General features: G+C 44.2%; 48 protein-coding genes and 1 pseudogene (2 of these 49 only partly in view). 22 read left to right on the top strand and 27 right to left on the bottom strand.

Annotated elements, in window-relative coordinates; translation table 11 throughout:
- A protein-coding gene (locus AAA943_RS08795) for a DUF1501 domain-containing protein (RefSeq protein WP_338223855.1) crosses the window boundary here: on the top strand, positions 1-856 show its 3' portion. 572 nt of this gene lie to the left of the window's left edge; only the last 856 of its 1,428 coding nucleotides appear in the window; the start codon falls outside the window, past its left edge; its stop codon occupies positions 854-856.
- A gap of 154 nt (positions 857-1,010) precedes the next feature.
- Here the strand turns inward: AAA943_RS08795 and AAA943_RS08790 are convergent, their stop codons facing one another.
- Both AAA943_RS08790 and AAA943_RS08785 read right to left on the bottom strand, forming a co-directional pair.
- Positions 1,011-1,601 (bottom strand): hypothetical protein, encoded by a 591-nt coding sequence (locus tag AAA943_RS08790; RefSeq protein WP_338223854.1) that lies wholly within the window; start codon positions 1,599-1,601, stop codon positions 1,011-1,013.
- Positions 1,602-1,771: 170 nt separating this feature from the next.
- Positions 1,772-3,106 carry a hypothetical protein gene (locus AAA943_RS08785; protein WP_338223853.1) on the bottom strand — a complete coding sequence of 445 codons (1,335 nt, stop codon included), beginning with the start codon at positions 3,104-3,106 and terminating at the stop codon, positions 1,772-1,774.
- A gap of 194 nt (positions 3,107-3,300) precedes the next feature.
- On the opposite strand from AAA943_RS08785, the pseudogene AAA943_RS08780 reads away from it, so the two are divergent.
- Positions 3,301-3,615: pseudogene (locus AAA943_RS08780) on the top strand (DUF1501 domain-containing protein); the annotation flags it as partial.
- Positions 3,616-3,758: 143 nt separating this feature from the next.
- Complete coding sequence (locus AAA943_RS08775) at positions 3,759-4,343, top strand: YceI family protein (protein ID WP_338223852.1); 585 nt, start codon at positions 3,759-3,761, stop codon at positions 4,341-4,343.
- Between the two features lie 135 nt (positions 4,344-4,478).
- Here the strand turns inward: AAA943_RS08775 and AAA943_RS08770 are convergent, their stop codons facing one another.
- Positions 4,479-5,999: a Fic family protein gene (locus AAA943_RS08770; protein ID WP_338223851.1), complete on the bottom strand. Its 1,521-nt coding sequence runs from the start codon at positions 5,997-5,999 to the stop codon at positions 4,479-4,481.
- A gap of 287 nt (positions 6,000-6,286) precedes the next feature.
- Between AAA943_RS08770 and AAA943_RS08765 the strand changes: the two genes are divergently transcribed.
- Positions 6,287-8,701, top strand: coding sequence for a penicillin acylase family protein (locus AAA943_RS08765; protein WP_338223850.1), 2,415 nt, complete (start codon positions 6,287-6,289; stop codon positions 8,699-8,701).
- Positions 8,702-8,708: 7 nt separating this feature from the next.
- Here the strand turns inward: AAA943_RS08765 and AAA943_RS08760 are convergent, their stop codons facing one another.
- Both AAA943_RS08760 and AAA943_RS08755 read right to left on the bottom strand, forming a co-directional pair.
- Positions 8,709-11,384: a TonB-dependent receptor gene (locus AAA943_RS08760; RefSeq protein ID WP_338223849.1), complete on the bottom strand. Its 2,676-nt coding sequence runs from the start codon at positions 11,382-11,384 to the stop codon at positions 8,709-8,711.
- Between the two features lie 146 nt (positions 11,385-11,530).
- Positions 11,531-12,367 (bottom strand): GLPGLI family protein, encoded by an 837-nt coding sequence (locus AAA943_RS08755; RefSeq protein WP_338223848.1) that lies wholly within the window; start codon positions 12,365-12,367, stop codon positions 11,531-11,533.
- 116 nt (positions 12,368-12,483) lie between these two features.
- Here AAA943_RS08755 and AAA943_RS08750 point away from each other — a divergent pair, with 116 nt between their 5' ends.
- Together AAA943_RS08750 and AAA943_RS08745 are read left to right on the top strand one after the other, a co-directional pair.
- Positions 12,484-14,028, top strand: coding sequence for a sensor histidine kinase (locus AAA943_RS08750; RefSeq protein WP_338223847.1), 1,545 nt, complete (start codon positions 12,484-12,486; stop codon positions 14,026-14,028).
- Positions 14,025-14,705 carry a response regulator transcription factor gene (locus AAA943_RS08745; RefSeq protein ID WP_338223846.1) on the top strand — a complete coding sequence of 227 codons (681 nt, stop codon included), beginning with the start codon at positions 14,025-14,027 and terminating at the stop codon, positions 14,703-14,705. Before AAA943_RS08750 ends, AAA943_RS08745 begins: the two co-directional genes overlap by 4 nt.
- On the opposite strand, the gene AAA943_RS08740 is transcribed toward AAA943_RS08745, so the two are convergent.
- The 8 genes from AAA943_RS08740 to AAA943_RS08705 form a co-directional block, all read right to left on the bottom strand.
- The gene (locus AAA943_RS08740; RefSeq protein WP_338223845.1) at positions 14,706-16,115 is read right to left on the bottom strand and encodes a sulfatase; all 1,410 of its coding nucleotides are present in this window, start codon (positions 16,113-16,115) and stop codon (positions 14,706-14,708) included. It abuts the gene before it with no gap.
- A gap of 242 nt (positions 16,116-16,357) precedes the next feature.
- Positions 16,358-17,053 carry a DUF2490 domain-containing protein gene (locus AAA943_RS08735; RefSeq protein ID WP_338223844.1) on the bottom strand — a complete coding sequence of 232 codons (696 nt, stop codon included), beginning with the start codon at positions 17,051-17,053 and terminating at the stop codon, positions 16,358-16,360.
- Positions 17,054-17,076: 23 nt separating this feature from the next.
- A complete protein-coding gene (locus AAA943_RS08730) occupies positions 17,077-17,856 on the bottom strand; it encodes a carbonic anhydrase (RefSeq protein WP_338223843.1) in 780 nt (259 codons plus the stop codon).
- 251 nt (positions 17,857-18,107) lie between these two features.
- Entirely contained in the window at positions 18,108-18,398 is a 291-nt protein-coding gene (locus AAA943_RS08725) for a hypothetical protein (protein WP_338223842.1), read from the bottom strand.
- 288 nt (positions 18,399-18,686) lie between these two features.
- Complete coding sequence (locus AAA943_RS08720; protein ID WP_338223841.1) at positions 18,687-19,553, bottom strand: sugar phosphate isomerase/epimerase family protein; 867 nt, start codon at positions 19,551-19,553, stop codon at positions 18,687-18,689.
- Positions 19,554-19,645: 92 nt separating this feature from the next.
- Entirely contained in the window at positions 19,646-21,343 is a 1,698-nt protein-coding gene (locus AAA943_RS08715) for a GMC oxidoreductase (RefSeq protein WP_338224070.1), read from the bottom strand.
- Between the two features lie 12 nt (positions 21,344-21,355).
- Positions 21,356-21,895 (bottom strand): gluconate 2-dehydrogenase subunit 3 family protein, encoded by a 540-nt coding sequence (locus tag AAA943_RS08710; protein ID WP_338223840.1) that lies wholly within the window; start codon positions 21,893-21,895, stop codon positions 21,356-21,358.
- 124 nt (positions 21,896-22,019) lie between these two features.
- Positions 22,020-23,444, bottom strand: a complete 1,425-nt coding sequence (locus AAA943_RS08705) for an amidohydrolase (protein WP_338223839.1) — start codon at positions 23,442-23,444, stop codon at positions 22,020-22,022.
- A 218-nt stretch (positions 23,445-23,662) separates the two neighbouring features.
- Here AAA943_RS08705 and AAA943_RS08700 point away from each other — a divergent pair, with 218 nt between their 5' ends.
- From AAA943_RS08700 to AAA943_RS08690, 3 genes are all read left to right on the top strand, one after another.
- Entirely contained in the window at positions 23,663-24,670 is a 1,008-nt protein-coding gene (locus tag AAA943_RS08700; RefSeq protein ID WP_338223838.1) for a c-type cytochrome, read from the top strand.
- Positions 24,671-24,960: 290 nt separating this feature from the next.
- Positions 24,961-26,634 carry a bifunctional metallophosphatase/5'-nucleotidase gene (locus AAA943_RS08695; RefSeq protein ID WP_338223837.1) on the top strand — a complete coding sequence of 558 codons (1,674 nt, stop codon included), beginning with the start codon at positions 24,961-24,963 and terminating at the stop codon, positions 26,632-26,634.
- A gap of 260 nt (positions 26,635-26,894) precedes the next feature.
- A complete protein-coding gene (locus AAA943_RS08690; protein ID WP_338223836.1) occupies positions 26,895-28,979 on the top strand; it encodes a penicillin acylase family protein in 2,085 nt (694 codons plus the stop codon).
- A gap of 42 nt (positions 28,980-29,021) precedes the next feature.
- On the opposite strand, the gene AAA943_RS08685 is transcribed toward AAA943_RS08690, so the two are convergent.
- Entirely contained in the window at positions 29,022-30,053 is a 1,032-nt protein-coding gene (locus tag AAA943_RS08685; protein WP_338223835.1) for a cyanophycinase, read from the bottom strand.
- A 243-nt stretch (positions 30,054-30,296) separates the two neighbouring features.
- On the opposite strand from AAA943_RS08685, the gene AAA943_RS08680 reads away from it, so the two are divergent.
- The 10 genes from AAA943_RS08680 (at position 30,297) to AAA943_RS08635 (ending at position 39,134) form a co-directional block, all read left to right on the top strand.
- Positions 30,297-30,965 carry an N-acetylmuramoyl-L-alanine amidase gene (locus AAA943_RS08680; RefSeq protein WP_338223834.1) on the top strand — a complete coding sequence of 223 codons (669 nt, stop codon included), beginning with the start codon at positions 30,297-30,299 and terminating at the stop codon, positions 30,963-30,965.
- A gap of 8 nt (positions 30,966-30,973) precedes the next feature.
- Positions 30,974-32,623 carry a glycoside hydrolase family 10-like protein gene (locus AAA943_RS08675; protein WP_338223833.1) on the top strand — a complete coding sequence of 550 codons (1,650 nt, stop codon included), beginning with the start codon at positions 30,974-30,976 and terminating at the stop codon, positions 32,621-32,623.
- Entirely contained in the window at positions 32,620-33,099 is a 480-nt protein-coding gene (locus tag AAA943_RS08670; protein ID WP_338223832.1) for a GNAT family N-acetyltransferase, read from the top strand. Before AAA943_RS08675 ends, AAA943_RS08670 begins: the two co-directional genes overlap by 4 nt.
- On the top strand, positions 33,096-34,361 hold the full coding sequence (locus AAA943_RS08665) for an MFS transporter (protein WP_338223831.1): 1,266 nt from the start codon (positions 33,096-33,098) through the stop codon (positions 34,359-34,361). Before AAA943_RS08670 ends, AAA943_RS08665 begins: the two co-directional genes overlap by 4 nt.
- Positions 34,362-34,530: 169 nt before the next feature.
- Positions 34,531-36,027, top strand: coding sequence for a glycoside hydrolase family 3 protein (locus AAA943_RS08660; protein ID WP_338223830.1), 1,497 nt, complete (start codon positions 34,531-34,533; stop codon positions 36,025-36,027).
- A 26-nt stretch (positions 36,028-36,053) separates the two neighbouring features.
- Positions 36,054-36,791, top strand: coding sequence for a tetratricopeptide repeat protein (locus AAA943_RS08655; RefSeq protein ID WP_338223829.1), 738 nt, complete (start codon positions 36,054-36,056; stop codon positions 36,789-36,791).
- A gap of 226 nt (positions 36,792-37,017) precedes the next feature.
- Positions 37,018-37,317, top strand: a complete 300-nt coding sequence (locus AAA943_RS08650) for a type II toxin-antitoxin system RelE/ParE family toxin (protein WP_338223828.1) — start codon at positions 37,018-37,020, stop codon at positions 37,315-37,317.
- A 1-nt stretch (position 37,318) separates the two neighbouring features.
- Positions 37,319-37,600, top strand: a complete 282-nt coding sequence (locus tag AAA943_RS08645; protein ID WP_338223827.1) for an addiction module antidote protein — start codon at positions 37,319-37,321, stop codon at positions 37,598-37,600.
- A 53-nt stretch (positions 37,601-37,653) separates the two neighbouring features.
- Complete coding sequence (locus AAA943_RS08640) at positions 37,654-38,292, top strand: type IV toxin-antitoxin system AbiEi family antitoxin domain-containing protein (protein ID WP_338223826.1); 639 nt, start codon at positions 37,654-37,656, stop codon at positions 38,290-38,292.
- Entirely contained in the window at positions 38,289-39,134 is an 846-nt protein-coding gene (locus AAA943_RS08635; protein WP_338223825.1) for a nucleotidyl transferase AbiEii/AbiGii toxin family protein, read from the top strand. The genes AAA943_RS08640 and AAA943_RS08635 overlap by 4 nt, the downstream gene beginning before the upstream one ends.
- Before the next feature lie 66 nt (positions 39,135-39,200).
- On the opposite strand, the gene AAA943_RS08630 is transcribed toward AAA943_RS08635, so the two are convergent.
- Positions 39,201-41,624, bottom strand: coding sequence for a TonB-dependent receptor (locus AAA943_RS08630; protein WP_338223824.1), 2,424 nt, complete (start codon positions 41,622-41,624; stop codon positions 39,201-39,203).
- 252 nt (positions 41,625-41,876) lie between these two features.
- On the opposite strand from AAA943_RS08630, the gene AAA943_RS08625 reads away from it, so the two are divergent.
- Both AAA943_RS08625 and AAA943_RS08620 read left to right on the top strand, forming a co-directional pair.
- The gene (locus AAA943_RS08625) at positions 41,877-42,926 is read left to right on the top strand and encodes a sensor histidine kinase (protein ID WP_338223823.1); all 1,050 of its coding nucleotides are present in this window, start codon (positions 41,877-41,879) and stop codon (positions 42,924-42,926) included.
- A gap of 126 nt (positions 42,927-43,052) precedes the next feature.
- Positions 43,053-43,820 (top strand): LytR/AlgR family response regulator transcription factor, encoded by a 768-nt coding sequence (locus AAA943_RS08620; protein ID WP_338223822.1) that lies wholly within the window; start codon positions 43,053-43,055, stop codon positions 43,818-43,820.
- A 270-nt stretch (positions 43,821-44,090) separates the two neighbouring features.
- Here AAA943_RS08620 and AAA943_RS08615 read toward each other — a convergent pair whose 3' ends face one another.
- The 7 genes from AAA943_RS08615 to AAA943_RS08585 all read right to left on the bottom strand — a co-directional run bounded on the left by AAA943_RS08615 (position 44,091) and on the right by AAA943_RS08585 (position 51,923).
- Positions 44,091-45,425, bottom strand: a complete 1,335-nt coding sequence (locus AAA943_RS08615; RefSeq protein ID WP_338223821.1) for an alpha-L-fucosidase — start codon at positions 45,423-45,425, stop codon at positions 44,091-44,093.
- A 252-nt stretch (positions 45,426-45,677) separates the two neighbouring features.
- The gene (locus tag AAA943_RS08610; RefSeq protein ID WP_338223820.1) at positions 45,678-46,814 is read right to left on the bottom strand and encodes an aldose epimerase family protein; all 1,137 of its coding nucleotides are present in this window, start codon (positions 46,812-46,814) and stop codon (positions 45,678-45,680) included.
- A gap of 114 nt (positions 46,815-46,928) precedes the next feature.
- The gene (locus tag AAA943_RS08605; protein ID WP_338223819.1) at positions 46,929-48,296 is read right to left on the bottom strand and encodes an amidohydrolase family protein; all 1,368 of its coding nucleotides are present in this window, start codon (positions 48,294-48,296) and stop codon (positions 46,929-46,931) included.
- A gap of 209 nt (positions 48,297-48,505) precedes the next feature.
- Entirely contained in the window at positions 48,506-50,401 is a 1,896-nt protein-coding gene (gene gndA, locus AAA943_RS08600; protein ID WP_338223818.1) for an NADP-dependent phosphogluconate dehydrogenase, read from the bottom strand.
- 52 nt (positions 50,402-50,453) lie between these two features.
- Complete coding sequence (locus AAA943_RS08595) at positions 50,454-50,735, bottom strand: hypothetical protein (protein ID WP_338223817.1); 282 nt, start codon at positions 50,733-50,735, stop codon at positions 50,454-50,456.
- Positions 50,728-51,372 carry a hypothetical protein gene (locus AAA943_RS08590; protein ID WP_338223816.1) on the bottom strand — a complete coding sequence of 215 codons (645 nt, stop codon included), beginning with the start codon at positions 51,370-51,372 and terminating at the stop codon, positions 50,728-50,730. Before AAA943_RS08590 ends, AAA943_RS08595 begins: the two co-directional genes overlap by 8 nt.
- Before the next feature lie 5 nt (positions 51,373-51,377).
- A complete protein-coding gene (locus AAA943_RS08585; RefSeq protein WP_338223815.1) occupies positions 51,378-51,923 on the bottom strand; it encodes a hypothetical protein in 546 nt (181 codons plus the stop codon).
- 116 nt (positions 51,924-52,039) lie between these two features.
- Here AAA943_RS08585 and AAA943_RS08580 point away from each other — a divergent pair, with 116 nt between their 5' ends.
- Positions 52,040-53,674, top strand: coding sequence for an ABC-F family ATP-binding cassette domain-containing protein (locus tag AAA943_RS08580; RefSeq protein ID WP_338223814.1), 1,635 nt, complete (start codon positions 52,040-52,042; stop codon positions 53,672-53,674).
- Between the two features lie 109 nt (positions 53,675-53,783).
- Here AAA943_RS08580 and AAA943_RS08575 read toward each other — a convergent pair whose 3' ends face one another.
- From AAA943_RS08575 to AAA943_RS08555, 5 genes are all read right to left on the bottom strand, one after another.
- The gene (locus tag AAA943_RS08575) at positions 53,784-54,821 is read right to left on the bottom strand and encodes a Gfo/Idh/MocA family protein (RefSeq protein ID WP_338223813.1); all 1,038 of its coding nucleotides are present in this window, start codon (positions 54,819-54,821) and stop codon (positions 53,784-53,786) included.
- Positions 54,818-55,570, bottom strand: coding sequence for a zinc-dependent peptidase (locus AAA943_RS08570; RefSeq protein ID WP_338223812.1), 753 nt, complete (start codon positions 55,568-55,570; stop codon positions 54,818-54,820). Before AAA943_RS08570 ends, AAA943_RS08575 begins: the two co-directional genes overlap by 4 nt.
- Before the next feature lie 62 nt (positions 55,571-55,632).
- Positions 55,633-57,198, bottom strand: coding sequence for a ribonuclease Y (gene rny, locus AAA943_RS08565; protein WP_338223810.1), 1,566 nt, complete (start codon positions 57,196-57,198; stop codon positions 55,633-55,635).
- A gap of 67 nt (positions 57,199-57,265) precedes the next feature.
- Entirely contained in the window at positions 57,266-57,550 is a 285-nt protein-coding gene (locus AAA943_RS08560; RefSeq protein WP_338221724.1) for a cell division protein ZapA, read from the bottom strand.
- A 1-nt stretch (position 57,551) separates the two neighbouring features.
- Positions 57,552-57,671 carry the 3' portion of a hypothetical protein gene (locus tag AAA943_RS08555; protein WP_338221723.1) on the bottom strand. 165 nt of this gene lie beyond the right edge of the window, so only the last 120 of its 285 coding nucleotides appear in the window; its start codon lies beyond the right edge, outside the window — the gene reads right to left on this strand; its stop codon occupies positions 57,552-57,554.

Here is a 57,671-nt window from a genome sequence, read left to right as displayed (position 1 = left end):
ATATGGGCCCTTTCTCATTCCTGATCCTTCTGCCGGATTGGAAGCGGTGAGACCGCCTGTGGGGATGGATTACAAGCGTTTCGAAGGGAGAAATCAGCTCTACAATGACCTCGTCGCTGCCAGTCCGATGGGAGAATTTGGCTCGGATTACCAAAAAGAATCTTTGAAAAGATCTATGGAACAGGCCTACATGTTGCTCAATTCTCCCGAGGCAAAGGCCTTTGACCTCAGTCAGGAACCCAAGGAAAGCTATGAGCGATACAATACCGGAAAGTTTGGCTTGGGCTGTCTTTTGGCCAAAAGGCTAGTGGACCAAGGGGCCCGCTACATCACCGTGACCACGGAGTATGTGCCGTTTTTCGGTTGGGATACCCATGACAATGGTCACACCCGACTCAAAGACATGAAGAAAATGATCGATGCTCCTATCGCCCAGCTCATCAAAGACTTAGACCAAAGTGGAAAATTAGACAGAACGGTAGTAATCGTAGCCAGCGAATTCAGCAGAGATATGCTGACCGAGGGAAGACCGGACCTGAAGGTGCAAGACCAAGTGGAAGTGCCGGATATCATCGAAGACATGAAAAACTACGGCATGCATAGGCATTTCACGGATGGTTGCTCGATTCTGATGTTTGGAGGAGGAATCAAGCGAGGACATGTTTTTGGCAAAACAGCCGACGAGCGTCCCTGCAAGACCATCGAAAATCCGATCAAAATCGACAGCATTCACCAGACCATTTATCATGCTTTGGGTATTCCGCCCGATAAAAATTATGAAATCGAAAAGCGGCCTTTCTACACCACTCCCGATGGACATGGGAAAGTAGAGTATGGATTGTTGGAAAAAGGCTAATTCGTACTTATTCAATAAAAATCAAAGAATCATAAAACTGACATTTATAAGTTTAGACTAAACTTGTACTGAAAAATTTATCCTACACCCTATACGTTATTAAAATTTGAATGAAAAAAGCCGATTCAGATGAATCGGCTTTTAACGTCATAATTTACTGCTTGTCCTCATTCTTCAATCTAAAACTGTGGAATTTATAGCCCAAGGTTAGGCTGAGAAAATTCCATCTATTCTCAAATGGATAGCTTTGCCCCTCTACCCTTATTTCTCTGGAATAATAGGATGTGGGTTGATATTTGGCCCAAAACACGATCCTTTGCGCAAATTCAAGTGAACATCCAAATACAAAATTGGCTGTAATGGGCATAACAGAATTTTCAAAAGAGTTGTAAACCAAAGATAGTTCTGGTAAACCCCGGTAAAATTCATCATCTTGTTCTTTAACAATATTGGCCGAAACATTCAGTCCTCCAAAGGCATTTAATCTAAGTTTTCCGATTTCAAGGAGCTTCACTTGAGGTAAGATCTCCAATGAAAGTCTACCAGTAGGAGGCCCTCCGGCCTTTGTTTCAAATAAGCCTGGCACATTGGGAAATACCGGTTTACTCTGGTCATAGAATGCATATCGAGTAAATACCCGTGAATAGGTCACCTTATTGTGAAGTGACAGTCTATCGGAAAATTCAAATTCATAGAAAAGACCAAACAGCCTCGTCGTTGTGGTTCCGCCGCCTACTGGTTGCACAATAACATTTCCAATTTGATTGACATTGCCAAAACTATTTTGACTCACTTGACCAAATTCTAATCCAAAAGAATGCTGCGAGTAGACCTCCAAATGAACTATTAAACAGAGAATGCAAATAGTTAGCCTTTTCATTTAGGTAGCAATTTTTTTGTGACTAAAATGATTTATTAAACCTGAAAAAATATTCCGCTTGTGCTGTACGTGAATCCATCTGTACCTATTTCATCGCAATATTCGACGACCGATTCCCCAAGATCATCCGTTCCATCTGTGATAGTTCTGGAATAACTAACGTTACTTGTTACAGAATTATTCGCATCAATTTTATAAGTATTTGAAAAAGAGTAATTACGTGTTATAGTTGTTCCTGGATCATACTCAGTCCAAGCAAAAAACATATTTTCTCCATATAGACTTCTATTCCAAGTTATGATTTCTGCGTTATCATAAACCCACTCAGTATCACAAGTGAATATGCCACAATCCCTAACATCACTATTGTCTAGATAGAAGGTTTTAGTAATTGAGAATGGATTCCCGTTAAGCGGAGCAACGGTAATTGCAAGTTCGATTTCTAAATCCCCATTTATCCACTGGTCTTTAACAGCATCAAAGGTATTCATGTCTTTTAGTTTGAATCTATATAGCCTCTCCTTACCAGGTCTATTTTCTCGCTCACATCCTATACTAGGGCCAGAACCAATAGGCCCTCCTCCTCCACCAATGATACAGGCGTTGTTGGATTCCAAGACATCTTGTCTCATGTAATATGTATTCAGCTCATTTTCGAAAACAGCTTCTGCAAGCAATGGGCAATCTTCTAAAATTCTTTTTGTTTCAATTGGATTCTTCGGGATTGCCATTAATCTTTCATTCTCACTAATCACTATTACTGGCCTTGCCGGAGGGTTATTGGCATCAAGCTCAAAATAGTTGCCTTGTTTATCATAAGCGGGGATTATATCATTTTTCATGTCAATTGGCACGTAGGCAACGAGGTAATCTTGATCAGATGAAAAATCGATTTCACCAGAAAGTTCAGGCATATAAACTTGGAGAAGGGGATGGATTCTGGCTATAGAATCTAATAGATTCTCAGCATTTGTCGCTCTTTTCGAATTTAAATCCTTACCTGAGATAATTAAACCGAAGGTTCTAGCTCTTTTGTTCAAATCACCAGAATTAATCCCCACTGATTCATTTCGATTTTGTTCTATAAGAAAATTAAAATCTCCATCAATTTTCTCATTTGCTTTTGTTCTTAAAAAATCAATAACTCCAGAGTCATCCAAACTCGCCGCTAAATTCTTGGCCACTCTTGAGGCTAGTTGGTTTTTTAAGGAAGTTGAATATGGTAAATTACTTTCGGTAGGTAATTGAGTTGAAGGATCTGTATCTCCAAGTAAATCTTCATGACAAGAAATGAGTCCGAAAGTAATCAAAAATAAAACCAGCCCATTAAGGAACTGTACTTTTAGAATCTTGTGCTTTTGTGCTTTCATATTTTTTTAAATTTTTTCTGTAAACCTAAAGCTCCAAAGTCTCAGAAAAAATACCCTATATAGGGTATTTTACTCCTGTTTTTATGTTTTTCTAGGATAGATTAAGGATTATTTTGGAAAGAGATTTTATGAACCTTTGGTTTTTTACTTGATTTCTGGATTAGCATAAATGAATGGTTAACACAAGGAAAGTGGTCCAAGACCAAGTGGAAGTACCCGATATCATCGAGGACATGAAAAACTACGGCATGCACAGGCATTTCACGGATGGTTGCTCCATCCTGATGTTTGGAGGAGGAATCAAGCGAGGACATGTTTTTGGCAAAACAGCCGACGAGCGTCCCTGCAAGACCATCGAAAATCCGATCAAAATCGACGGCATTCATCAGACCATTTACCATGCTTTGGGTATTCCTCCTGACAAAAATTACGAGATCGAAAAGCGGCCTTTCTACACCACTCCCGATGGACATGGAAAGGTGGAGTATCGATTGTTGGGCAAAACCTGAGTTTCCAGCCAAAAAAACCTGATTTCCACCACTTATAACATTCTGCTAACCAAAGATTGGGAAGGCGTTAAACATTTTGAGCAAGTAAGAGTCTAATGCTCGAAATTCTCCAAACCGTTTGAAACAACCAAAACAAGCTCAACATGAAATTGATTACCGCGCTTATCCTAAGTCTTGCAGCTTTTTTTTCGCTAACCGAAAATCCTGCACCTGCCACCGTCAACAAAGCTGAAAGCCAAATTCGATGGGAAGCTTCCAAAGTCACCGGCACTCATTGGGGCTACGTTCCCATCAAAAATGCCAATCTCGATGTAGCAGAAGGTAAAATCACCGGTGGTTCCTTCGACATGGACATGGTCAACCTGACCGTGGAAGACCTGAAAGAAGAGCCTTCCAAAGGCAACCTGACCAAGCACTTGAAGTCTGATGATTTCTTTTCTGTAGAAAAATTCAACACTTCCACCTTCAAAATCACCGAAGCAAAAACAAGCAATGGAACTGACTACACCATTTCGGGGACTTTGACCATCAAAGGAATAAGCCAACCGATTTCTTTTCCTGCGAAAGTGACCATGGCAGGTGGTAAAATGACCGCAACCGGCCAAATCACGTTTGACCGCACCAAATATGACATCAAATTCCGCTCAGGTAACTTCTTCGAAAACCTAGGCGACCGGATGATTTATGACGAGGTGAAACTTGACGTGAAATTGGTCGCATCTGTTTGATAGGATTCAAAAATTGAGGCTGTCTCAAGGTGGGGTTTGTCACATTGAGCGAAGTCGAAATGTGGCCCAGATAACTGGAACCTGCCTTCGACTCCGCTCAGGCTGACATTAGAACGAACATTTGACAGCCTCTTTTTAGTTTTCTACCAAACTCGCTAAAAACACCGCAAAGGGACGAATATTTTGGTCTGTACTCGCGGACTCCAAAGCACTCATGTATTCTTCCCTGCGCGTCACCGGCACAATCGTCCAGGGATAGCCTCCCGAAGCTATCAGTAGATTCATCAAGAATCGGGCAATCCGACCATTTCCATCCACATAGGGATGAATATAAACAAAGGCAAAATGACCCAATACGGCTCTGACTGCCGCGCTTTTTTCTGATGAAAGCAAGTCAAAATACGCTGGCATCAGGTCCCTCACCTGCTCGTGAGAAGGGGGCACATGCTTGGATCGGCGGATAAATACCGACTGATTTCGATAGCCCGCAAGGTCCGAAGCTCGGATAATCCCTGCTTCCACACTCGGCGCAAACAGCTCCCGATACCAAGTTCGATGGGCCTTTTCGGCTACCTGACCCGATTCTACTCCGGAGAGCACTTCTTCCAAGGCCTTTTTGACAGATTGGAATGCCTGCCAATAGCCTCTTGCGGCCATGGCATCCCGATGCTGTCGGTCTGTATCGTGCAGCTCCGGCTGCCAACTCCCTGCTTTGATCCGCTCAATCAAATCCGCGGAAACACGATAGCCCTCGATCGACAGGGAATTGTATGCATCATTGACGAAGAGCTCACTGACCCGCTGCAGGTAGGCCGATGAATCCTGGGGAAGACCCGGTTCGGATGGAAAAATCTCCAAAACTGTCTCCCGCATGCTCATCCACATCAGCTGAAGCCGATTGACATGAGGCAAAACCTGTCTCGAAGGTATCAGCAGCGTACTCGGACTGGCAAATGGGTCCTGCTCACTAACCGCGTAGCCCACACTTCGCATCCCTGCCAAAATATCATCCGCAATCGCATCCCGTCCGATATTCCGAAATGCTCCCGCCAATCGGCCCGCGACCACGCTGTGTCCCCCATCCAGCAGCCTCCGGAGCAAATCCGTGCCATCCCGAAAAGTACCCAAGACGGCTCTGGCATCCACCGGATTATTTCGAAAAAAAGGCTCTGGGCAGTAAATCATCGCAGATTCCAAGGTAAACAAGCGAAGGCCATGAGGATCAATCACCAGCTCTTCATTCTCAGCAATTCGCGCACGCGTCTCAAAGATGGAGGTATCATGAGGAAGGGAAGTGGTCTGATTTCTGGCACTTGGAGCACGCACCAAAAGCTGTCTTGGCACGGTCAGATTACCTGCATGGAGGATGACTGACTGCTCCGGAGAAAGGCTCCACTCCTGCCCAAATCGCTCATTGAGGTAGGCTGCACAGAAATACCAGAAGGAAGTATACCAGGAAGTACTCTCTCCTGCCGGTTCATCAGGTCGGGTCGGGATATACCATCCCCGCATCACCTCCTTCAAAAAACCCGACCTGACCAAGCGCTCACGATGGGTGCGGCTAAGATCGGATGATTTGACGGCGATCTTTTCTACTTCCTGAAGGTCTTTGAGTATCGTCAGAGAGTTAGCAAGTCTTTCGGAGATCGTAGCCATTACCTTTCAAATTTATTCAAAGGTAATTTAGCTTTTACGGTTTTACAACTTTTAGCTTATATTGTTATATTAATTTTAGCTTTTAATGATTTATTATTCTTAGCTTTTAATGAATTTTTAACCAATCCCCACCCTGAAATGGAATAGAAAATCCAGCCTTAGCGAATTTTAAACGTGTTAAGGAAAAAGAAAACGACGCTTATATCTCTACTTTTCAAATATCCTTTTCCTTGGATGGCTTTGCACTTTTCTCTTTTATTTCAAAATTGAAAGAAAACCACCACCCCATGAATCACAGAAATCACCTGCTTTCCTTTGCGCTTGCTTTTCTTTTTTTCTCCTGCTCTGAAAAAAAAGAAACCAGCCTCCCTCACCTCCAAGCCGAGGTCGAAGTCATTCGGGATGAAAACGGGATCAATCATATTTTCGCCCAAAATGAAGAAGACCTGTTCTTCATGCAGGGCTACTTGGCGGCCAAAGACAGACTCTTCCAATTTGAAATCTGGAGAAGGCAAGCCACTGGAACGATGGCAGAAATCCTCGGCGAACGGGAATTGGAGCGGGATAAGGGTGTCCGGCTTTTTAAATTCCGAGGGAAAAAAGAAGCCGAACTTCGACATTACCATCCCCGGGGAGTGGAAATCGTGGATGCTTTCGTGTCAGGTGTCAATGCCTACATCACAGAAGCTAACGCCAATCCTGAAACCCTCCCGAATGAATTTCAAATGCTGGGCATTCAGCCCCAACCTTGGACTTGGGAAGTGGTGATCTCGCGGCATCAGGGACTTTTAGAGAATGTCGCCGATGAGTTAACTATCAGCCGGGTAGTAAGTAAAATCGGTCCTGAAGCTGCCGAGAAGCTTTACTTTTTTCACCCCAACAAACCCAATTTGAATCTGGATCCGGAAATCCCGCAAGAACTCCTCTTCAAAGATATTTTAGCGCCCTATCAGGCTTTTCGAGGTCGTGTAGAATTCCAGCCGGAAGACCTTTTGCCCGAATTCCGGGGAAAAGATAAAGAGGTAGAATTAGCTTTAGCTGAGTTTCAGATGGAGATGAAAACCACCTTGGAAGCGGATGCATTTGCTCAAGGATCCAATAATTGGGTGCTCAGTGGTACCAAAACCGAAAGTGGTTTTCCCTACATGGCCAATGATCCCCACCGATTGCAAGCTGCTCCTTCGCTCCGCTATTGGGTGCACCTGAATGCACCGGGTTGGAATGTGGTCGGTGGCGGAGAACCTGTCATCCCGGGCGTCTCTATCGGCCACAACGAGTACGGGGCTTGGGGCTTGACGATTTTCTCCACAGACAATGAAGACCTTCGCGTGTATGATATCCATCCTGAAAACCCATTCCAATACCGCTTTAAGGGCGAATGGCTGGAGATGAGCAAGATCATGGATACGATCAAAGTCAAAGGACAGGAAGACCGTATTGTCACCCACTATTACACCCTGCACGGCCCTGTCACATTTATCGATAAGGAGTTAACTAAAGCGGTTGCGGTTCAATGCGCTTGGCTGGAACCGGGTTCGGCCCCTTATCTCGCCAGTCTGAAAATGGACCAGTCTCAAAACTGGGAGGAATTCCGTGATGCCTGCACGTACAATTTCATCCCTGCCGAAAATATGGTTTGGGCAGATCGGGAAGGAAATATCGGTTGGCAGGCCACGGGAATAGCTCCGGTTCGGAAGGGGTTTTCCGGTCTCGTAGCTACGATGGGTGATGGCAGATACGAATGGGAGGGCTATTTGCCGATAGCAGACCGACCTCATGCCTTCAATCCCGAATCGGGTTTTATTTCCACCGCCAACCAAAATGTGGCCCCTTCCGATTATCCTTTTCCGGAAGCACTCGGCTACGAATGGGCAGATAATTTCCGCGGAGAACGAATCAAAGAAGTCTTGAGTCAGGACAAAAAGTTCAGCTTGAAAGAAATGGGCGCTTTACAGAATGACTATTTGGCTTTGCCCGCCAGACAGCTTGTTCCCTTTTTGGAAAGACTGACCCTGAAAAGAGATCGTGCCGACTCCCTTCGAAAGGCTTTGCTTTCTTGGGATTACATTTTAGCCCCGGAATCCATCGAGGCGGGTGTCTATGTGATGTGGGAACGAGAGTTGAGGAAGAAAGCCGCAGAAATCGCCGTTCCCGAAAATGTACGAAGCTTGGTAGGAAGTATAGCAATGACGCGGGTCATCGAATGGGTGAGCAATCCTTCCCTGATTTTCAGCTCCAATCCTGAGCAATCCAGAGACGCTTGGCTGGCAGAATCCTTTTCCTCAGCTATTTCGGCGCTGGAAAAGAAACTCGGCCCGAATCCTCAAAACTGGCAATACGGTCAAAAAGACTACAAGCATGCTTTGATTTACCACCCTTTGGGCAGAATCGTGTCCGAGGAGTGGCAGGCCAAATTGAATGCAGGCCCTTTACCACGAGGTGGATATAGCTACACACCGGGTGCCAATGCCTATGGAGACAACAATACCTCTGGGGCCTCCTTCCGGATTTTGGTGGATACGGAAGATTGGGAAAAAACCCGAGGCATCAATACCCCGGGCCAATCCGGCAATCCCGAAAGTCCTTTCTACAAAAACCTCTTCCCGGTCTGGGCAAAAGATGAATTTGTATCCATCCCCTATTCCAAGGAATCGGTGAAAAGTAAAGCAGCTGAGGTTCAGGTCTTTTCTCCAGGAAAATAACCCCGTCCTACAAATCAAACTTCACCGTCAGCAAGCCATACCTAGGCTGGACGAGGTAGGAAAAGGTGCTGATCAGGTTTTCGTTGAAGCTGTCTCTTCGGATGGATCGGGTATCCAGAATATTCCAAACGGACAATTTGAACTCCCAAGGGCTCTTTTTCCCCTGATAAATCAAGAAAGCATTCAGAAAATCGAAGTCGCTTTGGGTAGATACCGCCTTGTTCAGGTAAGTATTGTAAGTATAATCCGCTTTTAGCTTCAGCCCTTTCACAAGGTCCAGATCGATTTCCACCTTGGGGCTATGTGTGGTAAAGGTGTTTTCAATCGGTCCAGAAGTGTAACTATTGGCGGTGAAGGAATAGCCCAGATCAACCTCCAAGACCTTAAAGAAAGTCGTGGTCAGTTTGGTGTCGTAGGTTTGGGAAAATTGCTGATTCTGAGTGAGTCTTTCGTCCAAAATCAAATTGGTGGAAAAGGCATTCCACTGCCCCCCTACTTCGAATTTGAGCTTGTTCAGGGATTTGTCCATTCGCAAATCTCCATTGAGGGTTTCGTTGACCGGTTCAATATTTACCAAGGAAAGCAGGCGATTGATCCCCGAGAAATCCGTGGTGCCGGTGATCTCATCTCGCTTTCGGCTGTAATTCAGATTACCGAATACAGTCAAACCTGAAAACATATCGAAGTGATTATAGCTCAGGCTGTGATTGGTAAAAATCCCATTGTCCAGTGCCCGGTTTCCCTGAAAAATCGCATTGTAATCCTGCAGGACAAAGCCCTGAGCCAGTTTTTGGATATCCATAAAGTTGGCTTCTGTCTGGTATCGATAGGTCAGGGATCGGTTGGATTTCACATTCCACTTGGCATAAAGGCCGGGCAAAGCGAGGATTTTGTCATAGTTCAGCTCATTGGCAAACTGCTGATCTCTCCAGGCATAGCGGTGGAAGTAAACCGAGGGACTGATGATCCATTTTTTCCATTTGGTCTTCCAAGTCATCCCCAAGTACAAGTCCTGAAGTCCAAACTCATTCGCATTGTCAAACTCTCCAAATTCAGCCTCGGAGTTTTCTTGACTGAGACTTCCATCTAGGGTTTGGGCTAGATTCTGGTAGCCTAATGTCCAATTCAGATGGTTCGTCGGATTGAGAATGTAGTAGTAATTGAAGGCTCCCTCCAGGGTCTGAGTGGTGATTTCCTGATTTTGGAAAAAGCGGTAAGATTCCCGGTCGCCAATCGGATATAGGCCCAGTAAAGGTTTCAAATTGGTCTGTAGATCGAAGAGTGGGTCGTTGAACTTGCGTTCGGCATTGAATTCCGCAGAAAAGACATGCTGCTCACTCGGGGCATGGAAATAGTCCAGCCGATGCTGCCAACTGTAAGGGTCTCTGGAATTGATGGCTCCGATGTTTTGGACATTTTCCCCGAAAATGGAATTCAGCAGGTTGCTGTTGTCGATGGAAGATAATTTGCCAAAAAAGCTGTATTTCAGATAGGTTTCTTCTTTGGGAGTGAAGGTCAGGGAGTATTTCCCGAGACCGGATTTATTCTCTACCCGACTCGCAGAGTTGAGGGTTTCCTGGGTATTTTCCTCGGCATTCAGATAGGTTCTCAGTGAGCTGCTTCCCAGTTGATTGTCGGAGGCCGAGGCAATCAGGAAGCCGGAGTGTCTCCATTTTTTACTGGGAGAAAAATTGAAATTCAAGGCTCCCAGGTGGGTTTTCAGATCAAAGGCATTTGTTCGGGAAGCCAATGGGATTCCCAAATCCTCACTGCTCATCTGAACCCGGGAACCTGCTCTCCCACCCAATCCTGCCATTCCTCCGCTAAATCGGAAATAGTCCTGCAGCGTGAAAGTCTGCTCTCCCACATTATTGCTTCCGCCGATCAGGTTTACATTAAGTTTGGGCGCGTAGTAGAAGGTATTGGCATGACCCAAATACCGCTCCTGAGGTCCTGCCCCTGCCGTCAAGTCTCCAAAGACCAAATTCTTTTTCCCTTCCTTCAGCTGGATATTCAGGGCTAAAGTTTCGTCATTGTCCAAGCCCCGAACAGGGGAAATCTCATTGAAATTTTTCAACACCTGCACCCGATCCACGGCATTGGCAGGAAGGTTTTTGGTGGCCAGCTTGGTGTCTCCGTCAAAGAAGGTTTTCCCGTCCACAAGCACCTTGTCCACTTTTTTGCCCTGAACTTTCACCTCTCCATTTTCATCCACCTGAAATCCCGGAAGCTTTTCCAGCACATCTTCCAGCTTCCGCTCATTTCCCGTGGTAAAGGCATCCGTCTTGTAAGTCAGCGTATCTCCCTTCATGGTAACGGGAAGCTCGGACACCACTTCAACCAAGCCCAACTCCGTATCGGCCTGCTCCAGGACTATCAGCATGGGCTTTTCGGAATCCCATTCCTTGATTGCCATTTCAAACTGTCGAAATCCGACGAAAGAAACCCGAAGCAAGTATTCTGCCCCTGGAGCAAGTGTAATTTTAAACCTTCCTTCGTCATTGGAAATCCCAAAGCCCCCGATTTTCTGAGTGCTTTGGTTGATAGCAACCACGTTGGCATAGGGAATCGGACGATTGAGCGAGTCTAGCACTTGACCGATCAGGGGTTTGCTTTGGCCGAAGGCCGAAAAAGCAAACCCAAAGAAAAAGGGAAGAAGGATCAGTCTTTTTGAAAAAAGCATGTTGGTTTAGTCTTCTGAAGTGGTAAAGTTGGAAGGTTGGAAAGTTGGAAAGATGCTTTGACTCTGTAAATCCTCTGGCAAATCGAGAATGGACAGGATTATGACTTTACTAAGCCGGACATCGGTCAACCGACATCGGACTTACATCAATTCCCAATCCGTATCGTAAATTGATTTCCGTCTCCGGGCTTGCCTTGATAGCGGTTCATCATCTGCTTCATGCCTTCTTCCTGAACCGCCCGAAATTCTTCCCTCGTCACTTCCTTGCCTCGCTTAGGGCGAATGATGGCCACAGGTTCAGCGGATGGATTGAGCTCGATTTTTTCGCAGATCAACGTTCTTCCTGAGTTTTGCACCTCCAAAATCAAACCCGGAAGGCCAAAGAAATTTTCAGGACCATGCGGCACAGGGATGTCCGGGGTAAACCAAGCTACCACTTGAATGGTATCTTTCACTTTTTCCATTTCAGTCATTCCGGTAGAAAATCGCTGAGAGTCGATGATTCTCGAATAGGTCGCTTTTTGCGCGGTGTAGTTACCGATTTTTTTGGTTTCACCGGTGAGTTCCCATTCAGCAGGTTCAAGAGCATCTTTGATCAAAAATTCCTTACCCATCACGTCCTGTTCCTGCTCGTAGGCTAGCTCAGCGATGTTTTTATACAAAATCCTATCCTGACTACCAGTATTGATCACCATGGTCATCCCTCCGGAAGAAGCCGTAGCCGGACCTCCACCAAGGCTCTCGACTTGCTTCCAATTGGACTCGATGGAAGTAAAGGAAAGTACATACTCCCGCTCCATCTGCTTTTTGAGTTGAGCTTGGATTTCGGCCATTTGCTCAGGAGCCATTTTGGTAGAGTCCATTTGAAGCTTGATTTGGGAAGAGGACTTATAATAGGCACGTCCGGTAAGTCCTTGGGCCAGACTAGTAGTGAGCGTTACCGTCCACACTAGGACCGAGGCGAAGAGAAGTTTGAGTTTCATAGCTGCTTATTTTTATTTCACAAATCAAATAGAGTGATGGCAAACACTGCGTTAAGCACTGTTAACGAGTGTTAACCCGGGTTTTTCGCAGAAAAATATCCTCCTACCTTCGTAAGGTGAATAAGCTGGAATTCAAACGAATCGGAATTTTAATCGGAGTGACTTTACTCTTTGCCATTGTGATCCAATGCTGGAGAATGGTTTCCCAGTTTGAATTGATTCAAACTCAACTACAGGCCGATATTCAGGAAAGCTTGGACAATGCTGTCGAGAATTACTTTGCGGAATTGGCGAAAACCGATGTCATTGCTTTGACCGACATGCCGAACGGGAAAGTCCGACTTTCATCGGATAGTCTGCCTGAACCCAGTCAAATCACCAAAATCCAAATCGATCGATTGGACAGTACGGGGGGATTTTTTGATCGGGTGACCAAGAGTGATCGGATTTTTCAAACCATTGAGAAAATGGAAAGCGGCGGATTTGATTCTGCATTTTGGAATTCTATCCGAGAAGATTCCACTTCAGGGTTGATTTTGCTGGACTCCTCACGAAAAATGGCTTTGGATCAAAAAAACAGACTTCAGGTGTTTTTCGGAAAAGACCAAGCCGACAGCATCAATAACCTAAAGATCTTCACCAGCAAAATCATCATCTCCATCACCCGGGACAGTCTGGACTTTGATCAAATCAATACATTCCTATTTAATGAACTTGATCGCCGAGGAATTGACATCAATTACCGGCTGTACCAACTTTCTGGCAAGACTAAGGAGGATAGTGTTTTGTTGAATTCCAATGAAAAAATGCCCTTTCAGGTGACCTCCAGATCTACTTTTCTCCCGTCGGGACAGGTCTTGGAAATGCACTTTGAGAATACAGCAAAGACTGTTTTGAAAAGGGGGTTGACAGAAATTTTAATTTCCTTGGCCTTTTTGGCAATCATCGCCTACGCCTTTTACTACCTCTACCAAACGATCAAAAACCAAAAGGAAATCGCAGAGATCAAGCAGGACCTGATTGCCAATATCACCCATGAATTCAAAACACCCATCGCCACTACGCTCTCTGCGATCGAGGGAATCCAGCAATTCAATCCGGAAAAAGATGCCGCCAAAACAGACCGCTACTTGGGCATCTCCAAAACCCAAATGCTCAAACTGAACCAAATGGTTGAAAAACTACTTGAAACGGCCACGCTTGACTCAGATCAGTTGGTGATGAAAAAGGAGCAAATCGAGCCCGAACCGCTGTTGAGACAGCTGGTGCAAAAGTTCCAGACTTTGGCTCCGGAAAAACTCATCGATCTGACCATTCCCGCCCACTGCAAACACATTTTCGCGGATCCGTTTCACTTCGAAAATGCGCTCTCCAATCTCCTCGATAATGCCGTCAAATACGGAGGGGATCAGATCCGAATAAGTTTGGATCAAAATGGAATGCATAAAATCCGAATCTATGACAATGGTGGGAAAATCAGCCCGGAACAAAAGGAGCGAGTATTTGAGCAGTTTTACCGTATCCCTATGGGAGATTTACACGACGTCAAGGGCTTTGGTATCGGATTGTACTACGTGAAAAAAATCCTGGAAAAGCACGAAGGAAAAATCGAATTGGAAACCGGTAAAAATTCTACCACCTTTTTCACCTACTGGCCATGAGCAAAATCAACGTACTGCTGGCCGAAGACGAGCTGGCGCTGGGAATGATCATTCAGGAGAGTTTGGAAAGTCGGGATTTCAAAGTTCGACTTTGCCCAGACGGCCAAAAAGCTTGGGAAAGCTATCAGGCTCAAAGGCCCGATGTGCTGGTTTTGGACGTGATGATGCCCAAAAAAGACGGTTTTTCGCTCGCCGCCGAAATCCGAAAAATCGACACCCATACTCCGATTATTTTCCTGACTTCTAAAAGTCAGACTGAGGATGTGGTGAAGGGTTTTGGCTTGGGCGCCAATGATTACGTGCGCAAACCCTTCAGTATGGAAGAGCTTATCGTGCGGATCAAGGCACATCTGGATCGGCTCCGTATAAGGCAAAACCAAAGCGACTGGATCGCATTGGGCAAGTATGAATTTCATCCCACTCGTCAACTGCTCAAAATCGATGACACTGAGACTCCACTAACAGCCCGGGAAAGTCAGTTGCTGCAAATGCTTTTGGAAAACGCCAACGACATCACCGATCGGACGCTGATTCTAAATCAAATCTGGGGTTCGGATGACTTTTTCAATGCCCGCAGCATGGACGTTTTTATCACCAAGCTCCGCAAAAAGCTCCAGGACGATCCGGCCATACAGATTCTGAATGTGCGGGGATATGGGTTTAAGTTGGTGTGTTGATTACTTCTCTTGCGGCATCCTCGCCCCAGTCTCCCTCCACCAGTTTTCCAGTTTGCCCTTGAGTTCGGCTACAACAAAGGGCAACTGATTGGCTAGGTTGGTTTGCTCCTTGGAGTCATTGGCTAGGTCATAAAGCTCTACTCCGTCCCCGTCGAAAAAATAAATCAGCTTATAATCTCCCGACCGAACGATCGAGTAAGGCAAAACGTCAGGAGTCCGGTAATGCGGAAAATGCCAAAACAAATCACGGGGGACCACAGAATCCTCTTCAAGCAACAATGGCTTCAAACTCACTCCGTCGCCGACTGCCGAATTGTCTCCCAAAAAATCCAAAATAGTAGGAATCCAGTCCATGGTAATGATCGGAGTGTCGACAATCGTACCTGCAGGGATCTTATTCAGCCAAGACACGATCGTAGGCACTCGAATTCCTCCTTCGTAGGGATAGCCTTTGAAGGACCGCAGGCCCAGATTGACCGTCACCGGATTTTCGGGATTCCCGATCAGGCCGCCATTGTCTGAGGTAAAGATGATCAGGGTCTTTTCCCTCAGACCCAACTGCTCCAATTCAGCCAGAACCTTTCCTACATTTTGATCAAGGTTTTCGACCAGAGCTGCGTAGGTCGGATTTCTTTGAACTCCGGATTCTTTGCTTTTGTACTTTTCTACCAAATCCTCCGGACCCATGATCGGCGTATGCACCGCATAAGGCGCCCAATGGATAAAAAACGGATTTTGTTTATTTCCCTTCAAAAACCCAACGATCTCATCCCCTTCCCTATCGGTCAAAAATTCGCCTTCCCTTCTCGGAGGTACATTTTTCAGCACATAGTCCGGATTTCCATTGGGAGATAGGTAAGGATCAAAATAGCTGGGAGGCTGTCCCAAGTCATTGCCACCGATATTGATCTGAAACCCCTGATCTTCGGGATGATAGCCCTCTTCTCCCAGATGCCATTTGCCCACGTGTAGGGTGCGGTATCCCAGCTGAAGTAGGCGCTCGGGAAGGGTGATTTCTTCCAAAGGCAAAAAGCCCTGAATCTTAGGAGTCTTCAGGGGCTTGTCCTCAAAGACCTCGTATTCCCCGGGATTTCCGGAGGTGGAATAGCCTTGAAATTTGGCTCGAATCCAGTCAGTGATCCCCAGTCGGGCCGGATATTTCCCGGTAAGCAATGCGGCTCGGGTCGGGGAGCAAATAGCCGCTGCGGCGTAGGATTGGGTGAATCGCATTCCCTCTGCTGCCAGCCCGTCGAGATTGGGAGTTTCATAAAAGTCGCTCCCAAAAACGCCCAGATCCGTGGCTCCCAAATCGTCTACATGGATCAGGAGGATATTGATTTTTTCCCTGCCTTGGGCAAAAGCTTGAAGAGAAGAAAGAATCAAATAGATAACTATCAGGTTTTTACTCATTTCGAACCAGTTTAACAGGGGATTTATAGGTAAGATAAAATCATTTAATTAAAAAATTTAGCCATGGCCGATGAAGTGTCCGTTGATAACAGTGTTGTTTTCAAAGTAAGGTTTATTCAGTTTAGTCCCAAAAGTCAGGGGAATTCGGGAAGACAGGCCAAGGTCTTCCCGAGCCTCTGCACCATGGTAAGAAAGGATTCAAAATCTCATAAAAAAGCCCGAAAATATTCGGGCTTTTAACTTTACAGATTATGATGCAGACTTAGCTGCAACTGACCTTTACTCCATTGGCTCGTGGTCTGATTCATCCAGCCTGCTTGCATTCGCAGGTTGTTTCGAAGTCCAAAGCCCAGCCCCAAATAGGTTCGATTGCGGTCAAATCGCTCCACTTCTCTTCCTCTCCCGATGTCGGTTTGCCCATTGATGAAAATCTCATTGTATAGTGCCAAATAAAGAACCTTCTTTTTCAATTCCACGCCATTGAGCGGATAGTTGATGAAAATAGTATAGCGATACCTGGTCCTAAAGTCCTGGGTTTCTATCCACCGTTGTTCGTATCGAAAGCGATGTGTGAGGAAGAATCGACTTCCTACCTTCTGAGGCAGCAAAACTTCTTGGTAAACACGATTTTCGGGAACTGAATTTTTACTTTCTCCAAATTCACCGCTGGAAACAAAGACGTATCCAAGAGTAAACATAAGCTCAGCTTTTTTCGGACGATAAGTAAACCCTGTCCTCAAGAGCAACTGCTCCCGGTCACCACCCATATCCCAATATCGAAATTGGTAATCTCCCTGGATTCCAAAACCCTTTTCGCCCAGCTTTTTGGTAAAGAAATACATGTACCACGCACCTAACTGTTCCTCTTCTACCTGAGCCAACGCTCCAAAAGGACCGGCTAGGAAGATTGCAATAAATAGGATTAGGACTCGTCTCATCAGTAAGTCATTGAAATCCAAGACTAGTTCGACGCCAATTTTTCGGAATAGCCAGGCAGGGAAGTAATCGTCTCTTCGATGAAATTAACATATCCCGTATGTAAATCATAGACTGCCCCGACGATTAAGACATCTTCCCGGTCAAATTTTCTGCTGAGTACGGGTTCCAATCCTCTCAGCATTTTGACTTGCTCAATTACATTTTCTTTGATCGCAAAGTCCAAAGCTTCCTTATCAGGTAGATTTTGGGCTTTGGCTCGAAGAGATGCGGGTTTGATGGAGTTAATCAAGGTGACTACGTGTCCCGGAGGATTGGCTGGTAGCTTCATGGCTGCGTCTACCGCTCCGCAGGATTGATGGCCAAGCACTACAATAAGGCGGGTTTTCAAGACTTCCACTGCGTATTCTATTGTGCCAAATGACGCTTCTGCCATCACTTGGCCGGCGGTACGGGTGATGAATAAATCCCCTACCCCTTGGTCGAAAATGATCTCATTGGGCACACGGCTATCCGCACAGCCGATGATGATGGCAAATGGAGCCTGACCTGCTTCTGTGTTTTGCAAATCCTGATCAGTTTGCCTTGGATTGATACTCTTGTCTTCCGCAAAGCGACGATTTCCGTAGATCAGCTTTTTCAGTCCATATACCGGATCAGTATAAGCACTGTCACGGTCTGCGAAATATTGGTTTTTCTCCAGATCGAGGAATTTTTCTACAGAAGGAGAAATTACCTGTCCTGACAAAAGGCCCGGAGAAAAGAAAAGGAAGGCAAGAATTATATAAATAAGTTTAGTTTTCATGATGTTGTTTTTTTGGAAAAAGCCATACCTCACCTGTTCATTGATGATTTTTTCACACAATGATTTTCCCTTCAAGAGAAATTTCCTCTTTAGGAGCACAAGCCAAGAAAATGACCAGTTAAGATTTTTTGATGATGTGTTGTGGAGAACCTATCTTTTCTGATAGGCCCAGAAACCTTAGAATGAACAGATTACCAAAGAAACCTCTGTAGAAACAGACTAAATCTTTGAAATCAATCCAAGGATAAAAATCAGCTCAATTCGGGAGGGAAATCTATACTAAACAAGAAACCACTTTGTTCTTGAATTTGCCCAAACACATGATTTTGGGATTGGAGCCTACTCAAACTTTCAAGTTGGATAAAGTCAAATTCAATAAAAAACTTAGTCTTTTCGCTTTTATCTGTACGCTCCTCTTCCACCTCCAAGATTTCCACGATATTCCATCCGTAGTAATCATCTACCCAATCCAAGGCATTCAAGGTATTCACCACAGGTGCAAGGAGAATGATAAAAATAAATAAAGAGGATAATAAGCGCATTTTAGACACAATATGCCTAAAAACAGCTTGATCTGATTTTGGTTTGAATAATCATAAAAAAAGTTTTGTGATTATCCGCATTCATGCCCTTAGAGGAAAGGATAAGTGAAATTGTTGATGATATTCCTCCACAGATGAAAGGCTACAGTCCACGTAACCTCTGGTAAAGATTCTACTTATCGCATAATTTTTTCCTGATAAGTAAACGGATATAAAAAAATAATTACCGGGATTACAATCCAAAATGCCCCCGCTTTGGCGGGGGTTCAGGCTCCAAATAAATCAGAATCAATACGTTAAACTCTTCAAATAAGCAATACTTTTGGGTAACGCTTCCAATTCCTGCTCACTCTCATCCTCGATAAACATGTGTTGGATCCCAATTTTATTTGCTTCTCGCAGAATCGCGGGGAAATCCAATTCACCCTCACCCAATGGAACATCATTTTCGGGTCCGGTTAGCCCGGTCATGTCCCTTGGAGCCCCTTTCCGGAAATCCTTCAGGTGAAGGGAGACCCATCTTTTTCCATATTTTTTCAAAAGCGCTGCCGGATCACCACCACCAAAGTGGGTCCACATCACGTCCATTTGCAGAGACACGTACTTGGGGTCAGTATTTTCCACCAAGTAATCGAATAAGGTCCCTTTGCCATAAGGCTGAAACTCGTAGCCATGCACATGGTATTTGAAAGTAATTCCGTTGTCTCTGAGCACTTTTCCCCCTTCATTAAATGCCTTGATGGCGCGGTCTGCATCAGCTTTGGAAAATTGCCCCGTTTTGTGCGGAATCCAAGCGCACATCACATACTTTGCTCCTAAGGCTTTGGCTCGATCGGCTACGGCCTGCGGATCAGATTCCAACTGCTCGAAGCCCGTACCAGTCGAAGGAATCGAAATCCCCCTATCTGTAAGCATCTTCTTGAAATCCTCCACACTGACTCCCTGAGGAGCCCCGCCTTCAAATTCAGTGAAACCCATTTGCTGGATGATATCCAGAGCTTCAGGAACTCCATTTTTCCATTGATTTCGGAAAGTGTAAGAAGCAAAGCCAAGAGGCACCTGAAGCATCGGGTCACCTTTTTTCTGGGCTTGAGTTTCAGAGGGGGTAATGATCCAAGCCAAGGCTAGAATCAGGAGGGTAAGAGTCTTTTTCATAGGTTTTTTGGGTAAATATTTCCCACAGATTTCACAGACTTACACAGGTTTTCACTGATCTGTGTAAATCTGTGCTTATCTGTGGGATTGGTTTACAAATTCAATTTATTCAACTCCTCCACCGCATGGTTTGCAGCTCGGGCAGTCAAGGTCATAAAGGTCAGGGTTGGATTCTGAGTGCTTGCACTGGCCATACATGCCCCATCAGTCACGAATACGTTTTTGCAGGCATGAAGCTGATTGTATTTGTTGAGCAAGGATGTCTTGGGATCATTTCCCATGCGCACGCCACCCATCTCGTGGATGTCCGAACCCGGAGGTGAGCCCCGGTCGACGACATTGATGTTTTTGAAGCCCATGCGCTCATACATTTCTGTCTGTTGCTCCACAAAGTCCCGGGTCATCTTGTCATCGTTTTCTTTCCACTCCACTGACATAATGATTTTGGGAATGCCGTATTTGTCTTTTTCCTCCGTGGAAAGCCGCATGTGATTGGACTCCTCGGGTACCATTTCCCCCTGCATCCAAGCTGACATCCCCCAAAGGCCATATTTCGGATTGAGCAGACTGTCACGAAGCGCATCTCCGATCAGCTCCCCGTTTCCGTCCAATTGTCGAGAGGCCGACATGCCAATGGCATATCCTCTAAGGAAATCCGTCTCCTGACGATAGACATTTCGGAAGCGGGGAACGTAGGCATGTCCGGGATTTCTTCCATCATTGAACTTATCCAAAAATCCTTCAAAGGTTGCATATCCGCTTCCACGGTAATTATGACAAGTAATGTATTTGCCCATCAGGCCGTTGTCATTGCCCAGGCCATTGGGGAATCGGGAGGATTTGGAATTGAGCAAAATCGCATTGGAATTGATCGTAGAGGCATTCACAAAGATGATTTTTGCAATAAACTCAATGGCTTCTTTAGTGTGTCGGTCAATGATTCTCACACCCACCGCTTTGCCTTTTTGCTCATCGTAAAGAATGGATTCTACCACCGAATCAGGGCGGATAGTCAGATTTCCGGTCTTTTCAGCCCAAGGCAAAGTGGATGCATTAGCTGAGAAATAACCTCCGTAGACACAGCCCCGGTTGCACATGTTTTGATTTTGGCATTTATTTCGCCCCTGATCTTTATGAATCTGCTGTGGATCGGTCAGGTGGGCACAGCGACCCTGGATCAAATGTCGCTCGTTTCCATACAGCTCCTTAAGTTTTTCCTTGTAGTACTGCTCCACACAGCTGAGCTCAAATCCAGGCTGAACCACTTGATCGGGAAGTACATCCAATCCATCCCGACTGCCAGCAAAACCAACGAAAGTCTCCACGTACGTGTACCAAGGCTCCATGTCCTTGTAGCGAATCGGCCAATCAACTGCATACCCATCGCGTGCCGGTCCCTCCCAGTCGAAGTCCGACCATCTCTGCGTACCTCTCGCCCAAAGCAAGGACTTACCACCGACATGGTATCCTCGAAACCAGCGAAAAGGTTTCTCCTCAATGTAGGGCTGCTCATCTTCAGCCAATGCCCAATGCATGGTCTCCTCTCTACGCCAATTGGCCGCTCCGACGCCTGACCGTTTGTCGATGGGCACTACTCCCCGAAATTCAAATTCCCAAGGGGCTTTGGATGCGGTAGGATAATCTTCAATATGGCGAACCATTCGGCCCCTTTCCAGAACAAGTGTCTTTAGTCCTTTTTCGCAGAGTTCCTTGGCAGCCCAGCCACCGGAAGCACCCGAACCGATCACAATAGCATCGTAGGTGCGTTTGTCTTTTGAATCTTGAAGCATCATATTTTGGGTTTAGGCTTTGGAAGGTGGTACATCCACACATCCTCGATAATACCCCGGGGCCACTTTGTAATCTCGGTATTCGACCATGACTTCTTTGACCGTAGTGAATCCCAAAATGGTATTGGAACGCATCAAGTTATAAAACTTGTTTTCTTCGTCTGATTCGGAGTTCCCCAGGTCGATCAGGCTTTTCTCTTTTTCCTCTCTGGACAGATCCAAAAATCCGGCTTTTCCCAAGGAGTTGAGCTGCATTTTGATCAGATCCTGATCTTCTTTTTCATAGCAATGTTCAAAAAGCTTGATCAAAAACTGATCGGTCCCTGTGCTGAGCGCACCGATAGGCTGTGCACTCTGTGTAGGCATTATTGGAGGCAAACCTTCAGGGATTAGGGTATCAGCAATTGAAGAAATCAATTGTTCTTCTTCGAAAGAAAAAAAGCCTTGGTGAGTCATCCGGTCCAGGATCTGCCATTTCCAGTCGGCAAAGACTAAACCTGCAATTCCTGCAACGGAACCTCCGATGATTTTCAGTGATTTGCGTCTGTCCATGATTTGGGAAGTAAGCTGGGTTTATCGATTACAAGTTAGATTTTTTTGAAAAAGCAAAAAGAGAAAAGGCCAGAATTCCATGATCGGAAATTCCGGCCTTGCAACACTCAGGCAGAGTGCAAAATCACTTTCTGTAATCCAAAGGTGCAGTTCTGTCCCCTACCAAAGCTTTATAAGTAAAATCAGCCCCTCTCCTGCGATTGAGTTCTTCCAGAGCGGTCTGAGTTACCGAAGGGTTTTGGAAAATATCCATAGCTGTCAGGGTGAGTGTCTTTGCAGCTACCAGCATGCCTTTTTGGCCAATACTCATCCCTCCTGCTGCCACGGCTTGCCAAGTGTGGGCCGAAGTGCCCGGTACCCAAGTCGCTGCACCCAATCCTACCGTGGGCACCAGCCAGCTGATGTCCCCCACATCAGTAGAGCCTCCACCCCCTGTTTCCTCGACCACAAAAGGGGCAATTTTACCGGCATCTTCAGGAGAGGCTTTTACTCCGGAAGGATAAGTCTTGATGATATCTTCTGCGAATTTTCTTTCCTCAAGAGTGTAAGTTACTCCTCCTATTAGTTCTAAATTTTTATGCATGATACGGGCCAAGGTCTCATTGGGAAGAAGGTTGTAAACTCCATTGATGATCTCATACTCCATTCGGGTCTGCGTGCCCAAGGCTGCTCCTTCGGCCGCTTTGACCATTCGGTCAAAAATCTCTTTCACCACCTGAGCATCGGGATGCCTTACGTAATGATAGGACTCAGCAAAAGCAGGCACCACGTTTGGTGCCTCGCCTCCACGGGTGATGACATAGTGCATCCGGGTTTCCATAGGCACGTGTTCCCGCATCAGATTGACCATGAAATTCATGGACTCGACTGCATCCAAGGCAGATTTGCCCCGCTCAGGTGCTGCAGCAGCATGGGAAGCTTCACCATAGAATCTGAATTTGGTCGAAATATTGGCTAAAGAAGAAGTGGCTCCGGCAGCATTCTGAGAGCTGGGGTGCCAGTGAAGCATCGCATCTACATCTGAAATAAGCCCTGCTCTGGCCATGTAGACTTTTCCACCACCGCCTTCTTCTGCAGGAGTTCCATAGACTCGGATAGTACCCGAGATTTGATTGGCTTTCATCCACTCCATCACAGTGATCCCGGCAGCCACAGACGCTGCTCCAAATAGATGGTGTCCACAAGCGTGTCCTGCCCCACCTTCCACTACCGGTTCACGGAAAGGAACAGCTTTTTGGGATACACCCGGAAGAGCATCAAATTCGGCCATTATTCCAATCACCGGTTTACCTGAGCCATATTCAGCCACAAAAGCAGTGGGAATATCTGCCACTCCTGCATTTACTTTGAATCCCGCATCGCGGAGTGTTTTTTGGAGTAAAGCTGAGCTGTTAGTCTCCAGATAGCCCAATTCAGGATTGGCCCAAATTTGCCTCGCTATATCTCCATAAAAATCAGCTTTGGAGTCCAGCTTACTCAACACCTCATTTTGCTGACCTAATGCAGGTAGGGCAAGGATCAGCAATACAACTAGAAGGAGCTTATTCATTCGATTGATGGTTTGTTGGCTGTGAAAATAGAAAGTCTTTTCTCAAGGATAAAGAAATTTTCCATTCTGTTTTCTTAAAACCCATAGTTGATTTGGAAAAAACAACCCAATTGAAGAAAAAAAATTGCAACTTAGGATTTTGACAAAACTTTTTATGGCTTAAGATGCATACTTCACAACTTAAAACCTAACTTACTGGAAACCAAATCAAAAGCACCATGAAAAAGATTTTAAAAATTACCGTTTACCTGATCGGATCCTTGGTTTTGCTCTTGGTTTGCGCCGTAGTCATTCTTCAATTTTCTTTTCCAAAGGTAGACCCAGCACCGGATCTTACCATTGACTACACCCCCGACCGCATTCAACGAGGGGCATACCTAGCCAACCACGTAGCAGTCTGTATGGATTGTCATTCCAAGCGGGATTTCTCCCTTTTTTCAGGACCGCCGACACCGGGTACTTTGGGTGCAGGCGGGGACCGCTTTGATCACTCGATGGGATTGCCGGGTGTGTTTTATGCTAAAAACATTACCCCATTTGGGATTTCGGATTATACCGATGGTGAATTATTCCGGCTGATTACCACTGGAGTCACCAACGATGGCAGGGCCATGTTTCCTCTGATGCCCTATGTATATTATGGTAAAATGGATCCCGAAGACATCTATGACATCATCGCCTATATTCGATCTATCCCCTCTGTGGAAACCAAAATTGAAGACTCCAAGGCGGATTTCCCTGTAAACCTGATTCTGAGAACTATGCCCCAAAATGCAGAGATGGTGACCAAACCTGATCCTAAAGATCAGATTGCCTATGGAGGCTATTTGGTGAATGCTTCCGGGTGCATTGAGTGTCATACACGAATGACTCCTCAGGGGGTAATTAATCATGAATTTGCATATTCTGGGGGAAGAGATTTTCCTTTTCCCGACGGATCGTTAGTCACCAGTTCCAATATTACCCCAGATCCAGAGACAGGTATCGGAAACTGGTCGGAGGAGGTTTTTATCCAGAGATTTAAACAATACACAGACTCAGGCTACGCCATACCAAAAGTCAATCCAGGCGAATTCAATTCCATTATGCCCTGGACCATGTATGCTGGTATGAAAGAAGAAGATTTGAGTGCGATGTATGCCTATTTGCAAACCATTTCGCCCATGAAAAACGAGATTGTCAAATTTACCCCTGCCAAAAAATCAACTGGATTGGTGGACAATTAATGCAAAGGTGCGGTCTTTTGAATCATTCACCAGGCTAGGATCTGCTCAGAGTGACTGGAGAAGGAAGCCCATTCTATCTTGGTCCTGACCCAATTTCACTTTCCAAATCCTATGCCTCGTAGATTCAATTTGATCAACTTCGTTTCTGGGACCATCGCTTTTTCTGGTTCTGTGACAGCTGTCACCAAGTTTTTTAGACTTAAAATTCTATTTTCCCAAAGATATTGGGGGCGTATTCTCTTTCCTGAGTTATCCAAAACCCGATTACCTCAGCCAAGAATTATCGATACATGAACTCTTCCAGAAGAAAATTCATCGCTCAGTTGAGTGCTTTGGGAGCCACCACCGGACTTGCCGGGATAGCTTCTGCCTCCGATAGGACTGAAAAATCTCCCAAAGAAAACCCTTCCTCCTTTACGGTCTCCATTCTGCAAACCACGGACGTGCACTGTCAGATTCATCCCCATGATGAGCTATTCTGGGAAAATGGAAAATCTGTATTTCGGAAGACTGGGGGATATGCTCACTTGAAGACTTTTGTGGAGAAACTCCGCAAGGAAAGTGAGCACAGTTTCCTGATTGATACGGGGGATATGTTTCAGGGATCGGAGCTTTCTGTGAAAACCACCGGCGAGGCCATCGTCCCCTTGCTCAATGAGATGGGGTATGAGCTCTATCTGCCAGGAAATTGGGAGGTTGTCTATTATAAAAAAGCCATGCAGCACCTGCTTGGATCCCTTCATGCCCCAAAAATTTGCGCAAACATGTACCACGATTCTGGTAATGGAAAAAAGGGTGAACTCATTTTCCCTCCTTACCACATCTGGACCGTCAATGGAGTAAAAATCGGGTTCTTGGGTTATACCGACCATTTGGTGCCTATCCGACAATCCCCCAACTACAGCAAAGGAATCATCTATACCCAACCTGAAGAGAACCTTGCGCACTATGTAGATGTGCTGAGAAATCAGGAAAAATGTGTCTTTGTGGCAATCATAGCACATTTGGGTTTGTCTCAACAGCTTCATTTGGCCAATCTCCCCGCCTGCGAAGGGGTAGATTATATTCTTGGTGGAGATACCCACGAGCGGGTAAGAAAACCCATCCAATCCACCTACGCCAAAGTAGTGGAACCCGGAGCTTTTGGTTCTTTTGTGGGAAAACTGGAATTGAGAATCGAAAACGGAAAAGTAGTCAGTGACCACTATGAACTTTTGGAAGTGGATGCGGTGAAAAATGCTCCTTCCAAAAAGATGACCGAATTAATTGCTCAAAATGAGCAGCCCTTCCAAGAGGACATTTACCAGATTGCAGGATACAGCACAGTACCGCTTTACCGCTATTTTGTGATCGAAAACCCAATCGACACGATGATTCTGAATGCCATCAGCTGGCAGGTACCCGAAGTGGACATTGTCCTTTCGAATGGATTTCGTTTTTGTCCCCCAAGGACAACTCCAGACCAGACCGGAAATATTCCTATTACTCATGGATTCATCTACGACATGCTGCCAGTAGACAGCACTATCCGCACGGGGAAAGTGACCGGAACACAGATCAGTACCTGGCTGGAAAAAGAGCTGAACAATGTCTTTGCAGAAGATGCCTCCAAGCGTTTTGGAGGCTGGGTGATCAAATTCAAGGGAATGGAAGTCGAGTTCAACGCCTTTGGTGAAGAAGGAAAGCGAGTTCAAAAAGCTTTGGTTCACGGCAAGCCACTCGACATGGAGAAAGTCTACACGATCTGTGCCTGCGAGCGGGACGGAGATCCGGATGACATGCTTTGCCGATTCAAAGGAGTAATGGAAACTGAAAATACAGCCTACACGCTCCATGAGGCTATGAAAAATTACTTGGCGAAAAACTCCCCAGTCACCCCGATTCCACTCAAATCCGCCGTGGCCCTGGATGCTCCGGCCACCCTACTCACCCAAGTGCATGGAGTGGATTATGAGTTTAGATGAAAATGGGATTTTTCAGAAAAAGTCTTGAAAACCAAAGCCCTCGGGAATAAACTTCGGTAAAACCACCCTTTTGCCTTTACCAGCAAACTGTCCTCTGCTTTCCCTTAAGCCCACAAAAAACGTCATGCCTTGCAGAATAGGCTAGTTTCAAGGCTGACCTCCCGTCTCAGGGATTGGGAAACTATTTTGACAGGAATTTGTCCTCTTTTTTAAAACTTAAAAAAACCCATCTTTACTTTTCCGAAAAAAGCATTCTTCACATGTACAGAATCAACTCCATTTTTCTCTTGTTTATCCTTCTCAGTACTTCCTGCCAGCGGGTATTGAAACCTTCCGGATGGGATACTTCTCAGGTACAGATCGCACGGGATGAATTTGGTGTACCCCATATTTTTGGAACAAAGGATGCCGATGTGGCCTATGGCTTGGCTTGGGCCCATGCTGAGGATGATTTTGAGACGATTCAGAAAACGATTTTGGCAGGGAAAGCTCTGGCGGGACGTGTCTTTGGGGAACAGGGGGCTGGAGTGGATTTCTTTGTCCATTTATTGGAAACAAAGAAAATTGCCCGTGAAAAATACGATTCCACCTTTTCCCCAGAATTCAAAAAAGTCTTGGAAGGCTATGCGGCAGGCATGAATGACTACGCCCTTGCTCATCCGGAGGAGGTACTCTATCAACCAGCTTTCCCCATTACTCCAAAAGAAATAGTCTCGGCTTATATCCTTTCTCTTGCTCAGATGTCCGGTGCAGACCGAGCCGTGCAAGCAATAGTAGGCGGAAATGTGGAAATGATTCCTGAAGACCCGATGCCCAAGGGGTCTAATGCCATCGCGGTTCATTCCAGCAGGACAGATTCCTATGAAACCTTCCTGGCTATCAATTCCCATCAGCCTCTGGAAGGGCCCGTGGCTTGGTATGAGGCCCATCTTCATTCGGAAGAAGGCTGGAATATCCTCGGAGGACTTTTTCCAGGCGGAGCCATGATTTTTCATGGAGCCAATGAACATTTGGGCTGGGCCCACACGGTAAATACACCTGACTTTTTGGATCTCTATCAGCTGCAGCTCAATCCCGATGACCAAAATGAATACCTCGTCGATGGAGAATGGCTGGAATTGGAATCACACTATGCCTGGCTTAAGGTTCGCCTTTGGGATTGGATTACGATTCCGGTTCCCAAAAAAGTTTGGAAAAGCATCTATGGCCCCACTTTAGTTACGGATCAGGGAGCTTTTTCCATTCGCATGGGAGCATTGCAGCGAATCGGGGCTCCTGAACAGTGGTGGAGAATGAACAAAGCCAGGAACTTTTCCGAATGGAAAGCGGCCATGAATTCCATGCAGCTGACCAACTTCAATACGGTCTATGCAGACAGGTACGACACCATATTCTATGTCAGCAATGGACTTTTACCTAAAAGGACTCCCGGCTTTGACTACACAGGCACTGTCCCCGGAAACACCAAACAAACCCTTTGGACTGAATTTCACTCCTTTTTAGAGCTTCCTCAGCAGGTAAATCCCAATTCGGGATTTCTCTTCAATACCAACCATTCTCCTTTCAAAGCAAGCAGAATGGAAGACAATCTGTATGCTGAGGATTATCCTGTGGAAATGGGCTTTGACCTTAGGGACAACAACCGATCGGCGAGATTCAGAGAACTTATGCCGGACACAGGAAGGATCTCATGGGAGTATTTTGAGCGAATTAAGTTTGACCAAACCCTACCGCAAAACCTCGCATTCCGCACCGATATGACGGCTCTATTTTCCCTTGACTCCCTTGAGCATGAAGACATCAGAAGCCTTATTCACCAGCTTCAAGCTTGGGACAGAGAAGCGGATCAGGAAAGTGTAGGTGCTGCTATTTTTGGCTTTATCTACTACTATTGGTGGGATCAGTTTGCCAAGGAGGGAAGAAGTTTTGATACGCAGCTTACTCAAGAAGAGGCACTCATTGGACTAAGGGAGGCAAAGCAGCATTTTCAGACCCATTTCAGAAAAGAGTTGATCACTTTAGGAGAATACCAGAAGCTGGTCCGAGGAGAAAAAGTCTTGCCTCTTTGGGGTTTGGACGACGTTCTGGCAGCCATCCGAAGCACCCCTCTCGAAAACGGAACCCGAAAAGCCGTGCAGGGAGAGTCTTACATCCTGATGGTCAGATTTGGAAATGGCCTTCCCCAATTGGAGAGCATCAATGTCTACGGGGCAAGTAATCGCCCCGAAAGTCCGCACTATTCAGACCAAATGGAGCGATTTGTCAATCGGGACCTGAAGCGGATGACCTTGGATAAGGAAGAAGTCATTCAAAACGCCAAAAAAGTCTATCATCCGGGAAAATAAAAGAAGCGAAAGGTACTGGACTTTAACCCAAATCAAACTCGGTCAATTTCTCTTGAGAATTCCTTCTTCCACATACCAAAATCCATCCCAATCGAATTCCCATGGATTAAGGTCCAAGTTGAGGTTTTGTGCCTGATTTACTGCCTTGTATCTCAAAGCCTCACCGCCTAGGCTCCAAGTCAAGGGAGCCGATCTTTCCATTTTCTCGGGTTGAAGGTTAGGTAGGTTGTCCAAGAGGAAGTAAGCATAGGACTGCCCAAGAACCTGGGCTATTCCGTTTTTATCGATTGCAACCGCAGTTCGTTCGTCAACTCCTATGGCCTTAAGGGGTATTTCTCCGGCTTCGCTTTTCAGTCTGGCCATAAATGTCACCAATCTCCCTTCCCGGCTTCTTTGGAAGAAATGCTGGTCCGTGATCGTGTTTTTGAGAAAAGGATGATTGATCAAGCTTGATTTTCTTACTGTCAACCTTGAATCAAAAGGATTGCGAAGCGCTTCCTGACTGATGATGGAGCCATTTTCACCGGAATACACAAATTCACCCATAATAGCACAACCTGCACTTGTTCCTCCAATGGGAATCTTTTTGTCATGGATGAGGTATTGGATAGCCTCTTCTACCAAGGTCCCTTCCCACATTTCCAAATAAACAGACTGGTCTCCCCCAGCGATAAAAAGGGCCTCGGCATTTTTGATAGTCTGAAAAACCAAGTCATTGTTGGCTGATTCTTTCGAATTCAAAAGAAGAGTTTCTACAGAATTCAGTCCGCCCAAATCATACAGGTAGTCATTGTACCCGTCACCTCCACTAGCTCGAATTACCAGAAAATCCCCCCCGCCCGATCGCTCAATCATCCAACGCATCGCCGCGTCCACATCCGTACTTCCCCCCATGAGAACCAGTCCGGCCTCCGTACTTGACTCAGCATTATCGGGGCTTCCCACTCTCCCCAAAGAATAAGGATTCAGGTTTTGCTTCGGGTCCGAATCGGGCGCAGGATCCTGACTGGAGCAGGAATTACTCAACAAAAAGATGCCTAGTACCAGTAGGGTTAATCTTATTGACTGAAACATAAATTGACTTTTTTCTGGTTTTTTTATCCTTGAAAGTGTGCTGTTCTTACAAAATCGAGGAAGACTTGAAAACAATTGCTTGATTGTTATTTCTGCCCAAAGATCAAACCTTTCCATTGGATTTTCATACAAAAACTAATCTAAAAATAGAAAGAGACAAAAGATTCTTGGCCAAGCAGGGACTGATTTTTGGGAATTCTGGCTAGTTTAGCTTTAAGAATCAAAACCCCAAGCACTTCCGAAATGCAAAGCAATCTTCACTGGAAAGCTTCATTGCTGGCCTGCATTTTTGCCTTTTCCTGCAGTCCAAAAGCAAGCTTCCGAATTCTCGACAAGCCCATCACCTGGAACGAAGAAAGGGAACAGCTATCTATTCAATACCTCAAAGACCGGCATGGACTTGAAAAAACCAGTGCAAGCATTGACCCGCAGATGGTCGTGGTGCATTGGACGGCGATTGACAATATCGAGGTGACTTTTGATGTTTTTGATCCGCCGACCTTGGGAGGCAGGGCGGATTTGACAGGGGCAAGCAATCTGAATGTTTCCAGCCAATTTTTAATTGATCGGGATGGGACGATTTTCAGACTTTTGCCTGACACGGCTTTCGCTCGGCACACAATTGGCTTAAACTATCTGGCCATAGGAATTGAAAACATAGGAAGTGATGCTATGCCTCTGACCAAAAAACAGCTGAAGGCAAATGAGGCTTTGATCCGCTATTTGAAAAGAAAATATCCTATCGACTATGTAATCGGGCATCATGAATACCAAAATTTTCAGGAGACCGACCTTTGGAAAGAAGCCGATCCCAATTATCGCACAGTGAAGACTGACCCTGGAGACAAATTCATGAATCAACTGAGAAAAAACCTTTCTGACCTCAAACTCAAACCAGTACCCCAGCTTTAATCCCCTCCATGCATTCCACCTCAAAATGGGTCCTTTGGACCTTCGCTTGTCTCTTTTTTCTCACAGCCTGTAAAACGCAAAAACCATCTGTCCCCTCTCCACCTACCAATAAAACTAGCGGACCGGTAACTGGCGCCCCAAAAACATCGGAAATCCTTCCCACCAAAACTCCAGTTCTACCGCCAGTTGCACTTCAGCCCCTATCCTATCGACTGCCCGACATCCCCCGGGAGTTTAGGGGTGTTTGGATAGCGACTGTCGCTAATATTGACTGGCCTATCTCAGGTACGGACCCTTGGGAAAAGCAAAAAAAGGATTATCTGGCTCTTTTGGACTATTACAAGGATTTAAACTTCAATGCAGTCATCGTCCAAATCCGTACCGCAGGGGATGCTTTCTATCCCAGCAATTATGCTCCATGGTCCAAATACCTGACGGGAAAACAAGGCCAAGCTCCCCAAACCCAAGAAAATCCTCTTACCTGGATGATCAAAGAGGCCCATGACCGAGGGCTGGAATTTCACGCTTGGCTCAATCCCTATCGGGCTACCATGGACCTGAAAACAGAAGAGCTCAGCAAATCCCATGACTTCTATCAGCATCGGGATTGGATGCTGAAGTACGGAACCAAGTGGTATTACGACCCCGGACTCCCCGAGGTGAAAAATCACCTTTTAGCCATTATCAAAGAAGTAGTAAGCAATTATGATATCGATGCCATCCATTTTGACGACTACTTCTATCCTTATCGTGAACCCAAGCAGGAATTCCCTGACCGGGTTTCTTACAATAAATACAAAAAACCCGGTCAGTCCTTAGATGACTGGAGGAGGCAAAATGTGAATGAACTGATCTTTGCCTTGAATCAAACCATCAAGTCCACCAAGCCTTGGGTGCAGTTTGGCATTTCTCCCTTTGGCGTTTGGAGAAATCAGGACAAAGACCCCAAAGGTTCTCCTACTCGGGCTGGACAGACAAACTATGATGACCTTTTTGCCGATGTCCTGCTCTGGATGAAAAACCAATGGATCGACTACCTGATTCCTCAACTATACTGGAGCATGGAGCATCCTTTGGCCTCTCATAGAAAACTGGCCGACTGGTGGTCCAATAACAGCTTTGGGATTCCTATTTACCTAGGCAATGGTCCATATAAAGTCCGTGAAGACTCGGATGAAGCTTGGAAAAATCCAGCCGAAATCAACACACAACTGAACTATGGGCGCACCCTGCCCCAAATCCAAGGTAACTCCTTTTTTTCGGCCAAATCAATCTATTCCAAAAACAGAGATGTTGCTCAACTCCTAAAAAGTGAAGTGTATGATCGACCGACTCTCCCTCCTTCTTTTGACCCCAAGACGCCTGCCGTCATCGAAATTCCGGTCGTGTTTGATGTGAAAAGCAATTCGGAAAAAACCCAAATCCAATTGGAAAAACCGCTTGACCCTGCTATCCGATTTGCGATGGTTCAGGGAGGAAATGATCTGGGCACTCTCCACGAGGCAATTATTCACACGGCTTGGGTAGGTGGATCGAGAGTCCGATATTTAGAAGTTCCGAGTTTGAATACAGAGTATTTGGCCATCCGATGGATAGATCATTACGGAAGAATCGTTCAGACTCAGGTATTCCAAACCCCTAAAACCTCCCGCCCATGAAAGACATGCTCGTCCGCCTGACAGAACTCCCGGAGTCTTGGGCTTTGGAAGCCAAATTGCAGGAAAAAGAGAACATCCACTTTCGGAAGGCAATTGCCCCGGAAAAGCACTTGGTCTGTGATTGGGTTTACGAGCATTTTGGAGCTTACTGGAAATCTGAGGTGGAAGTTGCTTTTTCCCGTCAGCCGGTTGCTTGCTGGATTGCCCAGCGGGGAAACGAAATTCTGGGCTTTGCTTGCTATGAGTGCACGGCGAGGAATTTCTTTGGACCCACCGGCACCTTAGAATCCGAGAGGGGAAAAGGAATCGGAAAACTCTTACTCCTGAAATCGCTCGAATCTCTTCGGGAAATGGGCTATGCCTATGCTGTCATCGGGGGTGTAGGTCCGGCAGAGTTTTATGAGAAGGCGGTCGGGGCAAAAATCATTGAGGGCTCCGAAATCAGCGTCTACCAGCATTTATTGAGAAAATCATGACCCAAAATCCCTCCAAAAACCCATGGATTTGGGTACCCTCTCTCTATCTGACCGAATCGGTCCCTTACGTCATCATCATTACTGTATCGGTGATCATGTACAAAAGTTTGGGCGTTTCCAATGCCGATATTGGGCTTTACACCTCTTTTCTTTATCTACCCTGGGTGATCAAACCCATTTGGAGTCCGGTTTTGGAGCTTTTTGGAAACAAAAAGAAATGGTTCCTGTCCATGCAGCTCATTCTCTCACTGGTTTTTCTGGGAGTAGGTTTGACTACGGGATTGAATCAGTTTTTCACCATTACTCTTGCATTTTTTTGGATGGGAGCCTTTGCCTCCGCCACCAATGACATCGCTTCAGACGGTCTCTACCTGATTGCCTTAAAACCCGATCAGCAAAGCTTTTTTGTAGGGATGCGAAGCACCTTTTATCGAGTAGGAATGATCACCGGACAGGGTTTGATTGTGGTAATTGCCGGTAATCTGGAAGAAAGTTTGGGTGACCCGACCAAAGCCTGGTCTTGGACCATGATTATTGTGGCGGGGTTGATGCTTCTTCTGACCCTGATCAACTTTTTCTCCACTCCCAATGTGCAAGAAGTCCGGGTGAAAAAGGAAGATCAGCCCAGTTTTGGAAAGGTCTTTTCTACCTTTTTCACCAAGGAAAATATCGGTCTATCCCTGGGTTTTGTTCTGCTCTATCGCTTAGGAGAATCTCAACTGGTGAAGATGGCTTCTCCTTTCTTTTTAGATGAAAAAGCCGCTGGAGGACTGGGTCTGAGCGTCACGGATGTGGGCTATTTGTATGGCACTTTGGGAGTGATTTCCCTTTTGGCAGGTGGAATCATCGGTGGAATTGTCATTTCCAGAGATGGTTTGGGCAAGTGGATGATGCCCATGGCCTTTGCGATTAATGCACCGAATTTGGGATATGTGCTCCTGTCCTGGCAACAGCCTGAGGGTTTTATTTTCCCGGCCTTTGTAGTCGTAATTGAGCAGTTAGGTTATGGTTTTGGGTTTGCTGCTTACATGGTCTTTCTGATTTATTTGGCTGAAGGTCTTTTCAAAACTGCTCATTATGCCTTGGCTACGGGTTTCATGGCTTTGGGAATGATGATTCCGGGGATGGTTTCGGGATATATGCAGGAATGGCTGGGCTATCCCGGCTTCTTCGTTTGGGTGGTTTTGGCTACAATTCCAAGTTTTGTGATGGCCTATGTGGCGAAGTACCCGAGGGAGTTTGGGAAAAAGTTAGAAAGCTAAAGTCAGAAAGCTTAAAAAATACGAGTTACGAAGTACGATTTACGAGCCCTTGGAGACCATTGTGGCATTTTACTCTGGGAAACCTTGCAACTTTACAACCTTACAACCTTACAACTTAATTCTCCAATCCGCCACAGCGGACAAGTACTTTCAATATTTGAATCTTCAAATGCTTAAAACCCAAAAAATCGCCCAATGCTTCTCTCCTGCAGCTTTCATCCATGATTCGGAGGAGAATTATCAGGCAATAGAAAAATTGATTCAGGAACAGGAAATTGGTGGGCTGACTTTTTTCCATAGTAGACATTCCGCAGCGGCCAACTTTGAGAAAAGAGCAGAGACCTTAGACGTTTCGGGCACTTTTGAAAAACTGATTAGCCTGATCAACCGGTACCAAAAACTTTCCAAAATCCCTTTACTAATTAGTGTAGACGGGGAATACGGTTTGGCGATGCGGATAGAAAAAACACCTCAATATCCCTTTGCCATCACTTTGGGAGCTTTGAAAAAGGATGCTGAACAATGGGTGGAAGAAGTAGGCTATCGCATGGGAATGGATATGAAGCGATCCGGAATTCATCTCAATTTGGCTCCCTGTGCTGACGTCAATACCAACTCGAATAACCCAGTGATCGGCTATCGCTCTTTTGGAGATGATCCAGAGAAAGTTGCCAAACTTTCCTTTGCAGCTTATTCAGGGATGAAAAAAGCAGGGATTGGAGCCTGTTTGAAGCATTTTCCGGGACATGGAGATACGGCGGTGGATTCCCATTTGGGCTTGCCGATTTTGCATAAAAGCAAGGAAGAGCTTGAAGCTGAAGAACTTTTACCCTTCCAATATGGAATCGACCGAGGAGTAGAAATGATCATGGTCGGCCATTTGGCAGTTCCGGCACTGACTGGAGGAAAAGACATACCAGCCAGTATCAGCCGAGCCTTAATTACCGATTTGTTAAAGGGGGAAATGGGCTTTCAGGGATTGGTCATCTCAGATGCCTTGAATATGAAGGCAGTAGCTAATCTTTATCCAGAACCGGGAGAATTGGAATGGCAGGCTTTCCATGCGGGAAATGACATCCTATGCTTTTCGGATCATGTGAAAGAGGGAATTCAGAAAATTTCCCAAAATACATCAGAGGAAGAAGCGGATTTGGTTTTCCAAAAAATAATGGACTTGAAAAAGCGCTTAGGTGTGATGGAGTCCAAGAATATTGAAGTTCCAACTTTCGATTGGGACCAGCATTCCAGGCTTCAAAAAGATCTGGCGAAAAACTACGTTTCGGTGATTTTTGGAGAGATCAATCCTGAAAATCTCCAAGCTTTGGCAAAAGACAAAAAACTGGGATACCGGGAATATTTCACTCAAAACTCAAGTGTCTTTTCCCAGCAACTGGATTTACCTGTTGCCCCAATCGAACTAGCAGAAAAAGTGATTTTGGCTGTTTTTGTACCAAGCCATAAGTCCTTGAATCAATTTGGGATGGATCAGGTCGAATTAGATGAAATCAAGGCTTTGGCAAAAAGCAAGCCTTGTATATTGGTTCATTTTGGAAATCCTTTGGCCTTAAAGCACCTCGGAAATCTGGAAGATTTTGAGGCAGTGGTATGTGCGTATCAGGGATTTGAGGAGGTGCAGGAGGTTGGTTCAATTATTAATTTTAATTAACTAGTAGTTTCAAAACATGCAATCTCTTGAGATTTTATAGCAGCTTTTTTTATTTGGGATTAGTAATATTATTCTCTTGTAAAAATTTAAAATCAAGAGAGTTTGAAGTTTTTTCTGATGAAGCATGGAAAAAGAACGAATCAAAACTTGCATTGGAATATATAGAGGAAGCAATCAGAACAAATCAAAAAGAAGGAAGATTACATTTTAAGAAATCGCATTACCTTCAAGCTGAAAAACGTTATAAAGGGGCTCTTAATAGCATAGAGATTGCTATTTTAAATTCCGAGGTTTCAGATTTAGAATATTCACAGAAGGCCGAAATCTATTTTCATTTAAACAAATTAGACTCTTCTTTTTTTTATCATGATTTAGCAATTAAAACTGCAAAAAACCCGGAAAAAGCACTGATTTCAAGAGCAAAAACAAACTTTAAACTTAAACAATACAATAATGCATTGCAGGATGTTAGCAAATCAATAGAATTAAATAGCCAAAATTTATTCGCATATTTTTTGAGAGGTGAAATTTTTCTTAATGGCCTTCAAAAATCGAAAAATGCTATTGGAGACTTTTCTTACATTATAAATAGTGATAGCAAGCTAAAAAAAGAATATCCTGAAATTACAATTTTGGCTCTTACTATGAGAGGAATTGCATATTTTAAATTAGAAGAAACTGATCTTGCCTGCTTAGATTGGAAAAATGCCCTAGATAAAGGTAATGAGGAAGCCAAAGGACTTATTGAAGATTTTTGTAAGTAACCAGAATTTAATTTTTTAAGCCTTATTAGAATTTTACCCATTAGACTAAGAAAAATAAGAAAACCCTCCAAGGCATTTTTAAACCTTGTGAGGAATGTGATTTTTTGACCCTTGGAGGCTATGTATCCCCATAAAATTTCTGCAAACTTGGAATAATTTTATATCCTAAATCCGAGACTCAGTTTGAAACATTTTTCATTTTGTATCCAAGTGATTACATTTACGTATGTTTCTTCTGGAGAAAACCTCAGAATTCGACAAGTGGCTTAAAAAACTCAATGACAGGAAAGCCAAAGCTAAAATCCTCTTGAGGCTACAACGGGTAGAAGCAGGAAACTTAGGAGATGTCTCTTCTGTTGGTGAAGGAATTGAAGAATTTCGCATCCATTATGGTCCGGGTTACAGAATTTACTTTCGAAGGCAGGGAGAAAAAATCATACTCTTACTAATGGGCGGGGATAAGAGTTCTCAGAAATCCGACATCAAAAAAGCAAAGGCTCTCTGGAATCAATACAAAGAAAACTAATATGGATATCTTAAAATTTGACATTGCCCAATACCTCGATGATGAGGAAATGGTTCAGGAATACCTAAATACCGTACTCGAAGAAGGAAATGCCCAAGAAATCATCGTTGCGCTTGGCCATGTGGCAAAGGCAATAGGAATGTCCCGCATCGCTGAACAAACCGGACTCAGCCGGCCAAGCCTTTACAAAGCCCTCTCCCCAGACTCCAAACCCCAGTTTGAAACCATTTTAAAAGTAATCCGAGCGATCGGGGAAAACTTCAAATTGAAAGCAAACCTGTAATTTTTTCATACATAATTCGGAATATTTCCGAATTATACCTGTATTTTTGACATATGAATGAACTTTTGGCGCTAAAAGGATTAGGAAACTTTCCCTTGGCTACTTCGGCAATTTTACCACTACTTAGGGATTACCGTAGGCCCTACGATAAGATCAACTATTGGGTAAAGTCTGGGGATTTGGTGCAGATCAAAAAAGGGCTTTATGTCTTGGGAAAGCGAATTTCGGATCTCGTCCCTCACCCTTTTCTTCTAGCCAACCAACTCTATGGCCCAAGTTATATCTCATTGGAATCCGCCCTCTCATTCCATGGACTTATTCCCGAACGTGTCTATCAGACAAGTTCAGTCACCACAAGACCTAGTAAAACTTTCCGAACTGATCTTGGAGTATTTGATTACACCCATGTAAAACCCAGCTATTTCTCACTTGGACTCAGTAATCAAGGGAATCCAGAATCAGGATTCTTTATAATCGCCAAACCTGAAAAGGCAATTTGGGACAAGATAGTCTTTACTTCGGGCATCTTGTTTCGAAGCAAAATAGATGTTGCCCGATTTCTGGAAGATAACCTTCGAATCAACCTAAGCGACCTTACCGAATTTGACTTGGAAGAAATGAAATCTTGGATTCCTTTTTCACCCAAAAAATCGAGTTTATCCCTTTTTACCCAAACCCTCGAACGACCATGATTACCAAATGGATCGAGGAATACAATCCCAAAAGCGAGGAGCAACTACTGGGTGCCCTTCGGGAAATCATGCAGGAGGTAGCGTTGGCTGGACTTTATAGGGCTGGATTTTTCAAAATAGCTGCCTTTTACGGAGGCACCTGTTTAAGAATTTTTCATGAATTGCCACGCTTCTCTGAGGATTTGGATTTTTCTCTTTTAGAGAAAATAAGGGAATTCTCAATTAATTCCTATTTACCCTATTTGATTGAAGAATTTGAAGCTTTGGGAATGCAGGTCTCGATAAGGGAAAAACCAAAGTCGATCAATTCACAAATCGAATCAGCCTTCCTCAAGGCTGAAACCAATTGGAAAGAATTGATCCTGGAACAAACTACTTTTCCCTTACCTATCACCAAACCCACCCTAAAAATCAAACTGGAAGTAGATACTTTTCCTCCACTTTCATTTCAGACAGAAAATAAACTGCTTCTCAGGCCTTTCTCTTTTTATGTAAATAGCTTCAAAATCGAAGACTTGTTTGCAGGAAAAATGTATGCCTTACTCTTTAGGCAATGGAAATCCAGAGTAAAAGGAAGAGACTGGTTTGACTTAGAATGGTATATCCGACATGGTCATGCTATCCATCTACAACACTTCTCTGTGAGGGCTATGGAATCAGGACATCTTAAGCAGGAAGCTTCTTTCAAGGATCTTCAAATTCTACTTTCAGAAAAAATCGATTCACTTAATTTCGATCAGGCAAAAGAAGATATCATCCGGTTTATACCTGATCCAAAAGCCGTTGAGATTTGGTCGAAAGCTTACTTTATTGAATTGATAAAGAAGCTAAAAGCCCAATAAAAAAACTCTCCAAGAAAGAACGAATTCCTCTCGGAGAGTACCGGCGACAAAACAACTTTTAAAGTTTTAGAACTGGATTCTATACATCACATCGGGGAAAAAACCGATTTGTGTCACGGTGTTGATCTGATTGGTAGTTGGGCTGTATCTCTGGGCAAAATCATTTTCCCTATTTGTGACATTCTGAAGATCCAAGAAGAACTGATGAGAGACTTTTTTCCTGCTGCTATTGATTCTAAATCCAACTTTCACATCCCATCTCATATAATCATTCAACTGCTGACTAAAAGCCTGATCTTCAAAAAACACTTCCCGACCGCCATTCTCAATCGTGGACTCCAAATCAATCGGAGTAAAGGGTCTTCCACCGGCTGTGGTAAACTTCGTGTCAAAGGTGATGGAGTTTTTGCCAGTGGCGCCAACTGCCCATTCCTTTCCTGCCAGGAAATTGTATACAAATCCGTTGTTGAATGCAGTATTCCTTTCTATCCCATCGCTTCCTTCATAAGTTGAGTTATACAAGGATAAGGTGGACATCAGGTAGTAATTATTCGAAAAGAACTTCTCAATGGTCAATTCCACGCCGTAATTTTCTCCTACACCTTCGCTGACCAATCCTGCACGCTCATCAAATCCAAAGTCTGCTCCTTCATTGATCACTGAGTAGGAACTCGGATTGACCTCTACCGGAATATTCCTCAATGACTGATAATAGGCTTCCGCTTTGACTCTCCAATCCAAGCCAATTCTTCGGTCATAAGCTAGGACATAATGCTGGCTTCGCATAAAATCCAGATCGAGGTTGGTTCTTTGATAATTTCCGGGAGTGACTTCTTCTTCCAAGAAGAGAATAGGGAAAGGAACCTGCTGACTGTGCATCCCATAGGCGAAACTAAATTTCTGACCAGGCTTGTATTCGTAGCTGACAGCTGCTCTTGGTTCTACTACAAAATCATTGTTCAAGTTCATGAACTGGCTGTGAAGTCCGAAGGTGGTCGTCAATTTTTCAGAGACTCGGTATTCGGCTTGGACATAATTTTGTCCGATCATAAACCACTCATCCACGTCCCTTAGCGTCAGAAAATAATCAGGAATCCCATCTCCATCTTCGTCTGGAATCTGCACTCGATTGTCCCGATCTCTCAGTAAAAAATCCGCATTGTAGGTCTCTCCCAAATAGCCTGCTCTCAAGCTCCATTTGGCATTGAATTTCTTATTGAAAAGCATGCTCAAGGTGTAGCGGTTCTCTTGGTTTTCTACCTCCACAGCACGGTAAGAATTGATTTGATTCCCTGCTTCATCACGAATCAAATTATCCTGATAAAATGAATTTTCGTTGGAAGAGGAACCTAAGGTAGTCTTCAGGTATGCAGTCCTACCCAATCTCAAGGTATGAGCCAAGCCAAAAATCCGGAGGCTGTTTTCTACATAGGCATTTTGATTGGGGTCTGCAAAGAGGTCTGTCTCATCGATCTCATCTCCCAGAAAATCGATACTGCTCCTTCCTACTATTCCAAATAATTCGAATTTACCCAACTTCCCTTCTCCCAAATTGACCTTGTAATTGAAGTCTTGATAATAGGGAGTTGCGGAGGTTCCAGTGGCAGCCAAGCTGGCAATCCCATAGCGGTAGGCTGCGACAAAAGACCCCTGATTTTTTCGATTCACAGGACCTTCAGCCATTAATTCAGCTCCGGTAAAAGCTCCCAATTGCCCTGTAAATTCAAACTTATCGGTATTTCCATTTCGGAAATTCACATCAAATACCGCTGCATTGGCATTCCCATATTCGGCAGGAAAGGCTCCCGTAATGAAATCCGAAGTTCGAAGAATGTTGGGATTCAAGGCACTCACTGGCCCTCCGGTGACTCCCAAGGTAGCAAAGTGACTGGTCGTAGCCACTGGAAGCCCATTGATTCTCCAGAGCAAGCCGGAAGGACTATTTCCTCGCACTACAATGTCATTCCTGGAATCATCCGGGGCACTGACCCCTGCAAAAGAAGCCGCCAATCTGGACACATCGTTTCTGCCTCCGGAAAAGCGGGTCGTTTCTTCAGGACTGAAGGTACGAGCGCTCACTTTGGCCATGTCGTTGATAGGCAAATCTTTGTCGGCTTGGGCGGTCAACACAAACTCCGACATATCCGCTAAAGATTCTTCCAGCTTAATATCCAAAATGACTTCCTTCCCTGCTGTAACCAACACATTGGGAAGAGTTATACTAGTATAACCTAGATACTGTACCTGAAGGGTTTGTCGGCCAACCGGTACATTTTCCAATTTGAAGTTTCCATTCTCATCGGAAGTTGTGCCGACCAATGGATTAGAATCCAAAACAATCACCGTTGCTCCAAGTAAGGGATACTCTGCCTGAGCATCGATTATTTTACCTTTTACTGTTTGTTGTGCATTTGCACTGGACAGCCAACCTGTTGTTAAAATAAGCAGGATCAAAACTGTCAGAGTCTGAATTGATTTAGTTGCTTTCATCGCCGTTTTTTTTTGATTGATGGCAGAAAACTAGGGAGTAGGAAAAAGTAGACCTAGTACAAAATAGGTCAAGCCTGACTATCTTGAATTAAATCCGGAAAAACCCTCATTAAACTTGAAATCAAAGATTTATCCATTGTTTTCAGTTTGAGGGTTTTGATTTCCGGCTTCAAAGTCAAAAATTCTGGTTTGAGCCTAAATCCTATGCAATCCAATCCATAATTCTCTACTTTTAAGTAGAATCACGGGAATATGAGACTGAAAGAAAAAACAATACGATGGATAGGGATACCGATTGTAGCCTTTGTTTCCAGCTATTTTATTGAAGGTCATGATCTAGCCTATAGCTCTCCATTGCATGCCTATCTGGTATCATTAATCTATACCGCTGTTTACTGGAACGGCGCTGTTTTTATCTTTTTCAAACTACGAAAAGTCTTTCCCCACATCCCCCAAACTGGAAAAAGGCTGATTTTGACCTTACTTAGCCTCACCTTATTTATATCAATATCCAGTGTGATCATGAAATCCCTGTTGGAACCAAATTTCCAACAAGAGATACTTTCCTGGAAAGATTACTTTCAAAGCATGCCCTTCAGCTTTGTGATTTCCCTGATTATCGGGACCTTTTATGAGGCGAGCTATTACTTCCAAAACTGGAAGCAGTCTTTTGTACAAAATCAACAATTGAAAAGCGAGCATTTACGAAGTCAATTTGAGGTATTACAAAATCAGATGAGTCCTCATTTTCTTTTCAATAGCTTGAATACATTGACCACTTTGATCGCAGAAAATCAGGAAATGGCGATTGAGTTTACCCAAAACCTTTCCGAGGTCTATCGCTACATTTTAAAGCAAAAAGACCGGGAACTGGTCAGTTTACAGGAGGAATTGGACTTTGCCCAATCTTACCTTTCCCTGTTGGAAATTCGCTATCCGAACAGTCTGACAGTAAAAGTCGAGATCGACGAAAAATCAAAAAGCTACTTTATCCCTCCACTCACTTTACAAATGCTAATCGAGAATGCCATCAAGCATAATTCACTTTCCAAAATGAAACCCTTGCTTCTGGAAATCTACAGTCAGAGCTCAGGTACGTTGGTGATCAAAAACAACCTTCAACCAAAAAAGACCCTGGAGCGATCTACCCAGACAGGCTTGGAAAACATTCGAAAACGCTATGAATTGCTGGGTTGTGATCCGATCGATATCATCCAGACTGCCCATAACTTTATGGTGGCAGTACCAATCATCGAAATCAAAGAGGAACGAGAATCCATACCCAGCATTTTGACCGCATGAAATCGAGCCTGCCTTCCGCAGGCAGTCACGACGCAAGCGACACACACTGGGATGATTGTAAATTGTGCGACCTGCCTACCTCAGGCAGGGATTCCATCTGAACTCCAAAAAACAAATTATAAACAGATGAAAGTACTGATCATCGAAGACGAGGCACCGGCATTCCGAAGATTGCAGAAAATATTGGAGGAAATTGATCCGGAAATACAAATACTGGAGGTCATAGATTCTGTAGATGAGACCGTGAAATGGCTAAAATATCATCAGGAACCCGATTTGATTTTCATGGACATCCAGCTTAGTGATGGGATCAGTTTTGAAATTTTCGACCAATTAAAAATCCAGTCTCCGGTAATTTTTACCACGGCATTTGATGAGTTTATGCTCAAGGCATTTAAGGTCAATAGCATCGATTACTTGCTCAAACCGATCAAAAAAGAAGAGCTTCAACAAAGTCTGGAAAAGTTTCAAAATTGGTTTCAACTGGGCCGAAAATCCTCCAGTCAACCCGATTTCCAAAAAGTCCTGGAAGAAATCCGGGCAGATCAAAAAAATTACAAATCCCGCTGGCTCATTCGGCAGGGAGAAAAATTTTCTTCCATCCCTACCGAAGATATTGCCTATTTCTATACCAGTAACGGCGTGGTCCACCTTACCACCCAAAATGGAAAGAATTATCTGATGGAATCCAATCTGGAGACCATCCAACAAGACCTGGATCCCAGTAAATTCTACCGTGCCAACCGGCAATTTTTGGTTCACTTCTCAGCTATCCAGCAGGTGGAACGCTATCATAAGGGAAAGCTCTTTGTACAACTGAATCCCCCGAGCAAAGAAGCTGTGATAATCAGCTCGGAAAAAGCCAGTGAATTCAAAAACTGGTTGGATCAATAAAAAAGGTTGCTCTGGATTATCTACCCTAATCGATGCAATAAAAAATCCAGCCGCTTAGCATCAGAGGCTGGATTGTTTTTTATCAAATTGAGTCAAGCCCGGAGGATACTTTTTTGTATTTTTCTGAAAATGAAAATTAAACTAAAACCCTCCTTGGAATTATAAATCCTAAAGGGGAGGGTGAGAGGACCCACACAACTCTACTGGCTTTTAATCTCTTCTATGTGGAGGGAAATACATCAACAATTCGACCTTTTTTGGAGGTTTAGGTTATTTAGTATTTAGATCCTTAAAATCAATAACCTCAACTACGACAGGGTTTGGCCACTTGAAATTGTTGTATAACCTTTGCCCCCGTACTGCACTGATTTCCAATCCTCTATCTGTATTTTTCCAATAAACCTTAGCATCCAGATCTGGCTTATATACAACAACTTCACCGTTATGGCCCAGTACCTCCACCTTTCCATTTTCTTCCACCTGTACTCCCTCAATTAGAAATTCTTTCCTCTCCCCATGTTTCCAATCTAAGTCAGTGACAGCCACAAAAAGTGATTTTCCGTCCTTGCTCTGGGTAAAATAAAGATTGTCTTGACTGGCCTTTTTGTAAGGTAATGTGCCTTGCACTGCTCGTTTATTTACCAACATCCAAAGCCCAAGTTCGCGTAGAATGCTTTCTTGCTCTATTGGAATCTCTCCGTCAGGCGTCGGGCCCACATTTAGCAACAAATTGCCATTTTTGGCACGGGTCTCTAACAACATATTTATGACTGTAGTACCTGACTTGTACACTTCATTGGTAGGCTTGTATTGCCACTGAGTACCCATAGTAAAACAAGCTTCCCATATATTCGACAAAGGTTCTTGGGGAAGACGTTGCTCCGGCGTTTCCATACCTCCGCGAGTCACGACGACATCCGGTTGAAGTTCCCAGCAATAGGCCGCAAATTCGGTATTGAGGAACGCTGACCCCATCATACCATCCAAAAACACAATATCTATCTTACCATAATTAGTCAACAACTCTTTTAGCTGCTCTTTAACATAACTATTTAATTCTGGATTATGCTCAGGATTAGCCTTGGTGGTATGATCTCGTGTTATCGTGACTCCCTGCTCGTGAATAAATTTCCAGTCTTCCGGGCTAAAGTAAACTCCTATGGCTATTCCCTCTTCTCGAAATGCATCAAAAATCTCCCTAGTGGCATCCTTTCCGAATGGAGTGTTCATCACATTAAAATCTGTTGTTTTTGTATCATACATACAAAAACCATTATGGTGCTTCGTAGTAAATACCATATACTGGAAGCCAGCTAATTTGGCAAGTTTAGCCCATTTCTTGGGGTTAAATTTCTGTGGTTCAAACGAATCTTGCAATGCAAAATAGTTTTCAAGGTACTCTTCAGATGCTCCAACCATTGAATGACTGATTACAGAACCTACTTGGACATCCATGCTCCAATGGATGAACATTCCCAAGCCTAAACCCGAAAACCACTCCAACCTTTCTGGCTTATTGTTTTGAACGGGTAGCAAATTGCTTTCTTGACCATGGGTTCTAAAAACAACTAATAAAAAACCAACTAAATAAATTGTTTTTCTCATTATTAATAGTGATGATTTAATAATCTACAACTTAATGAAATTAAAAGTCTAATTCTAAATGAAAACAAATAAACTAATTTGGGATGAGGCTTCACTTTCAATGCTTTGAAAGATCTCCCTGAGGATCGAAGTTAAACTTTGAAGGCCGGGAAAACGGTGACCTTTGGAAATTTTTTGGCAACCTTTTTCCCAGCCGAATTCCTCTACCGAATGGCTAGTGGAAAATCAAATCATCCATTCTGGAAATTATCCTCAATTAGAGATTGAAAATCGATACTCAATCCTATGCTCGTATTTCTCCCCGGGATTTAATTCTGGGCTGGGGAAGTTTTCATGATTAATGGCATCGGGCCAGTTTTGGGATTCGAGGCAGAATCCCCAGTGTTTTTCATAAGTCTTGCCATCTGCTCCGGCAAAATTGGCCAAGAAATTTGCCGTGTAAAACTGCACGCCTGCATTGTCGGAGTACATATCCATCACCCTTCCGGATTCCGGATGCTTAACCCGCACAAAGTGTTTCATTTCCGGAGTCCGTTCCATCTTCATGACCATGTTGTGATCAAATCCTCCTCCATTGGCTGCAATCTGATCGCCTAGGATTTTTGGAGTACGAAAGTCAAATGGAGTTCCGGTCACATCTTTCACCTCTCCGGTTGGGATCAGTTCCTCATCCACCGGGGTGTAATAATCAGCCCAAAACTGGAATTCATGATCCAGAATATCCCTTTTCGCCCCTCCCAGATTGAAATAGGTATGATTGGTGAGATTGAGGATGGTTTTCTTGTCTGTGGTACTTTCAAAACGAATTCTCAAGGTATTGTCCGTGGTCAATTCCATCCAAAGTGTAGTTTGGAGATTTCCGGGATAGCCTTCCTCTCCATCCACGCTGAGATAGGTCATTTTCACACCTAGAGTGGAGTCATTGGAATAAGGCTCGGCATCCCAAACTTTTTTATTGAAGCCTTCTACTCCCCCGTGGAGATGGTTGTCCCCGTTGGTTTTGGCCAGCGTGTATTTGGTGCCATCGAGGCTAAACTCTGCATCGGCAATTCGGTTGGCCACTCTTCCGGCCGTTGCCCCAAAAAATGGATTGGGTTTGGATAGGTACTCCTCTACTGTATCAAAGGTAAGCGTGATGTTTTCTTTGTTTCCGTTTTTGTCCGGAGTAATGATTTTGTGAATCAGGCCTCCGTAATTGGAGAGTTCAACTTGTAGGGTCCCATTGTCCAGGACATAATGATAAACTGGCTTTCCATTGTGTTCAGCCACTTGTTCTGCTTTGATCATAAGTTTGATTTCTTCTTGGATAGATTCTTGAGTAGGTTTTTGTGAGCAAGCAAAAGCTAGCGAAAGGATAGCGGTCGCGGCTAGGAAAGAGGAGTATTTCATGTTTTTTTGATTGCAAAATTGGAAGATTGAAAGATTGGAAAATTTGAGAAAGTCCAATTCCGATTTAAGAAGATTGAGGCTCAAAACTCAGTCTTAAATCGTAAATCATAAATCTTATTGTCTAAGGTACTTTTGTCGGATCAGGTTCAATTGCAACTGCAGCTCATCTCTTTGGATGAATTTTCCTTGAATCATGATCGCCTGAGGCTTTTGCATCGTTGTCAAGTCTTCCAAAGGATTCTTCTGAACCAATACAAACTCCGCAGCAGCACCGGGCTTCAAGACTCCCCATTCCCCGCTTTCTTCAAAATAATCTGCACAGTTTACACTTCCCGTTTTCAAAATTTCATAATTCGACATTCCGGCTTTGGACATGGATTCGATTTCCCGATGGATGGAAAATCCCGGCACATTAAAGACCTGTGGAGAATCCGAGCTCATGATCATCGGCACACCGGCTTTGTGAAGGTCAAGGAAAAGTTTTTGTCTGAATTCCAGGTAAGGCTTAACCTTGGCTTCTGCCAGCACTCCATCCGCTTCCAGTTTGGATTTGGTATTGTACCATTGGGTGGTCAGCTGTCCCGGCAAGTAAAACATCTCCGGCTGCTGACGCAATTCATAGGTGGGTTGGTAGCCAAAATACCGTTCAAAAAGCGTCAATGTTGGAGCAATCCAGGTTTTATTTTCCAGACAAAGCTGAATCAAACCATCAAGTTTGGCTTGGTCTACCTGACCTACCAAATTCATATTGAACGGACCCGAGACGGTGGGGTCAATGGCAGTTCCATCCGGAAGCATTGCCTCCAAAAACCCATCGATGTGCTCAACAGAGCGATACCCGTTTTTCACAGAGGTGACCAAGCCCACATCCAGAGAAATATGTCCTCCATAATAGATTCCGGTCTTTTTTGCCTCATCTGCAATGGCCAAAAACTTAGGATCATCCAGGCCGGGATGAAGTTTCAAATGATCATATCCAGCTGCCTTTTGATCCCTAACCATTTTTCTCCCCGAATCAGGATCAGCTACCGAAGTTCCATTCAGCGAAGGGCCTGAAATAAACATCCGGGGACCTGTCAATTCCCCTGTCTCCACTCGCTTTTTTAATTCCAAATGGGATTCATGACCCAGCATACTTCGTATCCTTAGTACTCCATTGGCCAGATACATCCACAAAACCTCCTCCTGAAAAACCGCTCCAAACTGATCCGGATTGGGAAGGTGGGCGTGAAATTCGGCCAAGCCCGGAAAAACATACATTCCTCTGCCATCCAAGGTTCTCACACCAGCCACACTGATTTCTTCTTCGGGAGCAATTTCCATGATCACTCCGTCTTTGACATAGATCGAATGATCCTCCAATACCTGGTCATTTTCCATGGTGATGATATTCACATGGTTGATCAGCAATTCTTGGGAAAAGGAAGGATTCAAAAAGACGCATCCCAAAAGGAGGACAAGGAGATATTTAAAAGCTTTCATAGGGAGGTGGGTTTTATACAAAACTTAATTTCGTCTATTCCCTATTGGAAACCAATCCGATGGTGGATTTTTTGTTTTGCTGCAAAGTCAAGAAAGCTCACAGATGGCACAGATATCCACAAATTTATTCATCTGTGATAATCTGAGTAATCTGTGAGAAAAAAAAGACTGAATTTCTCCAGCCCTTCGTAATTCGTAAATCAAAAATCTCAAATCCAGTTGGTGTGGTAAAACTTCCCGCTTGGGTCATCTTTTCTTTGATACGTATGCGCCCCAAAGTAATCCCGCTGCGCTTGAATCACCGACGCGGAAGACTCTGCTGTAATTCTCCCCAAGAGATAATTGATTCCGGCGCTCATAACTGGAAGCGCAAAACCATGGGACAAGCCCAAACCAACCAATTCTGCTAATGCTTTTCTTCCTGAAACTACCTGCTCTTTCACTCCAGGCATTTCAAAGAAGGAAAAGGAATCGGAGTAATTGGAAGAGATATTTTCCATCAAACCTGATCGGATGATACAGCCATTGGTCCAGATTCGAGAGATTTCATTGAAGTTCAATTTCCAATCCTTAGTATCCGAAACTGTCTTCATAAGTCTAAAACCAACTTCGTGATTGATGATTCTGGCCAAAGAATAAGCTGCTTTGATTTTTGGAAGCCAAGATTCTAGAGAACCTTCTACTTTTTGGAATTCCTGATGGAAAGTCTTTGAAAATGCCACCCGCATGGCTTTTTCTCCAGAAACTCCCCGGGCATTCACTGCTTCAGCCAATGGACTGTAAGGAACTCCATACTCCAAAGCTGTGGTCAAAGACCAGGCACCCGTTCCTTTTTGTCCGGCTTGATCCAGGATTTTATCCAAAAGCAATTCTCCATTTTCCTTGAATAGAAGTAAATCTGCCGTGATCTCTAACAGGAAGGATTTCAATTCTCCCTTTCCCCAGTCCGAGAAAATTTCAGAAACCTGTTCTGCACTCAGGCCAAATCCAAATCGCAACAAATGTGTCAATTCAGCCAAAACCTGCATTTCTCCGTATTCAATGGAATTGTGGACCATTTTGATGAAATGGCCGGAACCTCCCGGGCCAACATAGGTCACGCAAGGCTTTCCGTCTTTGTCTTTGGCAGAAATTCTTCCCAGGAAATCCTCGACCATAGCATAGCCTTCGGCATTTCCACCCGGCATGATGGAAGGCCCTTTTCTTGCACCCTCCTCACCTCCGGAAACGCCCATAGGCAAAAAGTGCATGCCCACTTCCTTCATTCGATCTACACGTCTTTCCGAATCTTTGTAGAAGGAATTTCCCCCATCGATGACCAAATCATCTTTTTCCAAAATCGGAATCAAGGTATCCAACTGTGCATCAATAGCAGCGCCAGCAGGAATCATCATCAAAATCCTTCTGGGCTTTTCCAAAGAATCCACAAACTGCTGCAGGTCCTCGAATGCCAGCATATTGGAAAACTCCGGGTTTTCGTCCAGTACCTTTTGGGCTATGCCTTCTTCTTTTCCTGCTACGAAACGGTTATAAACTGAGACCGGAACGCCCTTTTCGGCCAAATTGAGTGCTAGGCTTTTGCCCATGACCCCCATTCCGATCACTCCCATTTTCATTTTCATCGATTTAGATTTTAAGTAGTTAAGGGAATTCTCCAGCAAATGCTCCGGAGTCCCTGAAATATCTAATAAATAACCCTCCAAAGGCTTTTCCCAAACCGCAATCTGGGAATCCAACATTCCGGCTTTCATGTAATGATTCTTTCGGGCCAGCATTCGCTCCCAAATCAAATCTCTTTCCCCAGTCAAGTGAATCCAGCGAAGATTTTCTGATACCGAAAGCCTTTCTCTGTAGGCATTTTTCAAAGCAGAACAAGCCAGAACTGCCCCGCCTCTTTCCTCCGAAACCAGAAGCTGATCTGCCAACGCCTGAAGCCAAGGCTGCCTGTCCTCATCGTTTAGGGGATGGCCGGCGCTCATTTTGGCGATATTTTCAGCGGGGTGAAAATGATCCGCATCAAAAAAAGGGAGCCGAAGCCTTTCGGCCAGAAGAGTCCCAAGCGTGGTTTTTCCTGTACCGGAGACCCCGGTGACGATTACAAGCATGGGACGAAGGTAGATAAATGCAAAATAAATCAGAACTTATCACATCAATTAATCAAATAAATGTACCAACTAAAACAAAAAACGAGGTTAGTAAAAAAATTAACCAGAAGCACTTGTAAAACACACCCCAAAAGGATTTTTTAAAAAACCTAAAAATCAAACCAATTATACTCGAAACACCTAGGCTAATCAAAAATAAAGAAACTCCTCCACCAAAAATAGCACCAATCATGTAGCCTCCTAATTCGAATTTATTATTACTTGAATAGACAAGAAAACCCAAAATCACAGAAAGAATGAAACCTAAAGACAAGTTTTTGATATGCTTATTCATAATAAATTGGAATTAAATTAAAGTTATTTTTTAAACTAAAATATCGATTATCTCTATCAATAAATTCTTTTGGAATAATTAATCCAATAGTATAAATATTTCCATCTCTAAAGAATTGAATTACTTCAGAAAACATTAAATACTCCAATTCGTCACTTCTGAACAAATAGTGATATCTAGTTTTTAACGCTTGCAAATTATTGTAATAAATGGGAATCAACTCTAGACCCAAAATGTCAGAATTAACTTGATCTCGAATACCTCTCTTGAAATCTCTTACATAACCTAAAGAATCGGAAACAAGAGGGCCCCAAATACTCTTTGGGATATCTTCTTGTTCTGGAAATTTATTTATTGTTACTGAAAAAACGATACCGCTATCATAATTTGTAAGGCGAAAGACTGTTCTTTTTGCAAATCCTCTATCCGAATCCCAGCCTTTAGGAACACGTACGGAAAATCCATGATAATAATTGGAATATATTCTAGAAGTAGAGTCAAAATATTCCAAAAACTGAATTGAATCGGAGGACAAAATCTCTTTAAAACTTGGTAATTCCTCAAATCCTAAGCTTTGGTTTTGACTCTTTTGGCAACTTACTAAAATAAACAGTATTGAAATATATAAAGACCTCATATACTCTACATTAAAAGTTTGTATTTCTTTTGAAACTCTATTTTTAAATTATCTCTTAATTTTACATAATCAATTAATGCTACTTTTCCAAGTTCAGCTTTTTTTCCCACTGATTCTTTCCAAAAATCAGACCCTCTTGAATTCTCAGAAAAGGTTGCTGTGACATGAGCATATTTAACTTTTTTAATTAGTTCGACAACATCTTTTAATAATCTTGTTTCTATTTCATTGAAAATAATTTCATTTTCTTCAAAATTTTTTATAAAATCATCAAAAACATGGACTGTTTTATTTTTGAATTGATATCTCTCATCTAAGCCCTCAGGTTCTCTTGTCGAAAGATATAAATCTAAAGCAACACCAACTTTCACAAGAGATTCAAAGACTTTCTTTATAGACTTTAGATTGTCTGAGAAAACTTTGGAATGTCTAGCAAGATCCTTTTCAAACCTTGCCTTCAAAAAAAGACCAACTATCACCGTACCTGATCCAGAGCCAAAAATTACGAGCAAAATCAACTCCAGCAAGGATATATCACTTTCAGGATTCATAAAAAGATTTTTTTAGTAATTTAGGCTATGTGATTTAATTTCCAAAATACTTTTTTCAATCAATCAAACTTAGAATCCTGAGTATCCCTACCTTTGCCCCTTCAATTTCAAGATTCATGATTTCAGTAGATAACGTGTCCGTCATGCATGGCGGTTCTCCGCTTTTCAGCAACATTACTTTCAACATCAACGAAAGTGACAAAATCGCCTTGATGGGTAAAAATGGAGCTGGAAAATCCACCTTGCTCAAGATCATTGCCGGGGTCAACAAACCGACCTCGGGGGCTGTTTCTGCGCCGAAAGGCTATGTGGTTGCTTACCTACCTCAGCATCTTCTCACTTCGGATGATTGCACGGTGATGGAAGAAACTTCCAAAGCCTTTGCTTCCTATTTGGGAATGAAGGAAGAAATCGACCGAATCAACGAAGAACTTACCGTTCGCACGGACTATGAATCCGAAGAGTATTACAAGCTGATCGAGCAGGTTTCCGAACTCAGTGAGAAATTTTATGCCATCGAAGAAATCAACTACGAAGCAGAAGTAGAAAAAGTCCTTTTGGGCCTGGGTTTTGTCCGTGAGGACTTCCAAAGATCCACATCCGAGTTTTCCGGAGGATGGAGAATGCGAATCGAACTGGCAAAAATCCTTTTGCAAAAACCCGATTTGATTCTTTTGGATGAACCCACCAATCACTTGGACATCGAATCGATCCAGTGGTTGGAGGATTTTTTGATGAATAAGGCCAAAGCGGTGGTGGTCATTTCTCACGACCGGGCCTTTGTGGACAATATCACTACCCGAACCATCGAGGTGACTATGGGCCGAATTTATGATTATAAAGCCAAGTACAGTCACTACCTAGAGCTTCGCAAAGAGCGCCGGGAGCAGCAGCAGAAGCATTACGAGGAACAGCAGAAGTTTATCGCAGAAACGACCCAGTTTATCGAGCGATTCAAAGGCACCTATTCCAAAACGCTTCAGGTCCAGTCCCGGGTGAAAATGCTGGAAAAACTGGAAATCGTCGAAGTGGACGAAGTGGATACTTCTGCCTTGAAACTTCGCTTCCCTCCTTCCCCCAGATCAGGAAAATATCCGGTGATTGTCGAAGAAATGAGCAAATCCTATGGAGATCATGTGGTGTTCAAAGATGCTTCCATGACCATAGAACAGGGGCAAAAAGTGGCCTTTGTAGGTAAAAACGGGGAAGGTAAATCCACCATGATCAAAGCGATCATGGGCGAGATTGACTTTCAGGGAAAATGCGAATTAGGCCATAATGCGATGATCGGCTACTTCGCCCAAAACCAAGCCTCCCTATTGGATGAAAGCTTGACCATTTTTGAAACTATTGATCAAATCGCTGTCGGAGAAGTCCGAACCAAAATCAAGGATATTTTGGGAGCCTTTATGTTCAAGGGCGATGATATCAACAAAAAAGTGAAAGTCCTTTCCGGAGGAGAAAAGACCCGGTTGGCGATGATCAAACTTTTGCTTGAGCCCGTCAACCTTTTGATTCTTGATGAACCGACCAACCACTTGGACATGAAAACCAAAGACATCATCAAGGATGCGCTGAAGGCCTTTGATGGCACTTTGATTCTGGTTTCTCACGACCGGGACTTCTTGGATGGACTGGCCACCAAAGTATTTGAATTTGGAAACAAGCGAGTAAAAGAGCATTTCGAAGACATCAATGGATTCTTGAGAAACAAGAAATTGGAGAATTTGAGAGAAGTGGAGAGAAAGTAGGCAGTGGGCAGTTTCCAGTAAGCAGGGCCCGCCGGAAATTTGAAGGTTAAAAGTATAAAGTCAGAAAGCCGAAATTCTGTGCTCATCTGAGCCATCTGTGAGAAATCATTTATTCCTCAAAAGGAAACCTGACCATCCTCTCTTCCAAACTGGACTGATAAATAGCCCGAATGAGTTCCAGAGATTTTCTTGATTTGGGACCATCCACTTCAGGTTGTTTTCCGCTTTCAATTGAATCCAAAAAATCCTTCCATTGAGCGGCATGCAGTTCAAAGCCAATCGCATTCGGATCGGAAGCTCCTGAAGCACTGATTTTCTCAGTGTTCTCAAGAAGACTTTCTTTTCCTCTCACATTCCAAGCCACCAATTTACCCGCTTCTAAAATGGCACTTCCTTCTGTTCCGTAAATCTCCAAGCGCTCAGGATATCCGGGAAAAAGTGAGGTTCCTGCAGTGATTGTTCCTATGGCTCCGGATTTGAAATTGACCAAAGCAGCACCCAAATCTTCTCCTTCAATCGGATACAGTACCGTTTTGATTTTCCCAAAGACCGAGTCTACCTCACCCATCACCTCCAAAAGTAAGTCCAGGGTATGGATCGCCTGATTGATCAAAGCTCCCCCCCCATCGTATTTCAAGGTCCCTTTCCACTGACTGGAGGAGTAATACTCAGGGGATCGAAACCAATTGATTGCCGCATTTCCCATCAACAATCTGCCAAATTCCCCTTGTCTAACTGCTCCGATGAGTTTTTGAAAATCGGTGGAAAATCGATTTTGAAAAACTACCCCCAACTTTACTTTATTTTCCTTGGCGGACTTGATCAATTGGTCTGCTCGCTCAAGAGTCACCTCAATGGGCTTCTCTATAAACACATGCTTCCCAGCCTCGATGGCTTTCAGAGCAGGCTCTAAATGCATACCGCTAGGGGTACAGATACAGATCACCATAAGCCCAGTCAACCTGATAAACTCATCCCAATCGCTGAATACCGGAACTGAAAATTTTCCTCGGGCTTTTTCGGCACTTTCGGGATTAGGATTGAAGAGTCCAATCAATTCAGCATTCGGCAGGCTTTCAATAGCCTGCGCATGTTTGACCGCAATGGAGCCTGTTCCGATTATTCCAATTTTATATTTTTCCTTCATAATTTCCCCATCAAAACTAAAGGATCTTGCCTAAGCAGCTGTATCAAAGACTGATACAGCTGGGCATGGTACTCTTTGAATTCCCGGCTTCTTTCGAAGAAGTTCTCTAGGGCTACTGCAAAAAACTCATGTTCGTTTAAGCCAGCACTTTCTCTGAAAAAAGTACCTTGGCCACTCTTCACTTTTGCGAGTTCCCCAGGAACCCATTTAGAGTACTCTTTCCAAGCTTGGGGGCTGAATTCCCTCTCGCCGTCATTCTGAATCCAATTGGCCAATTTCAACGCATGGGCTACCTCATGAATTCCAAGGTTGATCCCATCCGATTTGTCTGCCAAACCTTCTACAAAGCATCGCCAAGAAATTACAATCAAGCCATGCTTGGGATTAACCTCTCCCCGATGATAAATCTTGTTGATCGTGCTGTAATAGGTATTGGGATAAACCAAAATGGTGTGAAAGTGTGCGAGTCTGAGACTTTTCCAACCAAAAACCACCATGGTGATCGTAGCTCCGATCAGCAACTCCATCTCAGAAGTCACCTCTTCCAATCCTCCTCTTCCCAAAAATCTCTTGCTGGACAAAATAGTCTCCAAGCGGGAAATAAACTCCCTTTTGTGGGGATTCTTCAGCTGAGAAAAATAGTAAAAGTGCTGCTCCAAAAATCGCACTTCTTCCAAAGAAACTTTTCTGGGAAAAAGCTTCCATCTAGCCTCATTGATCAAGTCAATGAAAAGGTGAGTTCCAAACATATTCAAACAAAAATGGCAATCACCTAAGGTAATTGCCATTTCTTGGATATGCAATCAAATGATTATCGAGCGTAATTGACAGCCCTCATCTCACGGATTACAGTGATTTTGATCTGTCCCGGATATTGCATTTCTTTTTCGATTTTCTGTGAAATATCAAAGGAAAGCTTGCTGGCAGTCTGATCATCCACATGGTCTGCATCCACCAGAATTCTCAGTTCACGTCCGGCCTGCATCGCGAAGCACTTATTGACCCCATCAAATCCCAAAGCCAAATCCTCCAACTCCTTCAATCGCTTGATATAGCTGTCCATGATTTCTCTTCGGGCGCCCGGTCTTGAGCCGGAAATCGCATCCGAAGCCTGTACAATCGGTGAAATCATAGAGGTCATCTCGATCTCATCGTGGTGAGCTCCGATGGCATTGCAGATTTCAGGATGCTCCTTGTATCGCTTGGCCAATTCCATTCCGAGAATAGCGTGAGGCAATTCCTGCTCCTCTGGCCATACTTTTCCGATATCGTGGAGAAGACCAGCCCTTTTGGCCAGCTTGGCATTGAGCCCCATTTCTGCAGCCATGGTAGCGGCAAGCTTGGCCACTTCTCTGGAGTGCTGTAGGAGGTTCTGTCCATAGGAAGAGCGGAATCTCATCCGACCGACCATCTTGATCAGCTCGGGATGAAGTCCATGAATACCGAGATCTATACAGGTCCGTTCTCCGATCTCTACGATTTCCTCTTCGATGTTTTTCTCTGTTTTGGCAACTACCTCTTCGATGCGGGCAGGGTGAATTCTTCCGTCCTGCACCAGTCGGTGAAGGGATAGTCTTGCGATTTCTCTTCTCACAGGATCGAAACCTGAAATAATGATTGCCTCAGGGGTATCATCCACCACAATCTCTACGCCTGTGGCGGCTTCCAATGCCCTGATGTTTCGCCCTTCTCTACCGATGATTTTCCCTTTGATATCGTCGCTGTCAATATTAAAAACAGAAACACAGTTTTCTACCGCATGCTCTGTCGCTGTCCTTTGGATGGTGTCCAAAACGATCTTTTTGGCCTGCTTGGTAGCTGTCAGTTTGGCCTCATCCAAAATATCCTTCATCTGAGAAGATGCCTTGGTGCGGGCTTCTTCGGTGAGCATTTGCACCAATTGTTCTTTGGCTTCTTCCCGAGTGAGACCGGCGATTTTTTCCAAATCTGAAATTCGCTGATTGGTCACCCGATCCAGCTCTTCTTTTTTGACTTGAACGGCATGTAGCTGGGCATTGAGATTCTCTTTTTTGCTGTCCAGTTCCGCTTCTTTTCTCTTGACTTGCTCTTGCTCTTTGGCAACTTGCTGCTGTAGCTGCTTGACCTTGTTCTCATTGGTGATGATGATGTTTTTCTTGTTGCTCATCTCCTCATCAAACTCAGCCTTCATTTTCAGGAATTTCTCTTTTGCCTCGAGTATCCTGTCCTTTTTGATTGACTCGGCATTCAATTCTGCCTCCCGAATCATGGATTTGACTCTTTCTTTGGTCTCCTCCTCCAGTTTTGCGTGTTTATTCTTGATGAAAAATCCCGCCAAAGCGGCACCCCCGCCAAGCCCCGCCAGGGCTGCTAGGATGATAAATAGTACGTCTGCCATAGGGTTATTTATATATTGGATTCCCTACCGGCCCAAAGTATAGCTAGAAAAGAGTGGGTGTCAATAATTAGACTGCTTTGCTCAGCAAAGCTGAAATATGGGATAGACTCCGCTGAATGTGCTCGGAGTCTTCTGCATTGACTTCGTTGGTTTCCAGAGATTCTACCATACAATCGAAGGCTACCATAGCCATTAAGTCGGTCGTATCATCCAGGCCAAACTCCGCCTTATATTTCCTCAATTTTTCATTAATCAGTTTTCCGGCATGCCGAATTTTCGCCTCGTCTTCAGGCTTGACTCGCATGGGATATTCCCTGTCTCCGATTTTCACTCTGATTGCCAGCGTCTCCATTTCATTCGGACAGATAGGTGATCAAATGATCTATTTCTTGTATATAATTATTGATTAAGTCACTCATTTCGGTGGCATCCTCAGGACTCACCGGTCGGTTATCCACAATGTTACTAATTTT

This window comes from Algoriphagus confluentis, from assembly GCF_036245625.1.
GTDB lineage: Bacteria > Bacteroidota > Bacteroidia > Cytophagales > Cyclobacteriaceae > Algoriphagus > Algoriphagus confluentis.
This window is presented reverse-complemented; position numbering and strand designations above follow the sequence as displayed.

What these genes read in the sequence shown, in the direction of transcription:
- AAA943_RS08785 (WP_338223853.1), bottom strand. Translation starts at nt 3,106, where the DNA reads ATGAAAGCACAAAAGCACAAGATTCTAAAAGTACAGTTCCTTAATGGG.
- AAA943_RS08775 (WP_338223852.1), top strand. Translation starts at nt 3,759, where the DNA reads ATGAAATTGATTACCGCGCTTATCCTAAGTCTTGCAGCTTTTTTTTCG.
- AAA943_RS08770 (WP_338223851.1), bottom strand. Translation starts at nt 5,999, where the DNA reads ATGGCTACGATCTCCGAAAGACTTGCTAACTCTCTGACGATACTCAAA.
- AAA943_RS08765 (WP_338223850.1), top strand. Translation starts at nt 6,287, where the DNA reads ATGAATCACAGAAATCACCTGCTTTCCTTTGCGCTTGCTTTTCTTTTT.
- AAA943_RS08760 (WP_338223849.1), bottom strand. Translation starts at nt 11,384, where the DNA reads ATGCTTTTTTCAAAAAGACTGATCCTTCTTCCCTTTTTCTTTGGGTTT.
- AAA943_RS08755 (WP_338223848.1), bottom strand. Translation starts at nt 12,367, where the DNA reads ATGAAACTCAAACTTCTCTTCGCCTCGGTCCTAGTGTGGACGGTAACG.
- AAA943_RS08745 (WP_338223846.1), top strand. Translation starts at nt 14,025, where the DNA reads ATGAGCAAAATCAACGTACTGCTGGCCGAAGACGAGCTGGCGCTGGGA.
- AAA943_RS08740 (WP_338223845.1), bottom strand. Translation starts at nt 16,115, where the DNA reads ATGAGTAAAAACCTGATAGTTATCTATTTGATTCTTTCTTCTCTTCAA.
- AAA943_RS08735 (WP_338223844.1), bottom strand. Translation starts at nt 17,053, where the DNA reads ATGAGACGAGTCCTAATCCTATTTATTGCAATCTTCCTAGCCGGTCCT.
- AAA943_RS08730 (WP_338223843.1), bottom strand. Translation starts at nt 17,856, where the DNA reads ATGAAAACTAAACTTATTTATATAATTCTTGCCTTCCTTTTCTTTTCT.
- AAA943_RS08725 (WP_338223842.1), bottom strand. Translation starts at nt 18,398, where the DNA reads ATGCGCTTATTATCCTCTTTATTTATTTTTATCATTCTCCTTGCACCT.
- AAA943_RS08720 (WP_338223841.1), bottom strand. Translation starts at nt 19,553, where the DNA reads ATGAAAAAGACTCTTACCCTCCTGATTCTAGCCTTGGCTTGGATCATT.
- AAA943_RS08715 (WP_338224070.1), bottom strand. Translation starts at nt 21,343, where the DNA reads ATGCTTCAAGATTCAAAAGACAAACGCACCTACGATGCTATTGTGATC.
- AAA943_RS08710 (WP_338223840.1), bottom strand. Translation starts at nt 21,895, where the DNA reads ATGGACAGACGCAAATCACTGAAAATCATCGGAGGTTCCGTTGCAGGA.
- AAA943_RS08705 (WP_338223839.1), bottom strand. Translation starts at nt 23,444, where the DNA reads ATGAATAAGCTCCTTCTAGTTGTATTGCTGATCCTTGCCCTACCTGCA.
- AAA943_RS08700 (WP_338223838.1), top strand. Translation starts at nt 23,663, where the DNA reads ATGAAAAAGATTTTAAAAATTACCGTTTACCTGATCGGATCCTTGGTT.
- AAA943_RS08695 (WP_338223837.1), top strand. Translation starts at nt 24,961, where the DNA reads ATGAACTCTTCCAGAAGAAAATTCATCGCTCAGTTGAGTGCTTTGGGA.
- AAA943_RS08690 (WP_338223836.1), top strand. Translation starts at nt 26,895, where the DNA reads ATGTACAGAATCAACTCCATTTTTCTCTTGTTTATCCTTCTCAGTACT.
- AAA943_RS08685 (WP_338223835.1), bottom strand. Translation starts at nt 30,053, where the DNA reads ATGTTTCAGTCAATAAGATTAACCCTACTGGTACTAGGCATCTTTTTG.
- AAA943_RS08680 (WP_338223834.1), top strand. Translation starts at nt 30,297, where the DNA reads ATGCAAAGCAATCTTCACTGGAAAGCTTCATTGCTGGCCTGCATTTTT.
- AAA943_RS08675 (WP_338223833.1), top strand. Translation starts at nt 30,974, where the DNA reads ATGCATTCCACCTCAAAATGGGTCCTTTGGACCTTCGCTTGTCTCTTT.
- AAA943_RS08670 (WP_338223832.1), top strand. Translation starts at nt 32,620, where the DNA reads ATGAAAGACATGCTCGTCCGCCTGACAGAACTCCCGGAGTCTTGGGCT.
- AAA943_RS08665 (WP_338223831.1), top strand. Translation starts at nt 33,096, where the DNA reads ATGACCCAAAATCCCTCCAAAAACCCATGGATTTGGGTACCCTCTCTC.
- AAA943_RS08660 (WP_338223830.1), top strand. Translation starts at nt 34,531, where the DNA reads ATGCTTAAAACCCAAAAAATCGCCCAATGCTTCTCTCCTGCAGCTTTC.
- AAA943_RS08650 (WP_338223828.1), top strand. Translation starts at nt 37,018, where the DNA reads ATGTTTCTTCTGGAGAAAACCTCAGAATTCGACAAGTGGCTTAAAAAA.
- AAA943_RS08645 (WP_338223827.1), top strand. Translation starts at nt 37,319, where the DNA reads ATGGATATCTTAAAATTTGACATTGCCCAATACCTCGATGATGAGGAA.
- AAA943_RS08640 (WP_338223826.1), top strand. Translation starts at nt 37,654, where the DNA reads ATGAATGAACTTTTGGCGCTAAAAGGATTAGGAAACTTTCCCTTGGCT.
- AAA943_RS08635 (WP_338223825.1), top strand. Translation starts at nt 38,289, where the DNA reads ATGATTACCAAATGGATCGAGGAATACAATCCCAAAAGCGAGGAGCAA.
- AAA943_RS08630 (WP_338223824.1), bottom strand. Translation starts at nt 41,624, where the DNA reads ATGAAAGCAACTAAATCAATTCAGACTCTGACAGTTTTGATCCTGCTT.
- AAA943_RS08625 (WP_338223823.1), top strand. Translation starts at nt 41,877, where the DNA reads ATGAGACTGAAAGAAAAAACAATACGATGGATAGGGATACCGATTGTA.
- AAA943_RS08620 (WP_338223822.1), top strand. Translation starts at nt 43,053, where the DNA reads ATGAAAGTACTGATCATCGAAGACGAGGCACCGGCATTCCGAAGATTG.
- AAA943_RS08615 (WP_338223821.1), bottom strand. Translation starts at nt 45,425, where the DNA reads ATGAGAAAAACAATTTATTTAGTTGGTTTTTTATTAGTTGTTTTTAGA.
- AAA943_RS08610 (WP_338223820.1), bottom strand. Translation starts at nt 46,814, where the DNA reads ATGAAATACTCCTCTTTCCTAGCCGCGACCGCTATCCTTTCGCTAGCT.
- AAA943_RS08605 (WP_338223819.1), bottom strand. Translation starts at nt 48,296, where the DNA reads ATGAAAGCTTTTAAATATCTCCTTGTCCTCCTTTTGGGATGCGTCTTT.
- gndA (WP_338223818.1), bottom strand. Translation starts at nt 50,401, where the DNA reads ATGCTTGTAATCGTCACCGGGGTCTCCGGTACAGGAAAAACCACGCTT.
- AAA943_RS08595 (WP_338223817.1), bottom strand. Translation starts at nt 50,735, where the DNA reads ATGAATAAGCATATCAAAAACTTGTCTTTAGGTTTCATTCTTTCTGTG.
- AAA943_RS08590 (WP_338223816.1), bottom strand. Translation starts at nt 51,372, where the DNA reads ATGAGGTCTTTATATATTTCAATACTGTTTATTTTAGTAAGTTGCCAA.
- AAA943_RS08585 (WP_338223815.1), bottom strand. Translation starts at nt 51,923, where the DNA reads ATGAATCCTGAAAGTGATATATCCTTGCTGGAGTTGATTTTGCTCGTA.
- AAA943_RS08580 (WP_338223814.1), top strand. Translation starts at nt 52,040, where the DNA reads ATGATTTCAGTAGATAACGTGTCCGTCATGCATGGCGGTTCTCCGCTT.
- AAA943_RS08575 (WP_338223813.1), bottom strand. Translation starts at nt 54,821, where the DNA reads ATGAAGGAAAAATATAAAATTGGAATAATCGGAACAGGCTCCATTGCG.
- AAA943_RS08570 (WP_338223812.1), bottom strand. Translation starts at nt 55,570, where the DNA reads ATGTTTGGAACTCACCTTTTCATTGACTTGATCAATGAGGCTAGATGG.
- rny (WP_338223810.1), bottom strand. Translation starts at nt 57,198, where the DNA reads ATGGCAGACGTACTATTTATCATCCTAGCAGCCCTGGCGGGGCTTGGC.
- AAA943_RS08560 (WP_338221724.1), bottom strand. Translation starts at nt 57,550, where the DNA reads ATGGAGACGCTGGCAATCAGAGTGAAAATCGGAGACAGGGAATATCCC.